This window comes from Caballeronia sordidicola (assembly GCF_000729995.1).
GTDB classification, from domain to species: Bacteria; Pseudomonadota; Gammaproteobacteria; order Burkholderiales; family Burkholderiaceae; genus Caballeronia; species Caballeronia sordidicola_A.
In genome coordinates this window covers 1-56042 of record NZ_JNFG01000005.1, presented here as the reverse complement: position 1 = coordinate 56042, position 56042 = coordinate 1, and the positions used below count along the sequence as shown (strand labels likewise).

The following is a 56042-nucleotide window of genomic DNA, read 5'->3' as shown; positions in this document are numbered from 1 at the left end:
CCAGCAAGCGGCTCAACACGCTAGCCATAGAACAGCGCGGCCGTTTCGGCGCCGACATGGTGATGCGCGCCGACAGCGGCCGGCGCATTCTGAAGCTGCTGCGCAAGGGCGGTTCCGTCATGCTGGCCGCCGACATGGACCACGGCATTGAAAACTCGGTATTCGTGCCGTTCTTCGGCGTACAGGCCTGCACGCTGACCTCCGTGTCGCGGCTGGCGCGGCTCGGGGGCGCGCGCGTGGTGCCGTTCGTCACCGAAGTGCTGCCCGATTACAAGGGCTACAAGATGACGATCTTCGAGCCTCTAGCCGACTTCCCCTCGGAAAGCGACGAAACCGATGCACGCCGGATGAACGAGTTCCTGGAATCGCAAATAGTGCGTTTTCCGGAACAATACTACTGGGTGCATCGCCGCTTCAAACATCGGCCGGAAGGCGTAGCCGGCGTCTATTGAGTCCGTTCTGCACGCCGGCCAGGCGAGGCACCGCGCGCAGCAATCAGTCAGGCTTGCGGAAATCGTTGTCCACCCAGGCCTGCGCGCTGGTCTTGCTGAGCTTGAACGCGGCCGACACCCGCACGTGTGCAAGCAGCGCGCCAAACGAATCTAGCGCCTTCAGGTCTGCGTAGGGATCGTCCTCGTCCGGCACGATATCCAGCGACACCGTCACATCCTCGCCGTCAGCGCGAACCGTAAAATCCTTGTGAAGCATGGCGTGGCGCTGTTGCTCGTGACGGCGCAATACTTCGGACGCCGTCTTGACCAGCGTGCGGAATGCGTTCGGATCGAGCGGCTTGGGGTTCTTCTTGTCGCGGCCCATGGTCCAGGGACCGGTGAGCGCCGGTTCGGCTTCGCCGTCCTTGATCATCTGGACCGCCCAGCCGTCGTCATCCTCGTTCTTGATCACCCTCGCGGTCCAGCCGTCGTCGCGCCATAGGCGGTCTTCGTGGAGCGTGGTGTCTTCGGCGGGTTGGAGATCGGGGGCTGAATCGGTCATGGGAATAAGAAGCTCGAGTTGCATGAAACGGTGTGGGAGCACGCGGGTGTTGCACAGTGCCGATGCGACGAATTTTAACCTGCCGGATGGCGCGAGATCGTCGAAAATGCCCACACGCCGGCCGATCGGTCTACTCGACGAGCACTTTGCGCGCCGCCCGACTTTTTTGTTGCAGAAGTGTCGCGCGCAAAGTTGCGCCGGCGCGCGCCCGCAATGTCGGGCGTTTTGACAACACTACGAAGGAATCTGCATGCTTTCACTTATCGGCACTATTATCGTTGGCGGCATTATTGGTTTGATCGCGAGGGCGATCAAACCGGGCGACAACAGCATCGGCTGGATCATGACCATTCTGCTGGGCATTGCCGGCTCACTCGTGGCAGGCTACGCCGGCCGCGCGCTCGGCTGGTATCACGAAGGACAGGCTGCGGGCTGGATTGCCTCCGTGGTCGGCGCTATCGTCCTGCTGTTCGTCTGGGGGCTGGTCGTGCGCCGCCGGGCCTGAACCACGTGAGACCCGTATGCGTTTTCGGGTCGGATGAAAAAGGCTGCTCCAACGAAGGTTGGAGCAGCCTTTTTCATTTTGTTGGCCGCCAGCGCCGCAAGGTGTGGCGGAAGAACTCGCCGGGCGGAAGGCACTGATTGAAGCCGAGCCGCGACTGAGCACCTGTCAGGCGCTCATCCCCGATTTCAGGAACAACACATGCCGGGGCGCGAAGTGCGCGTACAACGGCAGGATTGCACCGCCCATCGCGCGGGCGTCGGCGCCAATCTCCCCTTCAACCAGTCGGGGCCGCACCATCCCCTGCCAGTCGAAGGCATCGAGCGCGCTATGGGTCCGGCTCAATACTTCCCGCAACAACTGGCGATCCAGCTCCCCGTCGATCACGATCGCGTCGACATCGACCAGCGCCGCGGCCGTTGCAATGGCCGTGGCGAGCGCCGGGCAGGCGGCGTCGAGCCATGCCTCGCACAGAGGCCACAACTCCGGCGACAACGCACGGTGATCGTGAGCGGCGGCGGCGGGAAAACCGGCATTGGTGAAGCGTTTTTCCAGCACATACACCGACGCTACGTTGAGCAACTGCGGCGTGCCTTCGCTCATCAGCGGAAACGACCCGATCGCACCGGCATTCCCTTTGGGCCCGGCATGCAGCCGTCCATCGATGACCAGGCCGCCGCCAATGAACGTGCCGATAAACACATAGAGAAAGTCGCCCAGTCCGCGCCCTTGCCCCATCAGCAATTCAGCGGCGCAGGCAGCGGTCGTATCTTTCGCGAACTCCACCGGCAACGTGGTCAGCGCCTGGACCCGCGCGCAGATATCGATCTCGTTCCATGCCGCGAAGACGTCCGGCGGGGTATCGAAGAAATTGCGCCAGCCGCCAAGCCATAACGGCGCCGCGACGCCTATTCCAACGACCTTCGCAGCGTCGCTGCCGAGCGAGACCATCATCTGGTCTATCTTCCCGCTGAGCAAAGCGAACACAGTACGCGGATCGGGATACGCATACTCGCTCACATCCCGCGCGTGGACCTGGCCCGCGAAATCCATGGTCAGCACATCGAGACTTCGGCGTCCCACTTTCACGCCGATGGAAAAAGCCCCATCAGCGCGCAGCGAGATCGGCACCGACGGCTGCCCCATGCGTCCCTGCACGCGTGTCCTGGCCTCGCGGGCGAGCAAGCCGTCGTCTATCAGGCGATCAACAATCAGCGACGTGGTCTGCGTGCTCAGATGCGTCAGGCGCGCGATCTCGGACTTGGGGCATGGACCGTGGACGCGCACCGCCTGAAGCACGATGCGCTCGTTCATCTGCCGCATGCCGGCCGGCTTCGGCGTTGCCGTGCTTGCGGGCATTGAAGGCGTCATCGCTTTTCAGCCTCGCTTCTCAGGCGATCGCCTGCACGTCAGCCTGCTTCGCACCGGTCATGATGGCCACGGCTTCCGACATATGGATGTCTTTCGTCTTGACCAGCGCCGCGCGTCGCCCCAGCCGCTGGATATGAATGCGGTCGGCGATCTCGAACACATGCGGCATGTTGTGACTGATGAGAATCACGGGCAGCCCGCGATCGCGCACGCGCCGGATCAACTCCAGGACCATGTTCGATTCCTTTACGCCGAGCGCGGCGGTGGGTTCATCAAGGATCACCACATGCCGCGCGAACGCCGCGCTGCGCGCCACCGCCACGCCTTGGCGCTGACCACCGGAAAGTGTCTCGACAGCCTGCTTCATCGAACGGATGCCGATCTGCAAACCCTCCATATGCGCGATGGCTTCCTGCAACATGCGCCGCTTGTCGATCATCATGAACACGGAGCCGAGGATGCCGGGGCGTCTTATCTCGCGCCCAAGAAAAAGATTTTCCGCAATGCTCATCGCCGGTGCTACGGCAAGGTCCTGATAGACGGTTTCAATACCTTGCGAGCGCGCATCGAGCGGACTGCGAAAATGCACGGGTTTTCCGTCCAGCAGGATCTCGCCTTCGTCGGGCACGAGGGCACCGGAAAGCGCCTTGATCAGCGACGACTTGCCTGCCCCGTTGTCGCCGATCACCGCCATGATCTCGCCGGGCATCAGTTCGAAATCGACGCCGTCGAGTGCGGTCACGGAACCATAGCGCTTGATGACGCCGCGTGCTTCCAGAACGGGTTTGATTGTGTCGTTCATGAGCTTGGCTCCTCAGGCGCGGGGACGCGCGAGTTTATCGGCGGCGACCGCGAGGATCACCAGGATGCCTGTTATCAGAATCTGATAAACCGACGACACGCCAATCAGCGTCAGGCCATTGCGGAACACGCCGACAATCAACGCGCCCAGCAAGGTCCCGACAATCGTGCCGCGTCCACCGAACAGACTCGTGCCGCCGAGCACGACGGCCGTGATGCTGTCGAGGTTCTCGGTCTGGCCCGCCTGTGGATCGCCCACGCCGGTTCGCGCCACCGACAAGAGCGCCGCGATGCCATAGAAAAAGCCCGCGAGCGTGTACACGGTGATCAGGATCTTCTGCGACGAAAGTCCCATCAGCCGCGCAGCTTCGGCATTGTTACCGAGTGCGTAGAGATGCCGGCCGGGCACGGTATCGCGCAGGACGAACCACACCACGAGGTACATCAACAGCGTCAGCACGGTGCCATACGTGACCTCCGCGCCGCCCAGATGGAAGGTATTGCCGAAGAACATCATGGCATCCGGCAAGTTCGAGACGCTCTCGGCATTCGAGTACACCTGCGTCAGCGCGAACGCTATGTTCAGCGTCCCCAGCGTGACGATAAACGCGGGCAACTTGATCTTCGTGATGAGCGTACCGTTCAGCAATCCGAACAATGTGCTGGCGGCCACGCCGCAGATGATGGCGAGCACGGGCGGTACGCCCAGGGTGACGGCGAACTTCGTCATCACGATGGAACCGAATGCCATCAACATGCCGCACGACAAGTCGATTCCGCCGGTCAGCACGATCAGCGTCTGGCCGATCGCGATCACCGCCACGACCATGGTCTGCTGAAGTATCAGCGAGAGATTTTGTATCGATAGAAACCGGTTGCTTTGCCAGATGAAGAAAGCGCACGCGATCACAAGCGCTGCTAGCGGACCGATATCGGCAAGCGACGGCAGACGATCAGAGAACGTCGCGCGGCCGGCTGCGGGGGAGGTGGATTGCGTCATGACTGGGGACCTCGACAGCAACATCGAAAAAATGCGCCGCTCGCGCGACCCGGACTTGAAATGCCGTGAGGCTCATTGTCCGGGCCATACCTTCAGATGCGGGTCAAATGCGGCGCGACGGCTTACTTGTTGCCCCAGCAGTTGTCCAGCCCGAACTTCGTGTCCTTGGCTGCGACGCCAGATACGGGTTTGTCGCTGATGAGCGTGACGCCGGTGTCGTGATAGCCGGTCGCCTTCTTGCCCGTCTTCGCGAATTCAATCCCTGCTTGCACGCCTTGCGCTGCCATCACGAGCGGGTATTGCTGCGAGGTGGCGGCGAAGCTGCCGGCTTTCACGTTGCGCACGCCTTCACAGCCGCCGTCGATGGACACGATCATCACGTCCTTATCCTTGCCCGCTGCCTTGAGCGCGCGGTACGCACCCGCCGCTGCGGGTTCGTTGATCGTATAAACGAGGTTGATGTCAGGCACCTTCTGCAGGCAGTTTTCCATCGCCGTCTGGCCCTTCGACTGGTCCCCGCGGGTATCCTGGCTGCACACGATCGATGGGTCGCCCTCTTTCACGCCGAAGCCTTGCAGGAAGCCGTTATGACGCAGTACACCCACGGTCACGCCGGGCGCGAGGTCGAGCGTGGCGATCTTCGCGGGCTTACCGGCGAAGGAGGCTTTGGCGTATTCGCCGATCAGCACGCCGGCCTTGAAGTTGTCGGTGGCGAACAGCGCGTCGGTGGCATCTTGCGGATCGGTCGGCGTGTCGAGTGCGATCACGAGAATGCCTGCGGCGCGCGCTTTCTTGAGCGTCGGAACGATGGCCTTGGTATCGCTCGGCGTGATGAGGATGGCTTTCACACCGGCCGTCATCATGTTCTCGACCGCGGTCACCTGGGTGGCGTTGTCGCCGTCGAACTTGCCGGCTGCGGTGATGAGTTTGACGCCGCCTTTCGTGGCGGCTTCTTCGGCGCCCTGTTTCATCTTGACGAAGAATGGATTGGTATCGGTCTTGGTGATCAGGCCGATCGCGATCTGGTCAGCCGCCGTTGCCGCGCCTGAGCTCACCAGCGACGCCACTGCAAGTCCGAGGAAGGACGCACGTGCGACAGCACGCCGAAGATTTTTCATGTCTCGCTCCATAGGTTTTTATTCGCCCGCGGCTTCGAGAGGAAGCGCACCGGACGCGTTCGCCGACTAAATCAATTGACTTTATTTAGTACAGCAGCCACGAGGAGACAAGTCAAGAAAATGAAGCGGAACCCAAACGGTGCAGTGCAGCATGAGAGCAATTACATTGCTTTGAACATCAATGGGGGCTGCGCAAGCAGCGATTGTTGCGCCGCGTCTACGTAAAAACACTGAGGAGCCGAAAATAGCTTGAGAAAGCGTTGAATTGAATTGTTTTTCGGATTTTTATCGGGTTATGGTTTACCAGCATTTTTGCCAACCCATTATCTTGGTCACCTGCACCATGAGCGCACTCGAAGCCCTTCACGCGATCGTCACCGACGAAGATTCGCCCCAGATCATCAGGGATCACATTGTGGATTCGCTGCAGTTTGCATTGCGGAACCAGCCTGGGTTTTTCACGACGAAGGAGGTGCAATGGCTCGCGCAGTGGGATGACACGCGCATTCCGATCGCGGCGACAAAGATATTGAATGAAATGAACTAGGGGTTTCGCTCGCGCCGGTGGACCGGTTTTGGTCGGTCGGGGGGCGGTAGGTCGGGGTCGGGTTGCCAGGTTCCTGCGTTAGCGGTCGGGGTCAATGCCGGGTTGCTGCTTTCGGCCTTAGCGGTCTGCCTGAGTTGGCTTTTTTCTTTATCACTATTAGCCACTGTGCGTGGCGGCACGTCATTTCTTTGTCCAAAGCGACAAAGAAACGAAGCAAAGAAAGCGCTTTCAAAACGCGGGCTCGTAAGTTGACCTAGCGTGCAATTTCCGCGTTTTTGGCACCCCAAAAGCACGGTGCTCGCCAGAGCGACGGATGTGTGAACCCCTCCTTCTCGCGAATTCTTACACGCACACGCTTCGCCCCGTACGCTCTCGGGCAAGCACCATTGCCAAAGAACCAACGCGGCCTTACGCGTATTTACGGCTTCATTTTTCGGAGATTAATTTAGTAGTCTGTGCTGCTGAGTAATCTGCGCTGTTATCTTCGTTGGCCACACGACCCGACGCATACCGCTATATATTTTGGTGGGTTAATTGTGCGACTCGCAGTGTTATTCGTGCGGTACGGCCTCACGCATTCTGGGGGCTTTGTTCTTAGCGGTTGGCGACGTGGTTCGGGATGCATACAAATTGCTGAATGGTTGTCCGCGGATAGCGCGGGGTGCACCTTTTGCAGGTTCAGTCACTGGTGGCGAAGCGTGTGGGTATCCGTGTTCGGAGAAAGAGGGGTTCACACATCCGTCGCTCTTGCGAGCACCGTGCTTTTGGGGTGCCAAAAACTTGGAAACTGCACGCTAGGTCAACTTACGAGCCCTCGTTCTGAAAGCGCTTTCTTTGCTTCGTTTCTTTGTCGCTTTGGACAAAGAAATGACGTGCCGCCACGCACAGTGGCTAATAGTGATAAAGAGAAAATCCGAATCACGCAGACCACTAACACTGAAAGCAGCAACCCGGCATTGACTCAGACCGCTAACGCAGGAACCTGGCAACCCGGCATAGACTCCGACCGCTAACCCCAGAACCTGCCAACCCAGCCCCCCCAAACCCCTCAGTGCAACCCCGCTTTAGCAATCACATCGAAGGTAAACGCCAACGACTTATCCGGCACGACAATACTCTCAATAAACTGCACCACTTCCAAATCCTTCACAAAACTCGCCGCCGACGACGCGGCAAGAATCGCACTACTTTCCTGCGGCCTGGCAATAAGATATCCCTGCACGTAATCCACGCCTATTTCCTTCAGCGCGCGCAGCGTATCCACATCCTCAACCCACTCAGCCACGCTGCGCATTCCCAGATTACGCGCCAACGCAACAATAGCTTCAACAATGGCTATATCAGCCGGATGCGCACACATCGTCCGAATAAACTCGCCGTCAATCTTGAGTGCATCGGCGGAAAGATCCTTGAGATATTTAAACGACGTATACCCCGCGCCGAAATCGTCGAGCGCAATCTTGCCGCCCATCTCATGCACCCGCGCGATAAAACGCTGTGTATTGCCAAGATCATGCAACGCGACGCTCTCGGTAATCTCAAGACACAGATAAGGCACGATATGCCGGAAGCGCGCGAACAATGCAAAGACGTCTTCCATGAACTGCTCGTCGTTCAGCGATCCCCCGCTGAGATTGACGCAAATGAAACGCGTATTCGTGAGCGACGCCTGATGTTTCTCAATCCACTCAAGTAACGTGGTGATCACCCATTTATCAATCGCCGCAATGTTGCCGGATTCCTCCGCCGCCACGATCACCTTGCCGGCGGGCAGCGTCGCACCATCGGGCGCCCGCATGCGCAGCAGCACTTCGAAATTAAGCGACTCGGTGGGTGCGGACAGCGACATGATCGGCTGCATCACCAGGAAAAGGCCCGGAGGCAATCGATTGCGCCCCAGCGTTTCAACGAGCTTCAGTTCCTCTGCCCGCTCCTCGAAAGCCGCCGCACCCTTGCGATACGTCACCATCCGCGCATTCGAACTCTTCTTGGCCTCACGGCACGCACGGTCCGCATGCGAGAGCGCGTCCTGCACACGTACACCATGCGAACACTCCACCAGTCCCACCGACGCCTTCACCTGGAACGCACGATTGCCGACCTGATACGGCGCATCACTCAACGCACTGATCAGGTGATGACAGCAGTCGATGGCTTCGTCTATCGACATGCCACCCATCACGCAGACGAATTCGTCACCGCCAATCCGCCCGAACGGGAACCCCGCTGCGAACAACACCCGCGTGCGCGTGGCGACCTGCTTCAGGACTTCGTCGCCAGCACGATGGCCAAACAGGTCGTTGACGAGCTTGAAGCGATCCAGGTCCACGTACACGAGCGCCCACGACGTCCCTTCTTCGCTTTGTGCCGCGATCGCCTTTTCCACACCGCGCCGGTTAAGCGACCCTGTGAGCGGGTCGTGCTCAGCCAGGAACCGCAGTCGTTCAACGGCTTTCGAACGCTCGGTCACATCCTGCAGCGAGCCTTCGATCCAGCCGTTCGAGCGCGTGGCCTTGAGCAGGAAACGACGTTCGCCATTGCCCCGCGATGCCGCGCCGCCCATCTCCAGTTCGCCCTCACTTCCCTTCGATGCCAGCGCCTGCAATGCACCCCAGGCGCCCGATTCGAAATAGTCGTTCCAGTGCCGCACTTTGTATTCAGTCTTTTGCAGCGAGAGCATGGATTGCAACGCGGGATTCGCGCGCACGAAGTGACCATCGCTGTCGAGCGTGAAGAGGCCTATGGGCGTCACGTCATAGGTATTACGCAGTTCCGTTTGCGCCTGCCGCCGATGCTCGCGTTCGGCGCGCATCTGCTCGGCGATCGCGAAAGCGGCCATCATGCTCGACGACAACGCGGCCATCACCGTGCTCACGCCGCCCGAGAGCGACTTGATGCTGAACGCAGCGGCAAGCACATCAGAGAAGGTGGCGAATAATACGATCGCAAGCGATCCAACGTACCAGAGCACGGTGCGCGAGCGGGCGAGCCAGACGATCCGTGCGAGCAAGAAGACAAGCACGGCTATGCCACTTCCGCCGAGTATCCAAAGCGCCGGAATGAAGCGCGAATAGGGCAGGATCACGGAGCACACCAGCAAGGCGATGCCTATGTATTGCCCAAGCCCCAGCAGCCGGCGATATCCCACCACCTTCAGCTCACGACGGAACAACTGGCTGAAAAGCGCGCCCGTCAGTAGAAAGTAGGCAGCGAAGGTGAATTGACGCAGTGGCTGCAGAAAGTCCGGCGGGATCGAGCGACCGGTCCACTGCATGTCCCATCCCATCGCGTTCGCGCACAGCCGCAGATTGCCGACCAGCCACACGGCGAAGATCACGTACGTCCACTCGCGGTTGATCAGCGCGGTGACGAACACGAATACGGCGAGCGTCAGCAGGCCGCCTCCGATCATGCCCGAGCTTTCCTGAAAATCGAGCGCGGAAGTGCGCAGACCCTGGCCGTCCCATGCGAGCGCGCTGACCTGCGCCGGGCCGGAGAATGTGCCACGGCAGACGACTTGAACCGATTGCGCGAGATGACCAAGATGAATGGAGAAACCTGCCTTAACAGCAGTAATTTCGTTGGTGGTGCTCTGGCGGTTCGCCGTGCCGAGCGGCTGCAGCGTAGAGGCGATCCAGCAAGCGAGCGTCTGCGCGTGACGCGACGGCAGTTCCACGTAGGTGGACTGCTGCAGACTCATGTTGGGAACATCGAATGAAAACCAGACCGGCGTTTCCGCCAGTCGCGTGCTGAAACGGCCAACCTCGGCCTCGTGTCCGAGCGCCTTCAGGGCGCTGGCAGGGTCCAGCGTGCCGCGGGTATCGTTAATGACGTGCAGCGGCAGCGGAACAGCTCCGTTCGATTCGAACTGGTGCGGCGCCCACAGCAGGGTGGCGATCGTACCCACCGCAATCAGCGCCGGGACGACGAAGACGGAGAAGCTGTACAGCAGCCGATCCATGAATGAACCAGCGCGCCTGTACTTTGATCGCGAAAATAAAGCAACCGACGCCATACCTGGTGTTCCCCTGGTTGCACTAACCCATGCCGCGCGGGCGATGGCGGCCGGTCCTAGGTCGCCATCGCCTCAGTCTGTCCCGCGCCAACGTACGACCGGGTTATTGTTTTATTGTTTATTACCTGCCATAAGCAACCTGCGCAACCTGCGGAGCTTCCGGGCATCCTACCGTTTCTCGCTCGAAAGATAAATCTGCCGCCCGCAAATCGATATCAGCATGATGCGTTTGAAACACGAACTGAAATAGCGGGTGCTTCGCCTCCTCCCAGCGCCGACGCGCGACACCGACTTCGCCGGCCAGAACCCGATGCGGCAGATTGCCGACATGCGCCATCGGAATGAATTGCCGATAACCGAAAACATCTTCGAACAGCATGGCTTCATATTCCCGATCCAGCGGCGAACGCGCGGTAATCACCGTCCAGTCGATCTGCTGCTGCTCACAGTATAAAAACAAAGACTTGAACAGCATCATTTTTACCACGCGGCCAATCGTTCCGCCGGCCACGCCAAGGCGAGTGGCCTCCGCGAGACGGCCACTTTTTAACCAGGCCGGCAATTCGACCGATCCCTGAACGCCGAGCGGTGCGTATTCGTTGGTTTGAATACGCATGGTGCCGAGCGGCGCGCCATCGAGCTTCGATTCAGCAAGCAGAATCACCGTACCCGGATCGCGATCACACGCTTCGACTGCCATTTTCTCCGCAAAAGCCGGCAAATGGCGACCGTAAGCCACACGCCGAACCTGTACCGCTTTCTGAAGATCATGATCCGCCGAGACGATGCGAATCGTGAACGGCATGGACTCCGGCTTCTTTAGCGCCTGTACGGCCGCGAGTTCAAGCCGCTCTGCACGCTTACCGTGCTCAATATGTCCGTTCCGAAAAACGCTGCTTTGACCTGCCTGATTAAGCTGTTCCATTTTGTGCTACCCCATTTTTGGCGAGAAGAAGGACGTCGCGGAACGTTTGACTTGACGCAAACGAATCGCACGACGGATTTAGTCTCGCCCAAAGGCAATTGATGGGGTGCGCGCTAGCAAATAAATCTCTAAATAAACTTCAAAAAGATCTGTATTTTCAGTGCTTTTCGCGTCCGGCGACCCTAATGATCGCTGGAATTTCGTATTATGAAAAATTTCCGGCAGGTAAGGTGTGTCGAACGCGTGAAGCGGGATTCTTTATGCCATTAACTATGGGATAGAAATATTCCAACGTCATGTTTTCCTTGCGCTATCTTCGGCGCTGCACCGTTAACGTGCTTATGCTTATATAACGGATTTTTTATCACCGACTTTATATCGAGGGTGAATAGCGTGCAAGCGAAGCGGCTGGATACGCGGGCGGGGAATGATCCGATTGCAACAAGGGAGGTCTATTAAACCGACGAATACAAGTCGCCGCAAATAACCCCTTTGGCCGATATGGCATTTCACTAAGCAAGCGAAAGCAATTCGACGGGGCTGCGTGTTCGAGCTTTGGGAATTGGAAGAGAATTACGCCTGAAGCGTGACTCAACTGCCAGTTTTGCAGAATGGAGAAGCGAAGAGGCTTGGGGTAGCGGATGCAAGGCGCATCCGCCCGTTTGTGCAGGATAAGTCAGACTTCTTGTCGGGCTTCTCAGTCCTCGTCGTCGAGCCAGGGAATGTCCACGTCGGTGATGAACGCCACCATCGCGAGCGGGCGCCCTTCCTGACGACCGATCTTGCCGTCCGCGCGTTGCCATTCGCATCGGAACACGGTTGCGGGGGTGTCGGCCATCAAGGTCACGGTGCGCAATTCATCCGGATCTGCGTCCTCCACCGGGCCATCGAGCGACACCAGCAGTTGTTGCGGCCACATGCCGTCGGCCGGATCGTAGATCTTGTCGCCGTCATGAATCACAACGAACGCTTCCACGCCGATGGTCGCCGAAGCCTCCACAATCATCTTGCCAAGCGCGCGCAGCACGGCGGTTGCGCGGCCGGAGTTGGCCTGGCGGATCGCGAGGTCGCCGCGCGTCAGCGCCTGCTCCAGCTTCGGGTTGGTTTTCTGTTGGGCCATCGGGTCGCCTCCGTAACATGATTCACTTGTTCGACGAGCAGCGCCCGCCGGCTTGCAAGGCGCGATCGTACCATTCCTGTCCCAAATTTACCGTCCGGCAGGCCTTCCCCGGAATTTGTGGCATCCCGCAAACGCCCGCCCATCAAAGCTGCCGGCGTCAGGCCTTCGCGTGGCATGATGCCTTCACGCTCAAGCCAACCGCCATTTGATCCGATAAGATGTTGTCCGGCCTCAAGCGTTGCCGAGCCGCGTCCCATTCGTCCCATTGTCGTATTCACGCGCGCAGACCAACATCATGTTCGAACTGTTCCTGGCTCGCGTTTGTGCAGCCGTTCTGACCGGGCCGGTACGCCGTCGTCGCACGCCGCGGCTGACAGGGTTGCCCGCACGGTTCATGCCGTTCATCCTGCGCGCCTTTTCACTATTCGTCTCGGGACGTGTTGCACTAGACAGCATGGCTGCGCCAACCGGCAATGCCCATTTCCTGGCGGCGGCTTCCTGATGCGGCGCGCACTCGGTAAGCCTCGCCCGCAGGCCGCGTTCGACGGCATCGTGCTCTGTTCGCATTTCCAGCCGATCTACAGCTTGCCCCACCAGCGCCAGGTCGGTTACGAGGCCCTGTTGCGCGGCGTTGCATCCGCCGGGGGGTTGCTGGAGCCGTTCGAACTGTTCGCGAAAGCGATCGTGGAGAGCTCGACGGGCGCACTCGACCGCCTGAGTCATGTCACCCATTTGCACAACGCAGCCAAATGGCTGCCCGGCCAGAGCTGGCTGTTCCTGAACGTGACGCCGGCCAGTTTCATCGATCCCGGCTATGCGCAGCAACTCGCCGGCATCGCGCGTGATTCGGGCATGCGGCCGGAAGAAATCGTGATCGAATTGCTGGAATCAGGCGGCAACGACGTCTGCGCGTTCGCCCACGCGACCCAGGCGTTCCGGCGCCACGGCTTTCTGGTGGCAGTGGACGACTTCGGTGCCGGCCACTCGAACCTGGATCGGTTGCTGACCTTGCGGCCGGACATCGTGAAACTGGATCGCAGCCTTATTCACGCGCATCAGCCGGACCTGCGCGAGTCAGTGATGCCGAAGCTGGTGAGCCTGTTGCACGAGGCAGGCATGCTGGTGGTGGCCGAAGGCATCGAGACCGAGGAGGACTTGCTGCTGGCGGCGCGCTCGGGTGTGGACTTCGTGCAGGGCTTCCTGTTCGGCCAGCCAGGTCCCGGAAACTCGCCCGAGGAAGCCGCGACGCAGCAGATCGAAACCGTCTTCGATACTCTCGCTCACACGCGCCAGACCCGCGAGCTTGCCGTCGACTTGCTGCTGATGCCGTATCGGACGCGCTTTGCGGAGGCGGCCGAACGCATGTGCTCCGGCGCGTTGCCGGATCGGGCCTGCGAGGATCTGCGGGCGCTGCCGAGCACGGTATGTTGCTTTTTCCTCGATCAGGGCGGCCGCGAATGCATCCCGATGATCGAAGGCGCCGGCGCAATCCCGATCGCTCCTCGCCTCGCGCCACTGAGCAAGCCGTCGATCGGCCGCTGGGACAACCGGCCGTATTTCGTCGATGCCCTCGCGTATCCGCAGCGGCTGATGGTGAGTGCTCCGTATTTATCGGCGACCGGCACCGGGCTGTGCGTGACGCTGTCGATCTTCATCAACTATCGCGGCGACCCGCTCGTGTTCGGCGCGGATCTCGACTGGGAGCGTCTCGCCGCGTCGGCGACCGGGTTGCTGCCGCCTTCAGCCTAGCGTTGGGGTTGAATCCGGAGCTGTAGCCGGCGTCGCGGCCAGCGTTCGTGCAAGATACTCGCCGCCGGCTTTCAACGCTGTCACGTTGCCGGGCTCGAAGGTCCAGTGGCCCGCGGCATCGACGATGGATAGCTGCGCGCCCGGCCACACGTCGGCGAGGGCCTGCACCTGATCGGCGGGACACACCATGTCGAAGCGGCCGTGTACGAGCACGCACGGCAAATGCGCAATCCTCCCGATACGCGGCAACAACGGCTCCGGCGGCAACTCATGCGCCATGTAGTGGTGCTCCAGCAGCGACATGGAGATCGCAGCGGCATTGGCCTCGCGGGTGGCTTCGGGGGTGGCCGGCTCGGCTTGGGTCGCGTCGGCTTGGGTCGCGTCGGCCTGGGTCGGTTCGGGCGGCGTGGCGGTGGTTTGTACCGTTACGACCGATTCGTCGCCTTTCGATTCGTCCTTATTCGTCTGGTCAGCACCCTTCTTCGGCGCGGGTTTATTCACTACCGACAACGTCGCCTCGAAGCCCGACCACGCACGGGCGAGCTTGATGCCGGCGTCATCGAAACGGGCAAGGGGCGCGCCGGTCAGCGCCAGGATCTCGGCGGCATTGCGCGGACGCTGGCCGCTCGCGGTCTCGATGGCATCCAGAAACGCCCGGTGCGCATCCGGAAACACGCGCTGCACATCCCACAGGAACCAGTCGATATCCTCCTTGCGCGCCAGGAAAATCCCGCGCAGCAAAAAGCCGAGGCAGCGATCGGGATGCGTGACGCCGTAGCTGAGCGCGAGTGTCGTGCCCCACGAGCCGCCGAACAGCGCCCACTTTTCGATGCCGAGCGCGACCCGCAACTTCTCCATATCGCCGATAAGATCGTTCGTGCCGTTGTGCTCCAGCTTCCCGAACGGCGTGGATTTGCCGCAGCCGCGCTGATCGAAGAAAACCATCCGCCACCTCGATGTATCGAGCACATCCGCCCACTTCAGGTTCATCGCGCCGCCGGGGCCACCGTGGACAATCAGCATCACGGGGGCGTCCTTGGGCCCTTGTGCGCGCCAGTACATGGCGTGGCCATCGCCGACATCCAGCAGACCGTCCTCGAACGCAGGCGCCGGCTTGGCGGCATCGCCGTTCGTCAATTCGGCCTTTACTTCGCTGTTTGCTTCGTCCGTCATTGCAACTCCGTTAAAGAGAGGCCGGTGCCTCTCTGATTGTCATCGGGCGGTTAGTTCAGGGGCAGGCCCAGAACCCCAGTTTGGGACATGGAGCGCCGCACAGGCTATCCTTCGGGTTTCGCACGCCGGGCTCAAACGTCGGGCCGGTCACCGTACCCCAGGACGCTTTGCAACCCGCCGCACCCCTTTCGCCCCATTTTTACCACGTCCATTTCTTAATGCATCGAACCTTCGTCAAGTGGCTATTCGCGACCTACCTGCTTGGCAGCGGTACCGTGTGGTCGATCCTGATTCTGCCTTTGTTTCCGTTCGTCGGCCGCGGCGGCCGTTATTGGCTCGCCAAACAATGGTGCCGCGCAATGGTCTGGATGATGCGCGCGATCACCGGCGTATCGTGTTCGGTCGAAGGGCTGGAGAACCTGCCGAACGAACCGTTCATCATGCTGTGCCGGCATGAATCGACATGGGAAACGCTCGCGTTCATGGCGCTGTTTCCGCGCCGCATCAGCTTCGTATTCAAGAGCGACCTCAAGCGCATTCCGTTCTTCGGCTGGGTGCTCAAGGGTCTGGATATGGTGAGCCTGGACCGCGGTTCGCCCCGTCAGGCGCATCAGGCCGTCACGCGCGAATGCGCGGAAAAGCTCGCGCTGGGCGATGTGGTGGTGATCTTTCCGGAAGGCACGCGGGTCGCGCACGATGCGCCGCTCAAGCTGGCGTCAGGCGGCGTGAGGCTCGCGTGTTCCACGCAAGTGCCCGCCGTCCCGGTCGTGCATAACGCCGGCAAATACTGGCCGGCAAAAGGCTGGCCCGATCAGCCCGGGCATATTCGCGTGATCGTGCTGCCGCCGCTGCCCGCCGATTGTGTGGTGCCGCAAGAGTTGAACAGGCTGGCGCAAGAACGGATGGAAAAGGAAATGGCGCGGCTGGCTTGAGTCTGCACCCGAGCGGGCTACCTACGCGCGGTAACCCGTGGTCAGCAGCGGCTCGGTGCGTTGATGGGTCAAAACGTCAGAACGTCAGAACGGCCGGCGTCGCTTCGCCGCGCACAGCCGGTCCACCGCTGACAACAGCGCTTCGGTCTCGACGGGCTTCTGTAAATAGCCGTCGTAGTGAACGAAAGCCGGCGGGTGCGGATGGCCCGAGATCATCAGGAAGGGAATGTGGGCCAAGGCCGAGTTGGTCTTCATCGTCTGGCATAACAGAGCGCCGCCAAGCCCCGGCATCATCCAGTCAGACACCACGATATCCACGCTGTGCTCGCCCAATAGTGCAAGCGCACCGTTGCCGTCGAACGCGGACAGCACCGTGCAGTCGGCCGACTGCATGCACAGGGTCCAGGCTTCGAGGGTGGCGGGGTCGTCGTCGACGAGCAATACGGTTCTCATCTTGCTGGCGGCTTTGATGGTCGTCCTGAGGATTGAAGCGTTGCGAGTTGCGGAGTCAGACAGCGCAAAGCGAACTTTGGTTGCACGCAATTCTGTTGCGCATGCTTACAGTAAGGTTGTTTGCGGCGCTTATGCGCGGCTCGTGACTCCCAGCTTTTATGCTGCTTTTCAAGGCGGCTTTGCGCTTGCCTTGACTGTTGACTGAAGCAGGCTTGGCCCACTTATATAGCTTTTATCGCACGCATGCTAATGGGGTTTTGCCGATACCGCATTTACGGTAACAAGTGCCTGCGGCAAGCCTGGATACGCGCTATTTCATACCGATACGAACCGCCTCACGCTGCCTTCCGGCTTCCCGGATGGCATCGATCAGACTATCCAGTGCAGGCGAGCGGACGCGGTCATGGCGCAGTATCAGGCCGATGGGTTCATCGGCGCCGGCAAAGGGCATCGGCAAGCGGGCCAGCAGCTTCAATTCGATGTCGTGTTCCACCACGCTTGCGGGCACGAACCATATCGCGTCATTGTGCAATGCAAGAGCGCGCCCAAGCGACACCGACAAGGTTTCAATCAGCGAACTCAGCGCTTGTGCGCCGAACGCCGTCAACACGCTTTCAGCGGACTGTCGGATCAGCGTCCCAAATGGCGGCACGACCACCGGAAAGCGGGCAAGCACCGACGCCGTGATATTGCTTTCATGCACGAGCGGATGATCGCTGCGCACAACGACCGTCAACGGCTCACGGTACAACTGCTCGAAGGTCATCCCCTGCATGCCTTCCGGTTCGGACAGGCGGCCGATAACCAGGTCGGTATCGGCGGATTTCAGGCGTTCGAGCAATTGCGAGTTCGACCCGGTCCATACCCGCACGGAGACGTCCGGCCAGTGCTCCCGAAACGCGGCAAGCGTGGGCGGCAGCAACGCAGGCGCGACGGTCGGCAAGACGCCTATCGCGACCGTGCCGGGCAGGTCGTCGCCATGCCGGGACAATTCATCCACTCCCTCGCGCAAAGCCCCTACGCAGGCTGCAGCGTGCGGCGCAAATAGTCTGCCTTCGCGCGTCGGCGCGGCGCCTCGGCGGCCCCGTTCGAACAACCGGACGCCCAGTATGGATTCCAGCTCGCCTATAGTTTTCGATACCGCCGGTTGCGTAATCGACAGGCTGTCAGCGGCGCGCTGCACGCTGCCGAATTGCGTCACCGCCAGGAAACACTGCAGATGCCGGAACTTGATCCGGCCGCTGGTCAGGTTGGCGATCGGCAAGATTGGCTGGTTCAGCTTACTCAGCTTGTTCGACGCCGCAGGGACGGACGGCACAGGGTTTTTAGCCATGACGATTAGTTATGTCTGAATGCATAAAACGTCATTTTCCATAACTTCATCACTTAGATAAAGTGTTGATTCATATTTTAAAAGTCGGAGACAAAAAAGTGACTTCCCCCGTGAGTTCCCCCTCCCTCATCCTGAGCCCGCGCGACTGGGATTCCCACCCGCCTTATCGCCATCCGGGTTACAAGTCGTCCGTGTTGCGCAGCCCGTCGCGCCCGTTGATCCCGCTGAAAGAGAACCTGAAGGACCGGCGCGTGCCGGTGTACGGCGCCGATGATCTCGGCAAGCTCGATCATGACCTCACGCGCAACGCCGCGAAGAATGGCGAGCCGCTGGGCGAACGCATCATCGTGACGGGCCGCGTGCTCGACGAAGGCGGCCGGCCCGTGCGCAACACGCTGGTCGAGATTTGGCAAGCGAATGCGGCGGGGCGTTATGTTCACAAAGCCGACCAGCACGCGGCGCCGCTTGATCCGAATTTCCTGGGCGCCGGCCGTTGCCTGACTGACAACGAGGGGCGGTACCGGTTTCTTACGGTCAAGCCGGGCGCGTATCCGTGGGGTAATCATGCCAACGCGTGGCGTCCCAATCACATCCACTTCTCGTTGTTCGGCGACTACTTCGGCTCGCGTCTTGTCACGCAAATGTATTTCCCCGGCGACCCGCTGCTCGACCTCGATCCGATCTTCCAGGGCACGCCGGAACATGCGCGCAACCGGATGATCTCGCGCTTTTCCATCGATACGACCGAGGAAGGCTATGCGCTCGGTTATGAGTTCGACATCGTGCTGCGCGGCGCGAACCAGACCCCGACGGAGGCTTGAACATGACCACTTTTAAACAAACCCCGTCGCAAACGGTCGGACCGTACTTCGCTTATGGCTTGTGTCCCGAGCAATACAACTTCGATTTGAAAAGCCTGTTCACGCCGTCGATTGCGGATCGGGAATCGGTGGGTCAGCACATCAGCATCGTCGGGCAAGTATTCGACGGTGAAGAGAAAGTGGTGGGCGATGCCGTGATCGAAATGATTCAGGCCGATTCCACCGGCCGCTATGTGAGCACGACGGCAGAGGCACGCAAGTCGGGCTTTCGCGGTTTCGCGCGGGTGGGCACCGGGACGGACCCGGAGTTGCGCTTCGTCGTGGACACAGTCAAGCCGGGCAGCACAGGGGGCGATTCGGCGCCGCATATTGATGTGATCGTGTTGATGCGCGGCATGTTGCTGCACGCTTATACGCGCATCTATTTCGACGATGAAGCCGAAGCTAACGCACGCGATGACGTCCTGGCGCTAGTGCCTCAGGAACGCCGCGGCACGCTGGTCGCTAAACGGGAAGCAGGCACGTCGAATACGATCTATCGCTTCGATATTCATCTGCAAGGACCGAAGGAAACGGTTTTCTTCGATCTTTGAGCGGTCGCTGGCAGTCGGGCAGAGCGTCCGGCGCGATGGTTTATCATGTCGGACGCTCGAACCTGCCTGTGATTCCCCTATGAAAGACGCTCAGTCCGCCAGTCCGCTGTATCTCAAACTTTTCGCCGAAACCGCGCAGATCGAATGGTCTGAACTGCAGCGGTTTTTCGCGCGCGGCGTGTTGCTGAAAGTGGCGCGCGATATCGATTTGGTGAGTGTCGCCGAAGCCGTTGCCAGTGATGATACGAAGCAGGTCACCAAGTGGTTGTCGGCCGGGTTGCTTGAACGCGTCGAACCCGCGGTGGCTGAGGATCTTGCTGCACGCAATCCCGAATTGTGGGCTGTGGTGGTGTCGCCGTGGGTGTGTGTGCAGGAGCGGGGGTGAGAGGTTTCCGCTTACTTCACCGATAGCTTCCGCCACAGCTTAGTCTTGCAAATACCGAGCGCCCGAGCGCCCTCCTCGCGACTACCATCGAACGAATCCAGCATCGCGCGGATCTCGTCGGCTTCGACTTTGCGGCTGCGCTGCTTCAGCGTTTACCTGCCCGAAGCGGGTTCGTTTTCCTGAAGCTCCGGCGCGATCACTGCATTCAACACACGATCGCCGTGCCGACAATCTATGGTCGGCTGACCACTTCGTATTACGAAGAGTCGGTGGCGAAGAATCGACATCTTGCGCGACAAGATGGAATGTGTCGAAGACCTGCAATTCACGAAGTGGCCGTCGAATATCCGATCGGACGTTTCACCGCTAGTTAATGAAACGGCCTTCAATAACCGCTGCATGGCTTATTGCAAGCGACGGACGAGCATTGCGTGCTCGCCAGCACTCCTCAATGCACCCACTCCTTCCAAAGCACGACCAGAATCGTCATCAACGCAGGTCCGATAAACAAGCCCACCAACCCGAACGTTTCCGCGCCGCCCAGAATCCCGAACAGCACGAGCAAAAACGGCAACCTCGCCGCGCCGCCGATCAGCACCGGCCTCACAGCGTGCTCGGCCACGAATACCACCACGAACCCGAACACCGCCACACAGACCGCCGCCACCATCGAGCCCTGAGCAAGCAGCCACAATGCCGCGCCAATGAACACGATCGGCGCGCAAAACGGCAACATGGCTGCGATGGCGGTCAGCATGCCGAGCAACGTGGCGTGCGGCACGCCGGTTACGACATAAGCCACGCCAAGCAACGCGCCCTCCCCCAGACCCACCACCACCAGCCCGGTCACCGTGCTGCGAACCGACTCGGCCATCCGGCGCGCCAGCGATGCACCTTCCGAACCAAACCCGCGCCTCGATGCTTCAAGCAACTGCTCACCGAGTTTCGACCCCGCCTTGAACAGGAAAAACAGCGTGACAAGCATGAAGCCGAACACCACCAGCCCATGCGCCACGCGACTGCCGAAATGCCGGGTCATGGCGACCACGGTCGCGCTATGAAAGTGTTTCGCCGCGGGCGATGAACCCAGCGGCGTAGCAAGATTCTCCTGCCACCATGCCGATATCTGCGTCGACCCCGCCGGCAGATGGTTGACGAGATCGGGCATGGGAATGCCCGTGCTAAGCGATTCGTGGAACCAGCGCAAAAAGTCGCGAGCTTCATTGCCCGCCTGCGCGACGACCAGGATAAACGGCACCACGAACACCAGCGCGAGCACGACCGTCAACAGCACCGCAAGCCAGGTTCGGCGCTCCTTGAACACCGGCCGCTGCTCAAGCCAGGTCAACAACGGCCACAACGCAATCGCGATCACAGCAGCCCACACCACCGCAGGAATGAAGTCGCGGATCATCCAGATCGCCACCGCGACGAGCACCGCGTACAGCAACCCCGACGCGGTTCGTTGCAGACGCCGCGTGCGGTCCTTCTCGTCCGCAGAGGTTTGATCGCGTGGAATCATATAAAACGCCCTGGTTATTTCTTCTTTAAGTGAAAGCCCACAAACCCGCTTCAAACTCAGCCTTACCGAGTCTTCCAGCTGAGTACCAACCCTGCATTGTAAGTCGGGCCACTATCGGCCAGAATCAAGGCAAGAATCAAGCTCGGAGCACTTTCAACCGGGTTTCCGGATGTTGTTCTAATTTCACACTCGGCCAATTCCATTTCCCTATAATCGAATTCCTCGCCCCGCCATCCGTTCAAGAGACATGCAGTGAAAGCTATTCAAACAATTGTGAACGCATGTGCAACAACGGCCTTGCTCGCCGGCTGCGCATCCGGCCTGAACCGGTCGAAGGAAGAAGCGCTCAACCAGAAGGTCGGCATCGTCGTCCATCCGGTGCGCGAAGGCGTGGAGCTGCGGCTTCAGGAATCAGCGCTATTCGACTTCGACGAAGCCTCCATGCGTCCCGAGAGCATCGCCGTGCTAAATCGTGCAGCCGTGCTGCTCAAGCGCAGCACGCGCCCGATCATGGTCGAAGGACACACGGATAACGTCGGCCCGTTCGACTACAACCAGACACTGTCCACCGCGCGTGCCAATGCCGTGGGCGATGCGCTAGTCGCACGCGGCGTTCCTGCTGCGCGCATTAAAACAAAAGGGATCGCATTTTTGGAACCGATCGCGACCAACGACACGCCCGAAGGGCGTGCGTTGAACCGGCGCGTGGAAATCCTCGTGAAGACGGAATCTGAAGACACCCTGCTGGGTAGTTTGAAAACGAAATAACGCGAGGCGTTATTTCGCGGGCTGCACTTCCATCACCAATAGCTGGGCGCCATCGGTCACCTGATCACCAACGCTGAACAGGATCTCGCCCACCGTGCCGCCCGCCGGCGCAACAATGGTGTGCTCCATCTTCATGGCTTCCATCACCAGCAGCGGCGCACCCTTCTCGACCACCACGCCCACTTCCACCAGCACCGCGATCACTTTGCCCGGCATCGGCGCCGTCAAGCGGCCTTCGCCATGCTCGGCATCGGCGGCATGCGCCAGCAGGTTCTGCCATTCAAACGCCAGCGACGCGCCAGCGTAGAACACATGGAACACATCACCGTCGATAAACACCCGCCCCTTGATCCGCTTATCGCCGATCAGCACGACGAATGCATGCGGCTCATCCCCATGCGACCAGTCGAACGTGAGCGTTTCGCCAAGTAATTCGAGCTGTTTGTTATCAGCGCGGCCAGATGTTGAATCGCGTGTAAAGACGGCCACGATTTCATCGTCCGAACCCACGAGGCGCCAGTTCAACGCCTGCGTGTAGCCGCCGCTCATGCGCCAATGCGACAACGCATCCCACGGCGACACACCATGCGCCTCACCGCCTTCACGCGTGAGCAACGCGGCGCAAGCCAACGCGAGCGCCTGCGTTTTTGGCACGGTCGATGGAGCGAACAACGTGTCGTGATGACGTTCAATCAGGCCCGTATCAAGATCGGCCGCCGAGAAGGGAACGCTCACCACAATCCGATGCAGGAACTCGATATTCGTCGACGGCCCCACGACCTCGCATTCTTTCAACGCCAGCGCCATCCGAAGCAATGCATCGTCACGATCCCGGCCGTGCACGATCAGCTTGGCGATCATCGGATCGTAAAACGGGGTAATGGTATCGCCTTCTCGCACGCCGCTATCGATGCGCACGTTGCCATTCAACTGAAATTCGACCGCTTCGGGTAAACTCAAATGCTTCAACGTACCTGTGGATGGCAAGAACCCGCGCGATGGATTTTCTGCATAGATACGTGCTTCGATCGCATGGCCGTTCACCTTCAACTGATCCTGCAACAATGGCAACGGTTCACCGCTTGCCACGCGTAGTTGCCATTCGACCAGGTCGAGGCCTGTGACCATTTCGGTCACAGGATGTTCAACTTGCAGCCGCGTGTTCATCTCCATGAAATAGAACTGGCCGTCGCCGGTCATGATGAACTCGACCGTGCCCGCGCCCACGTAATTCACCGCACGTGCCGCCGCAACCGCGGCTTCGCCCATGGCTTTACGCACTTCATCTGGAAGGCCGGGAGCGGGCGCTTCTTCGAGCACCTTTTGATGTCGGCGCTGCACTGAACAATCGCGATCGAAAAGATAAACGGCGTTGCCGTGCTGATCTGCGAACACCTGGACTTCCACATGCCGCGGGCGCTGCAAATATTTTTCGATCAGCACACGATCGTTGCCAAAACTGCTCGCGGCTTCACGTTTGCATGACAACAACGCCGACGCAAAATCCGCGCTTTTCTCGACTACACGCATGCCTTTACCGCCGCCGCCTGCGCTTGCTTTGAGCAGCACCGGATAGCCGATGCCATCGGCTTCCTTTTGCAGCAACGCGGGGTCCTGGCTGTCGCCGTGATAACCCGGCACCAACGGCACGGATGCCGATTGCATCAGCGCCTTGGCCGCGGCCTTCGAACCCATCGCGGAGATCGCCTCGACCGGCGGCCCTATGAATACCAGCCCGACCTTCTCGCAAGCCCGCGCAAAGTCCTCGTTCTCGGACAAGAACCCATACCCTGGATGCACGGCTTGCGCGCCGGTTTCCAACGCGGCGCTGATGATCTTTTCGATCCGCAGATAACTCTCGGACGCAGCCGCACCACCCACATGAACGGCTTCATCGCAGACGGCAACGTGCTTTGCCTGGGCATCGGCGTCCGAATAAACGGCGACGCTGCCTACGCCTAATCGTTTGCAGGTTGCGGCCACGCGGCACGCAATCTCACCGCGATTTGCAATCAGTATTTTGTTGAACATAACGAAGCCTGGAAGGAAGAGGTCAGCCTTTGCATGGGGCAGCACTAAGCGCTGAATCGCCAAGTGCTGGGCCGTCCGCGAAGCATGGGGCAGCACTAAGCGCTGAATCGCCAAGTGCTGGGCCGTCCGCGAAGCATGGGGCGGCACTAAGCGCTGAAGCGCCAAGTGCTGCCGTCACATCCTGAACACGCCGAAACGCGTGTCCTCGATAGGCGCATTCATGGAAGCTGCCAGCCCAAGTCCCAGCACATCGCGGGTCTGCGCCGGGTCGATCACACCGTCGTCCCACAGGCGTGCGCTTGCATAATACGGATGCCCCTGTACTTCATACTGGTCGCGAATCGGTGACTTGAACGCCTCCTCCTCTTCCTTCGACCACGTACCGCCCTTACCTTCTATGCCATCGCGGCGCACGGTCGCGAGCACGGACGCGGCCTGTTCGCCGCCCATCACAGAGATGCGCGCGTTCGGCCACATCCAGAGGAAACGCGGCGAATACGCCCGGCCGCACATGCCGTAATTTCCCGCACCAAACGACCCGCCGATAATCACCGTGAACTTCGGCACCTTCGCCGTTGCAACTGCGGTCACCATCTTTGCGCCATTGCGCGCAATGCCTTCGTTTTCGTACTTGCGCCCCACCATGAAACCCGTGATGTTCTGCAGGAACACGAGCGGAATCTTGCGCTGGCAGCACAGTTCAATGAAGTGCGTCCCCTTTAACGCCGACTCCGAAAAGAGGATGCCGTTGTTCGCAATGATGCCGACCGGATGCCCCCAGATATGCGCAAATCCGCACACCAGCGTCGTGCCGTAACGGGCTTTGAATTCATCGAAGGCGGAGTCATCGACAATCCGCGCAATCACTTCGCGAATGTCGAACGGCTTGCGAGTGTCTGCGGGAATGACGCCGTACAAACTATGCGGATCATGGCGCGGCGGCAGCGGTTCTTTAAGCGCCACCGGCGAGACCTTCACGCGATTCAGATTGCCGACGATGCTGCGCGCAATACCCAGCGCATGCGCGTCGTTCTGGGCGAGGTGATCGACGACGCCTGACAAGCGCGTATGTACATCACCGCCGCCCAGGTCTTCGGCGCTGACCTCTTCGCCCGTTGCCGCTTTCACCAGCGGCGGACCGCCCAAAAAAATCGTGCCTTGGTTCTTCACGATGATCGATTCATCGCTCATCGCGGGCACGTAGGCGCCGCCGGCAGTGCACGACCCCATCACCACGGCGATCTGCGAAATGCCCTTCGCCGACATGTTCGCCTGGTTATAAAAGATGCGGCCGAAGTGATCGCGATCGGGGAATACATCGTCCTGATTGGGTAGATTCGCGCCGCCCGAATCGACGAGATACACGCACGGCAAGCGGTTTTCTTCCGCAATCTCCTGCGCCCGAAGATGCTTCTTCACCGTCACCGGATAGTACGTTCCGCCCTTCACGGTTGCGTCGTTGCAGACGATCACGCACTCCTGCCCCGCAATCCTGCCGATGCCCGTAATCACGCCGGCGCCGGGGGCGTCGTCGTTGTACATGCCGTACGCGGCCATTTGCGACAACTCGAGAAACGGCGTGCCCGGATCGAGCAATTGCGCGATGCGGTCGCGCGGCAACAGTTTGCCCCGCGACATGTGTTTGTCCCGGGCAGCCTGTCCGCCACCCAAAGCGATCTTCGCGACCTTTTCCTTCAGATCCGCGACAACCGCTTCAAGCGCCGCCGCGTTCGCGCGGAATTCGTCGCTGCGTGGATTCAGTTTCGATTCGATGATCGGCATAAGTTTGTCCGCTCGCTCAAGCTGTTTCAGCAAACAGTTCGCGGCCGATCAACATGCGGCGAATTTCACTGGTTCCTGCACCGATCTCATACAGCTTCGCGTCGCGCCACAAACGCCCGACCGGATACTCATTGATATAGCCATTGCCACCCAGGATCTGGATCGCTTCGCCGGCCATCCACGTCGCTTTTTCGGCTGTATAAAGAATCACGCCCGCGCAATCTTTCCGGACCTGGCGGCCATGACCGGCGCCAAGCGTATCGAGCTGACGTCCTACCGCGTAGAGATACGCGCGGCACGCCTGCAAGGTCGTATAAAGATCGGCGACCTTGCCTTGAATCAACTGGAATTCGCCGATCGCCTGACCGAACTGCTTGCGGTCGTGGATGTACGGCACGACCGCGTCCATGCACGCGACCATGATGCCCGTCGGGCCGCCCGCCAAGACCGCGCGTTCGTAGTCGAGCCCGCTCATCAGCACCTTTACGCCGCCATTCAATGCTCCAAGGATATTTTCCTTCGGCACTTCAACGTTTTCGAACACGAGTTCGCCGGTATGCGAGCCGCGCATGCCGAGCTTGTCGAGCTTCTGCGCGACGGAAAACCCTTTCATGCCCTTCTCGACGATAAACGCCGTAATGCCCTTCGCGCCTGCTTCAATATCGGTCTTGGCATACACCACGAGCGTGTCGCAATCCGGCCCGTTGGTGATCCACATCTTCGTGCCGTTGAGGACGTAGTGGTCGCTCTTTTCATCGGCGCGCAGCTTCATGCTGACCACGTCCGATCCGGCGTTCGGCTCGCTCATTGCCAGCGCACCAATGTGTTCGCCCGAGACCAGCCCCGGCAAATATTTGCGCTTCTGCGCTTCGGTGCCGTTGCGATGAATCTGGTTCACGCACAAGTTGGAATGCGCGCCATACGACAAGCCCACCGACGCCGACGCCCGCGAAATCTCTTCCATTGCGACCATGTGCGCCGTATAGCCCATGTTCGCGCCGCCATACTCTTCGGACACCGTCATGCCGAGCACGCCCAGGTCGCCGAATTTCTTCCAGAGATCCATTGGGAACTGATCGGTTTTATCGATTTCAGCCGCGCGCGGCGCAATCTCCTTCGCAGCGAAATTGGCGAGCGAGTCGCGCAACATGTCGATGTCTTCGCCCAAGGCGAAATTCAGACCGGGTACGTCGTTCATGCGGGTCTCCTTCTTCGGTGGTTCGGCTCGAGGTCGGCAGTGCGGTGCTTGCAGGATCAAATGATCGACTCAAATTCTGAGTCTCACTCACACTCGGTAATTTCCATGATGGACGGCAGTTTCACGCCAAATACCACTTCCCGTCAATAGGGATTTGAGCTACGCTCACATCTGGTTAATCATCGCGCACGCCTTTCCATGTCCTCCACCCTTGTTACCGGAAATCGTCGTACGCCTGCCGGCGTGAAGTCGCAGCAGCGCGTGAAGGACATTCTTCAGGCCGGCCGGGACGTCTTCGCCGAGAAAGGCTACGACGCCGCCACGAGCGCCGAAATCGCCCAGCGCGCGGGGATTTCAGAGGCAACCGTGTTCAGCTATTTCAGCGGCAAGCGGGAGTTGTGCGCGCGGGTGATCGCGGATTGGTATGACGAGATCATCGACGCATTCGAATCCGGACTGCCCCGCGACGGCAGCGTGCGCCAGCAGTTTGCGTTTATCGTGAGGACGCATTTGCGGCTGATGCTGGTGAACGGGACGGGCTTGTGTGCGCTGGTTTTATCGGAAGGACGGACGAAACATCATGATCTCAGCGACACCCTCACCGACCTTCAACGCCGCTATACCGCGCCGCTGATGAACGTCCTCGCTCATGGCCAGACGGTGGGTCAGGTGCGCGCCGACTTGCCGTTGCGATTGATGCGTTCACTGGTCTTCGGACCGATGGAACACGTGCTGTGGGACGCGACGCTTGCGAAGCGGCATCTGAGTCAGGCTCAGATCGATACGACCGCCGATGAACTCATCGAGGTGCTGTGGACCGCGCTACAGCCGCCCGCTGCCAGCCTGACTGCGCTTGCGCAGTTCAGACAGGACGTGGAGGAAGCATCGCGGCGGTTCGAGGAAGCCGCGAGCCGGGAGAAGTGAGATTGCGGACACTCGCGGACGCGAGTCGGGCGGACAGTTAGTTGCAAATTTGCTTTATCGAGGCAAAGCGTCATCAGCCCGCCCATGCGTGGGCAATGCGTCCTTCGGGGCGGGATACGGCGGCTCGGCGGCCCGGGCGCGAGTTCGATGCCGTATGCCTGGACCAGCCGCGACAGCACGATCTTGTGGCGCGCCTCTTCAGCACCGTCCCATATAGCGTCTTATTGCGACGATATCTCGCTCGGCGGCGTGATCAAGATCTCAATGCGAGATTTGTTCCAGCGCCAGGTCCCGCGTCTTCGGCCCCATCAATCCGATTGCCAGCATCACCACGGCCATCGCGCCGGCGATAAACATAAACACCCCGGTCGTGCCGAACGCCTTCAACACGCCCGCGATGAAGAATGATGTGAAGATGGCCGAAAAGCGGCTCCACGAATACACGAAACCGACCGCGCGCGCGCGAATGCTGGTGGGGAAAAGCTCGGTCTGATACGCGTGGAAGCTATACGACATGATGTTGCTGGCGAGCGTCAGCCCCACGCCCATGCAAACCAGCAGCGCCGCGCCCGAGACCTGGCTGAACACCAGCCCGCAGACCACGATCGCACCCGCCATCACGACAATCACGCTCTTGCGCTCGAATTTATCGGCGATGAACAAGCCGATGATCGGTCCGACCGGTGCGGCAATGGCGATGATCGTCGAGTACATCAGGCTGGTCGTGATCGTGATGCCCTGATGGATGAGAAGGGTGGGCACCCAGTTGGCGAAGCCGTAGAAACCGACTGTCTGGAAGACGTTGAAGATGATCATCATGGTCGCGCGCTTGCCGTAGGGCGCGACCCACATGTCGCGGAACGAGCCACGTGTGCTGACGGGTTCAGGGGCGGCGGGCGGCGGCAACGGCCGGCCATATTCTTTCTCGACCTTCGCTTCCAGCGCCGTCATCACCGCGTCCGCTTCCGCGAGCCGCCCTTTTTGCGCCAGCCAGCGCGGGCTTTCCGGCAACGCCCGGCGGATGAACCACACGAACAGCGCGCCATGCGCACCGATCAATACGACCCAGCGCCAGCCATCGAAACCGAAAGGCTTGTTCGGCACCAGCGCGTAAGAGAGGAATGCGACGACCGGCACGGCCGCAAAACCGACCGCTTGCTCACACGCAAAGGCGCGGCCTCGAATGTGTTTGGGAACCAGCTCGGAGATGTACGTGCCGATCGTTACCAGTTCCACGCCAATGCCCAACCCTGCCATGAAGCGCCAGAAGTTGAGGCCACCGGCCGTGTCCTGAAACGCCATGATCACGTTCGCGACCGTGTACCAGAGCAGCGAGTAAGTGAAGATGGCGCGACGGCCGAAACGATCCGCGAGAAAACCGCATGCAATCGTGCCGATGAACAAGCCGAGAAACAGCGACGCGATGAAACTCGCGACACCCGTCATGCCGAATAGCCCGACGGTGGTGGACGTGAGAATGCCGCTCTTGACGAGCCCGGGCGCGACGTAGCCGGAGTACAGCAGGTCGTAGAGTTCAAAGAAGAACCCGAGGCTCAACAAGACGACGAGTACCCACATCGAGCGGGTCGCCGGGAGGCGATCGAGCCGTGCGGAAATCGTGCCTGCACTTAATGAGTCCGATACATGTTCATGGCCAGAAGCAGATCGGGGTTGAGCGAGGTCCTGAGCAGTTGTCATCTATTTATGTCTCCCTATCGTGGCCTGTTGATGGCCTGTTTTTCTGCCGGCGACGCGCCTTTTTTGTCGAGCGGCCGGGCAGCTTGCCCGGCGCGCATTTTAACGGCGTATCTGCAAATTTGTTACGGGCATCGGAACAATCTTCGCGATCGTCTCCAGGGCGGGAGCTCAGGCGGGTGCTGGCACGGCTATGGCCCGACGCGGCCAAACAGCGTGATGGATTCGCTGTCCGAGTGCACCATGCGCCCGTCGCGGTACCCGCTTAAGCGCGACGTCCCGAGCGCCGGCTGCCCGCAGCGCTTACGTCGGCCCGATGCCGTGCATCAGCAGCGCCACTGCGTGCCGCGCGACCTGGTCGCGCCTGGGCGCACTGCCGTCGCTCTCCTCAGCCCATGTATAAGTCACCGCCAGCGGCAACACCGTCAGACCGAATAGCGATACAAACAGCAGCGATGGCTCCAGGTGCGGGTTGAGCTTGCCCTCCTTCTGCCATTGCGCGATGCGTGCAATCGATGCTTTCTTATTAGCATCGCCGAAACGCTCGGCAATACGCTGGCGCAGCAATCCACCTTCGCTGATGACCTCGCGAACCCACAGCGTCGCAAACCACGGATACCGCTCGCATACCGCGATCAGACCTTCGGCGAATGCGCGCAACGCTTCCGCCGGTTCCGCGTCAGAGTCAGCGAACGCGCGGCCGAGTTCCGCACGCAACGGCACGAATCGCTCATCGATCAACACGTCCAGCAGTTGATCGCGCGTCTTGAAGTAGTAATGGACCATGGCCGGCGTCACGCCCGCCTCGCGCGCAATCGCGCCGAGCGTGGTCTCCATGATTCCCTGACGGGCAAATAGAACCAGCGCGACGTCCAGCAGGAGCGCCCGCGGTTCGCCGTGGTGCGTGCCGGTCGGCCTCCCAGGCCGTCGGCCGGCCTTAGACGGCCCGGCGGCAGCAGGCGTGGCAGATTCGTTCGACGGCTCAGCGGGGACGGCAGATCCGGAAGGCTCGGAAGGATCGGTTACATTTTTAGTCATAGTGGCAATTGACCCCGGGATTAGCGTCGCCTAATATTAACTCCAACATTAATTAATCTCATCGGGCGGCTGAATGGAATCCCTGCAACCCTCTGGCGCGTCTTCCGTGCCGCTTACTGCCATTGAAGAGCGACCTCCAATCCGGCTGCTCTTCACGGCGCTGCTGCTTGTCATGCTGCTCGGCGCGCTCGACCAGACCATCGTTTCCACAGCGCTGCCCACCATTGTGGGCGAGCTGGGCGGGCTCGAAAGCGTGTCGTGGGTGGTGACGTCCTACCTGCTGACGTCGACGATTGTCGTGCCGCTGTACGGAAAATTCGGCGATCTTTTCGGCCGCAAAGTCGTCATTCAGGCGTCGATCCTCATTTTTCTTACCGGCTCGATCCTGTGCGGAGTCGCGCAGGACATGACCCAGTTGATCGTGTTGCGCGCCTTGCAGGGGCTCGGCGGCGGCGGGTTGATGGTCGTGACCATGGCCGCCATTGCCGACGTCATTCCGCCCGCCGAACGCGGCCGCTACCAGGGCCTGTTCGGCGGTGTGTTTGGACTCGCGACGGTCGTCGGGCCGCTGCTGGGCGGGTTTATCGTCGAGCATTTATCATGGCGCTGGATTTTCTATATCAACGTGCCGCTGGGCGTGCTTGCGCTGATCGTGATCGGACTCGTGTTCAAACCGCACGTGGCGCATGTAAAACATAAAATCGATTACATGGGCGCTGCGTTTTTAGCCGCATCGCTCACTTGTATCATCCTTTTTACCAGTCAGGGCGGCACGTTGCTGCCGTGGAGTTCGCCGCAGCTATGGTTCACGCTCGCGCTCGGATTCATTACGCTGGGCGGTTTTATCTACGAAGAACGGCTCGCCGATGAACCGATCATGCCGCTCGAGCTTTTCAGGGAGCGAACGTTCGTGCTGAGCGGGCTGATCGGTTTCATCATCGGATTCTCGCTGTTCGGCGCAATCACATTCCTGCCGCTGTATCTGCAAGTGGCGAAGGGTTCAACACCGTCGCAAGCCGGCCTGCAAGTTTTGCCGATGATGGCCGGCATACTGTCCACCTCCATCATCAGCGGCCGCTTGATTAGCCGAATCGGCAAATACCGCTGGTTCCCGATCTGCGGAACCGCGATCGTGGCCTGCGGTATGTTTTTGCTGTCCACGCTGCAACTGGATACCCCGCTTCACACCATGTACCTGTTCATGCTGCTGCTCGGACTAGGACTCGGCATGGTCATGCAGGTGCTGGTGCTCGCGGTGCAGAATGCGGTGCCGTTCAAGAATATCGGCGTGGCCACGTCCGGCGCGACGCTATTCCGGTCGATCGGTGGCTCGGTGGGAGTCGCCACGTTCGGCGCCATCTTTACGAACGGTCTGCACTCACGTCTGGCAGATGCCATGCCGCCGGGGACGGAGTTACCACAATCGATGGGGCCAACGATGGTCCAGCATCTCCCCGCCGCTGTCCGCGATATCTATCTCAACGCGTTCTCGGGATCGATGCACCTGGTGTTTCTCGTGGCCGGTGCGGTCGTGCTGCTCGCGTTCGCGTTGTCCTGGTTCATGAAGGACCAGCCGCTTCGCAGCAAGTGAGGGCAAGGGAATGAAGTGCGTCGGCGGCGCTTTGGTTTAAGCTGACGCACTTTAACTTTGGAACGCCCGCGCAATGAAGCTTACGCAAGTAGTGATCGCCTCGACCCTCAGCGCTTTTGCCTTTATCTCGACCGCCGCATTGGCGGAGACGTTTAACTTCGGCGAGGGACAGTCGTCGATGTCCGGAAATGGCGGCGCTTCCCGCCACGCGCCGCCTAAGCATAAAAAGCACAAGACGACCCGACGTGCCGCCGAGAACAGTACGCACTCACAGCCTTAAGCGACGAGCCCCGGCAGCGCCCATCTTCGTCACGCGCGTTTCAGCGCGTCAATAGCTGGCGAATGCCCAAGCCCACGATCAACCCGCCGCAAACCCGGTCGATCCATGCCCGGTACCCGCGGTAGCCCGACGCAATCCCCGCGTGTGACAGGACGAGTGCGACGAACCCGTACCACGTCGTTGCGACCAGAGCGACCATCGCAAGCATTGCCACGAAGGTGACCGGCGACATATGCGCGGGCGTTGCAGAAGCGAAAATGGCGGCGAAAAACGCCACTGACTTCGGGTTCGTGATGTTGGTCGCGAAGCCTTGCACAAAGGCCTTGCGCAATCCGCCAGACACGCTCGCCTGGGCCATGCCCGGGCCACCGGCTCGCGCCTTGACGATCAGCCGGCAGCCGAACCACATCAAATACGCCGCGCCGCCAATCTTGACGACCAGCGCCATCCACGGGAAAGCGGCGAACACAATTCCGACGCCAAGAATGGCGCAGGTCGCCCAGAACAGGCTCACCAGGACGATGCCCGCGACGACCGCCAGGGCCTCGGAGCGTGTCGACGAAGCCGCTTTATGCGCAACCGCGACAAAGTTCGGCCCGGGAATAACCACGCCTGCAATGTAGACAGACAAAACAGCCAGGACTGCGGATGAATCGACCACGCCGTCGCTCCCTAGAAGATCGACGCGCGGGAAAACGGCGTCGGTGAATGCAATATCGGCATTATCGCCGAGGTTTGTTCTCGCGATGGGTAACCCTACGCGCTGAATGGCCGCCTGGTTTGCGAAGCGGCGTTATTACCCCTGCCATCAAACGCGACTGCGCTAATCAAGGCGCATCGCGCACCCCACGCGGGCATGCCAGGCCGTCGACGCACCATTTTCCGTCCTGAACCCGAAGCGGGTCATATCCCGATCTTGTCCGTTATCGCCCATTTATACCTATACAGCCATCAGAGCGGGGCAATCGAGACAGAGCGCGTTTCACTCAAGCCGTCCGGCAAAAACGGGCCTGGTACTCGCTCTTTACAAGGCCAAACCCCTCAGGCCCTTGTCGAGATCAGCCATGCACCAACCTCAACCCAATCCGCGGCGCAAGATTCCCGTCACCGTGATTTCAGGCTTTCTAGGCGCCGGCAAGACCACGCTGGTCAATCACCTGATGCAGCACAGCACGGCCGGGCGCATCGGCGTTGTCGTGAACGAGTTCGGCGAGGTCGGCATCGACGGCCAGTTGATCGTCGCCGAAGAAGAAGCGTTGATCGAAATCAACAACGGCTGCGTGTGTTGCACCGTGCGCGCCGACCTGGTGGCGAGCGTCAAGGAACTGCTGATGCGCACGCCATCCGATCCGCACGCGAGACTTGATCGCCTGATCGTCGAGACATCAGGACTCGCCGATCCTGCGCCGGTCTTGCAAACCTTCCTCGCGGACCCGGATTTGCGTGAAGCGGTCGAACTGGAGGCGGTTGTCACTGTAGTCGATGCACATCATTTCGCTCGGCAACTCCAGGACGAGATCGTGCGTGAGCAGGTGGCGTTTGCTGACATTGTCGTGATCAACAAGGTCGATCTCATCGACGCTCACGCCCTGGAGCAGCTCGAACAGGAGGTGCGTGCACTGAACCGGACCGCGGCCATCACCACTGCGAGCCACTCGCGAGTACCACCTGATTCGCTGCTTGGCGTGCGGCGGTTTTCCTTGCCCGCGCTGCTTGAAATCGAGCCTGATCTGCTCGATGAAAATGCCCATGACCACGAACACGATGCATCGATTCAGTCGTGTGCGCTGGTCGAGAGCGGCGCCCTCGATCCGGATCGCTTCAATCGCTGGATCAACCAACTCGTGCAGCAGTCCGGCCAGCAACTCATGCGGATGAAAGGCGTGCTGCACTTCCAGTCCGAGCCGCGGCAGTTCCATTTTCATAGTGTCCACATGCTGCTCGAAGCACGCCCCGGGCGCGTATGGCGCACCGATGAAACACGTGACAGCAAGTTCGTATTCATTGGTCGCGACCTCGACATGCCGCGCCTGCGCGAAGCCTTCCTCGATTGCCTGCATCAGCCCTGAATCCCCACCACCAAAGGAGCCCTAAATGAAAAAGTCTGAAGCCTTTACGGTCAGCATCGGCGTGTTGGCCGTAGTCGATACCTACATCACCGCCACGGTATTTCCCGTCCCAGTCTGGGTGACATTTATTGCATGGGCATCGTTCTTCGTGGTCGGTGGAGGCTCCGCAGGATTCGTGCAAAGCGTTGCTTCGAACCTCACGGGTCTTGTGATTGCGTCACTGTCGTTGCTGGCCATCGCGAGTTCGACGCAAACACCCGCCATCGCGGCAATTTGCGTGGGTGTGGGCAGCGCGGCCATGGTGCAGGCGTCGAAGATCAAGTTGCTGAACGTGCTGCCTGCGGTCGTCTGGGGGTTCGCTTCGACCGTGGGCACCACGGTGGCTACCGGCCAAGCCATCACCACGGCCGGCATTCATAACCCCGCACTCGTTGCAGCGGCGGCTTTGATCACCGGAGCGCTGTTCGGGATTGTGTCGGAAGTCCTCGGCAACGCCCTGACCCGCAAACCCGAACCTCAACTCAACTGAGCTTCAATCCACTTTCGTCCGGGAACATCGAATGAAACTACAGCACAACTTAGGCGGACTGGAAAATCTTGGTCCAGTCAATGTGGACACGCAAGTGTTCGTCGAGCCGTGGGAGAAACGCATCTTCGGCATCCATACGGTGATGATGGCCGAGAGCACGCATCTCGCCGACGCATTGCCGCGTTATCCCATAGCCGATCTGCCCACTGCATTCAGGAATACATGGACCTGGGCGTCGTTGCGCACGGGTGCCGAAGGCATGCAGCCGTTCGAGTATTTCAAGTTCCGCTATTACGAAAAATGGTTGATGGGGATCTCGCAGTTTTTTATCGATGAAGGATATGTATCGGCTGATGAACTCGACGAAAAGACCCGCCAGTACCGTGCTGATCCGCAAGCAGCGCTTCCCGCCAAGCCCAATCCCGCGATTGCAGCGCAGATCAACGCGTACCTGGTCAAAGGCGATTCCGGCTTTCACGCATTCGAGCAAGAGCCACGTTTTTCGAAGGGCGCGCAAGTGCGCGTGGGAGACCCCGATGCTGTCGAGCACACCCGCTTGCCCGGATATCTGCGTAATAAAAACGGCACGGTGGACCTCGTCTATCCCGGCGCATTTTCGTATTTCGTTTCTACAGGACCTGATGGCATCGGACAGGCCATGCCCGTGTATCGCGTGGCGTTCAATGCCGCCGACATCTGGGGCGAGGAGAAGAGCGAGCCCAATACGACCATCTACGCCGATCTCTTCGATGCCTATCTGCTTGCACCCCACTGATCCACGCCAGGAACCACGACCATGAGCGAACTATTCAAATACGATGACGAGCGCGAAGCAGCCAGCGCCGCGAGAGTGCGTGCGCTGGAAGCGCTGTTGATCGAGAAAGGCGTGCTGGGCAGCGACTCGGTGGATACCGTGCTCGGCCATTTCGAAACCGTGGCGGGCCCGTTCAACGGCGCGCGCATTGTCGCGCGTGCGTGGGTCGATCCCGCGTTCAAGCAGCTTTTGATCGAAGACACACCCAAAGCCATCGCAACAATGGACTTGCCGCAAGGCATGGACGGCGCGGAAGGCGAACACATGGCAGCAGTCGCGAACGGCGACGGCGTGCATAACCTGATCATTTGCACGCTGTGCTCGTGTTATCCATGGCCGGTACTCGGCCTGCCGCCGTACTGGTACAAGGACCCCGTATTTCGCGCGCGCGGCGTGCGTGAACCACGTGCGGTGCTGCGCGAATTCGGTGTGCCCGTTTCCGCGGACACCGAAGTCAAGGTGTGGGACAGCAGCGCGCAGATTCGCTGGTTCGTCGTACCGGAGCGTCCAGCGGGAACGGACGGCATGAGCGAAGAAGCACTGGCCGCACTCATCACGCCGGAGGCGATGATGGGCGTTGCGCTCGTGCCCCCGCCCGCATCGACCTCACTGGCTGCGGGCTGATCATGTTCACGCGTTTCGAGGAATACGCTGCGTCGAGCATGCTGGGTCAAGCCGATTCACCGCCGCGCCAGCAAGGCAAGTTTCTCTTCGACAAACCGTGGGAGCGCGATGTGTTCGGGCTTGCGCTGTCGTTGTCGAAGGCCGGCTACTTCGAGTGGGAAGCCTTCCGGCAGAACCTGATCGAATCGATTGCGCAATGGGAGGACGGCTATTGCGCGGGCCAACCGCGCTGGGACTATTACGAACGTTTCTTTCTCGCGCTCAAGAAAACCCTGGTTGAAGCCGGCGTGCTGTCGGAGGCGGAGATAGTAGCAATCGACGCTGCGGTCGTCACCGCTAGCGCCTGACTGGGGCCTTCCTTTTCTTTAAGCTTTATCTGTCCGGGCTAACGCCTTTGGAGATTCTAATGACCGACGCTGTTCTCGATTCAACCGTCATGCCATTACCGCTTCCCGTTCGCGAGCTGATGCCGTGGGCGATTTTCGGTGGCTTGCTGATGCTGCTAGCAATCTATTTCGTGGGTGCGGAAGAAGGCGCGACATCGCTGATTCCCGGCATGTACGTGCATGAATTTGTACACGATGGCCGGCACCTGCTCGGCTTCCCTTGTCATTGATCCGGAGACTCCCATCGTCGGCAAATTATTGATGCGCGGCATGCTCGCCGGCATTGCAGCTGGACTGCTTACATTCGGTTTCGCGAAGATGGTCGGCGAGCCTCAAGTCGATCAGGCGATCTCGTTCGAGGAAAAGGCAGATGCGGCAAAAGGCGAATCGCCCGAGCCTGAACTCGTCAGCCGTCACACGCAGGCGGGCCTCGGCCTGCTCACGGGTGTAATGGCTTTCAGCGCGGCTATCGGCGGCCTGTTCGCGCTGACCTTCTCGGCGCTGGTGGGCCGGGTCGGCAAGCTTAGCGCCAATGCTTTGTCGGCGTTGCTGGCCATCGCCGGGTTCATTGCTTTAGTGATCGTGCCGAACCTCAAGTACCCGGCCAATCCACCTTCGGTAGGAGACCCGGCGACCATAGGCTATCGCACCGGCCTATATTTCTTGATGATCGTGATCTCGCTAGTCACCTTGGTGTTTTCGCTAAAGGTTCGCCGGGCAGCAATTGCCCGCTTCGGAACGTGGAATGCGTCCATTGCCGGCGCAGCGGTGTTTGTCGTGATCATTGCCGCCGTGCAGATTGGCATGCCGGCAATTAACGAGGTGCCAGCCGCCTTTCCTGCCGTGCTGCTCTGGAAATTCCGGATTGCCGCTATCGGCATGCAAGTGATCATGTGGACCACGCTAGGCCTGCTGTTCGGCAACCTGGCACAGCGTAGCCTGCATGCCGGTTCCAGAACGGCGAATGCGCGTTCACTTCACCAGGCTGTCTAAGGACGTGGTTAAAGCGGCACGGCACGGCGCATTTCAAGCGCGCCGTGCCCATGCGATCAATTGACGTCACGTCCCGCTGGTCATCGAAATTTTGCCACCTTAGAATAATTGCTCCCGGCTTCGCCTGGGGCCAGCCTGGTTTCCGGCGTGGTTTCATCGCATGGACGGGTGCCGCAGCGGCGCAAACTCCGTCTGCCCGGACCCCGAATTCATCGGACTCGCATATGCGTAAGATCACCGTCGCCATGGTGCTGTTTCCCGGCTTCCAGTTGCTCGATATCGCTGGGCCAAAAGATGCGTTCGCCGAGGTTCGCATCCTGAGCCAGGGCCAGTGTGAATACGAAATGCTGACCGTCGGCACGACACGCGGATCCGTGCTCTCGTCCAGTGGTTTGACGGTTGTGCCGGACCGGACGATCTTCGACCCCTGCCCCGAATTCGATACGGTGATCATCCCGGGTGGTCTCGGCATTTTTGAAGTGCTGGAAGACTCCACGCTCAGCGAATGGCTGGTGAAGCAACGTCGCATCAGCCGTCGTATTGCCGCCATTTGCAACGGGGTATTCGCCTTCGGTTCGGCAGGCATGATCGATCATAAGACCGTGACGACCCACTGGATGGATGCGGCAAGACTCGCCGCCATGTTTCCCAAAGCGAAGGTCGAACCGGATCAGATCTATGTCAAGGACGGCGGTCTTTACACAACCGCCGGCGTGACGGCGGGCATCGACCTCGCGCTTGTCATGATCGAGGAAGACTTCGGCAAGAAGATGGCGCTGGACGTGGCGAAGTACCTGATTGTGTATGTGCGGCGCGCAGGTGGGCAATCGCAATTCAGCCCGCTCCTGGAAACGCAGGCTGCCGCCGATTCACAGATCCAGCCGGTTCAGCAGTACCTGCTCGATAATCTTCATCTGTCGCACACCATGGCCTCGCTTGCGCAGCGGCTGAACATGAGCGCGCGTAACCTGTCCCGCGTCTTTAGCAAGGAGTGCGGCGTCAGCCTGATCGCCTTTCTCAACGACGCACGCATCGACGCCGCCCGGCGATATCTCGAAAGCACCGACCATCCCGTTTCAAACATCGCGCGCCGATGTGGATTCGAAAGCGCCGACACGCTCAGACGAACCTTTAGCAAGCGTCTTCATATCAGCCCGATGGAATACCGGCAGCGTTTCCGTTCGAGCGATATGTCGAGTCCGGGGACCAAGCTTCAGCAGACCAAGGTTCCCGAAAAAATTTGACCGTCGGCAAGCATGTGGCTGGAATGACAGGGCTGGACTCAGCGCCCGGTCAACGCTCGTCCGCTACCGCCGCACTCATTTCACGATAGCATCGACTCCAATCGATTAATGACTGGGGAGCATGCTCATGAGCTTCGACGAACGGATGTTGAACGGCATGGGCGTATTGAGCGCGATCGTCGACAGCGGCAGTTTTGCCGCTGCGAGCGAAGCGCTGGACATGTCGCAATCGGGTGTGAGCCGTTCCGTGGCACGGCTCGAAGCGCGGCTGGGTATCAGGCTATTCGACCGCACTACCCGCTCGGTCAAGCTCACCGACGAAGGGCGGCGTTTCTACGAGCAGATCGTGCCGTTGCTAAGCGGACTTGAGGAAGCGGCGGCGTCTGCGTCGCAAGGAGCAAGCGCGGTGCGCGGGCGCCTGCGTGTGAATATCGATCCGTTCTTTTCGCGCCTGTTCCTTGGACCGCGGCTTGGTGCGTTCGTCGAGAAATACCCCGACCTGCAACTCGACCTGATCACGCGCGATCAACTCGGCGACATGGTCGCTGACGGTTTCGACCTCGCCGTTCGCTTTGGTCAGCCGCGCGAATCCACGCTGATTGCGCGCAAGCTACTGGATACACGCGTCATTACCGTGGCATCGCCGGGCTACATCAAGAAATATGGCCGCCCGCTCGCCCCGGCCGATCTCGAACGCGAGCCGCATACCTGCATTCACTTCCGCGATCCCGAAACCGGGCGCCCCTTCCAGTGGGAATTTCATCGCGGCAAGAAGAAGATCCTGATTGCCGCCCGGGGACGCCTGAGCATCAACGACGTCGGGACGATGCACGGCGTATGTCTCGCGGGACACGGTATTGCGCAGATCCTGGCGCTCGGCGCCGAGCAATTGCTGGCCAGCGGCCGGTTGGTGGACCTGTTTCCCGATTGGCCCGACGAGACCTTTCCCCTCTATGCCGCCTATCCGTCGCGCCACCATCTGCCGGCCAAGGTGAGGGCGTTTTTCGACTTCATCGTTGCATTGACGGGTACGCCGATAGAGGATCTGACCTTGTAACCGCCTGACCGGTGGCGTATCGGTCAATGCAGGGTGCTCGCCGCGCCCTTTCCCATCGGCGCTTCGCGTTTCTCCATCACAGACTCAACAAGAGGCCCACATCGGACTTACACATGGACTTACAATCGCGTTGCACAAAAATTGATTCATTTGCTTGCGCGAGCCGAAGTGCCCAGCCGCACAAGGGTTGCAAGATTAGCTATCGGGATTTTCACCAACTCCCTTATTTTTTTGGCTTGGTAACCTGCTGCGGTTCTATCGCGGACACAATCCGCGGAATGTAAGCTGTCCGGTGCGAGGGGCCTCACGCCGGACGAACCCGGATACTCACCTACCGACCTATCCGGGATGTACTGACCACCTTTGGAGTAAAAACAGTGAAAAAACTGCTCGCGGCTTTGACGATTTCCTTGCTTGCCGTCACATCGATCACCTCCGTCACCGCCAATGCGAAGGATTACTCGACCATCCGTTTCGGCGTCGATGCCTCGTATGCCCCGTTCGAATCGAAAGGTCCGGATGGCAAGCTGGTGGGCTTCGATATCGACCTCGGCAATGAAATCTGCGCACGCCTGCATGCGAAGTGCGTATGGGTGGAAAACGATTTCGACGGCATGATCCCGGCCTTGAAGGCGAAGAAGTTCGACGGCGTGCTGTCGTCGATGTCCATGACGCCGCAACGCGCCGAACAGATTGCGTTCTCGAGCAAGCTGTTCAACACGCCGACCCGCCTGATCGCCAAGAAGGGCAGCGGCATCCTGCCGACACCTGAAGGCCTGAAGGGCAAGACGGTGGGTGTGGAACAAGGCACGATCCAGGAAACCTACGCCAAGACCTATTGGGCGCCGAAGGGTGTAACGGTTACGCCGTACCAGAACCAGGACGGCGTGTACGCCGACTTGCAAGCTGGACGCCTGGACGCAGCGCTGCAAGATGCCGTGCAAGCTGACGTCGGCTTCCTGAAGACCCCGCGCGGTACGGGTTACGAGTTCGTGGGCAAGGATCTGGTCGATCCGACGATCCTCGGCAACGGCGCGGGTATCGGCCTGCGCAAGGAAGACACCGACCTGAAGGCACAGATCGACAAGGCAATCGCCTCGATCATCAAGGACGGTACGTACAAGAAGCTCGAAAAGAAGTACTTCGCCTTCGACGTGTACGGCGACTAAGCAGTCCCCCAAGCCTCAAGTCCGGAACGCGTTCCGGGCACAGCTTGAGCGCTTGAAAAAACGGGCTCCGCGTTGATCGCGGAGCCCGTTTTGTTTTGTGCGCGCCGGGATGCCTCCCGGCGTCTTTTGCGCCCGGTGCGGCAAAACCGCCGTTTTCAGCTAAGATCGACTGTCTTGGGCAGGAGGCGCCGCCGGGTAATTGCCAGGTGCTAACCGGTGCGGCCGGTGAGCAGCAATCCGGCGCCCGTCGCGAACGCTCCGCCCAACTCTCCTGAACACGCCGACACTTTTCCCAAGCGCGACGCGTTTCCAGCGCGCCGTGCACCGACAATCATGCAAACCAAAACGCACACCCTGATTTCGCCGTCGATCGGCACCACCCGCACTATCCTGAGCTTTCACTACGGCCCGAGCGGCGGCGAGAAGATCTATATCCAGTCCTCGCTGCATGCCGACGAACTTCCCGGCATGCTGGTCGCGTGGCGTCTGCGGCGCCAACTGGCCGAGTTCGAAGCGGCGGGCAAGCTGCGCGGCGAAGTGGTGATCGTGCCGGTATCGAACCCGATCGGGTTGAACCAGAACATGCACGGCACCCTGCTCGGGCGCTTCGAACTGAACAGCGGCCACAACTTCAACCGCAATTTCCATGACCTCGCCGCGCTGATCGCGCCACGCATAGAGGGCCGGCTGTCAGCGGATATCAATGCGAACAAGCTTGCCGTGCGCCGCGCGATGCGCGAGGCGCTGGACGAGCAAAAACCGCAAACCGAGCTCGAGTCGCAGCGCCTTGCGTTGCAGAAGCTCTCTTACGACGCCGATGTCGTGCTCGACCTCCATTGCGATCTCGACGCCGCGTTGCACCTCTACACCAACCCGGATATCTGGGACGAAGTCGAGCCGCTTGCGCGCTACCTGGATTCAAAGGCGTCGCTGCTGGCGCTAAATTCGGTGGGCAACCCGTTCGACGAGATTCACAGCTTCTGCTGGTCGGACCTGCGAGCGAAGTTTGGCGATCGCTTCCCGGTGCCGAACGGCGGCATTTCGGTGACGGTGGAACTGCGCAGCCAGCACGACGTATCGTATGAATTCGCCGATGCCGACGCGCAGGGCATCATCAATTACCTGATCCATCGCGGCGTGATCGATGCGGCCGTGCCCGCCATGCAGGCACTTGCCTATCCGGCGACGCCGCTTGCCGGCGCCGAGCCTATTGTTGCGCCTGCGAGCGGCGTGCTGGTGTTTCGCACGAAGGTCGGGGAGCTGGTCAAAGCCGGCGATGCAATTGCCGATGTGGTCGATCCGCTGACGGATACCGTGACGCCATTGAACTGCACGACCAGCGGCATGTTGTATGCGCGGCAGATTGCACGGTTTGCCACTGCCGGGATGGAAGTGGCCCGGGTCGCGAGTGCTACTGCTTATAGAACAGGGTCGTTATTGTCGGCCTAGGATGTAGGACGCTTGCGCGCAAAACCCAAGCCACAAAAAGCGAAGGGCTACCAATCTCGGTAGCCCCAAAAATTCCAACACCCCTTTTAACCTTAAAAAACAGCAGCGGGTCCTGCAGCCACCCCATCGAATGATGGTCCTCGGGGCCACCGGTCCGCTGCCGCCTAAGCAGCCTGTGCAATCAGGCTTTCTGTTCGCGGCTGTAACATCGCCGCGTGTTCGAGCACCGTCGGTTCCGGCACTTCGTTAGTCGATACCAAACTCAACTCCACCAGCGCGGTCTCAAGGCTCGCCTGACGGGCGGCTGCCGCTTTCTTGGTCTTCCCCGCGCGTGACGGCGGCTGGCAGGCCCCGCACACCACGTTTTCTTGCAAATCATGTTTGTGCGCGATGAACTTTCCAGTGCAGCGGCAGCATTTCGTGAGTTGCAGCATGCCCGCATCGAAAAAGCGCACAAGGGTCCAGGCCCGCGTCAGATCAAGTACCGCCTCGACTTCGCTATTCCTGCAATGTTCGAGATACAACCGATACCCCTTCGTCAGGGCATCGAGATGCGAGCAAGCCGCTTCTTTCTTCAGGAACACATACGTGTTGTAGAAGAGCGAAGCATGGATGTTCGCGAGCCACGTCATATACCAGTCAGCCGAGAAAGGCAGCATGCCCTTCGGCGGCGATACGCCCTTCACCTCGCGATACAACCGGATCATCCGGTCACGCGACAGTGTCAGTTCACTTTCGAGCACCTGCATCCGCGCCCCGAGTTCGATCAATGCGATCGCGCGGAAAACTTCTTGTGCATCTTCTGTGAGGCTCTTCTTAAGCATGGCGCGCTCCCGTGCTTAGAGAAACTGTTCTGCTGGCTGGCCGGCCAGCAAGATGGCTGCGTGCGTCGGCGCAATATCCGCATGCTTCGCGGGCGACGTCAGGGCGGCCAGCATGGTGTGATCGTTGAAACGGAAAAAACACAGCAACTGGTCAGAAGCCGCCAGCTTGACAACCTGTGCGAGCGTCAGCCCGGACAGAAGGTCGGCGAGTTCCTTAGACAAACCCAGTCGAAACATCCCGATGGCACGGTCATCACGCAGCATGCGCTGCGCGAGCATGATGTACGACAGGTTGATTTCTCGAATCGAGTCAAGCGTTTCGCGACCGTTCATGATTTTCCCGCGTTCGATATAAACCCCGAGTACCCTGCCGGCATTTTTTGCCAGCTATCTTTTTTGCCTAGCCAAACGTTTGTTCTGTCGGGCTACGTTTAAACTTTGTTTCAGTGAGTTACATCTTGTAACAACACTGTGAAACGGATTGTAAGTACCACGCAGCGGGAAATCAAGAACATCTCAATAATAAATTTCCATAAAACAACAAAGAGAAACGGTAATTTTTTCCTAAACTTGTAACAGGAAAGTGTGACCGGTTTTTGACGGCTATTTTGCAGCGAAATGGAAAGCGCGAATTGACAGAGGGTTTGCTTGACGATTGATTTTGTTAGGGAAAAAACGGATGAGGCGGATAGCCGGTTGACACACCCGATGAATTAACCAGATTGCGAGGAATGGCGAAGTTGTAACAGCCTTTCAGTGGGGCCGCGGGAATGCGGCGAAGGAAAACCCTTGGATAAAAACTGTCGACCGGCTTTCAATTTCGATGCAGAAAATTTGACTGAGAGAGGTCAGAATGACTGCCGAACTGAATATGTCGCACGGAGTTGTAACAAGGTCTGCGGAGACTATGGGAACACGCGGATCGATAGAAAGGCTTTCTTCCGTGGCCCCACTCGTCCCCGTTGAGCGCTCAAGCGGAAGACGGGCGGTGAGCCACGGGGTTGAACCGCTAGTGTTGCGGTACGCCGTCGCGCCATTCAGCCCAGTGCGTTGCAATTTCTTGCACCAGCGGATTACCCGCCCGATACAAATTATCGATAGCCGGCGCGAAACCGCCCTGCGCGGCGTAATTGAGGAGATTGTCGGAGGCTGATTGCCCGTCATAGGGCCGATCAAAATCCGAGCCCGAACGCACCGCCGCCACCCGGTTCAAATCCACGCGATGCACGCTCGCCGCACGCGACAACGCCTCGTAAGTCGCGTTGTCCTCCTGCTGCGTCGTGCAATACACGCCCTTGCCGTCAGTCACGAGCTTCGTCCAGTCACGCGCCCGTTCGCCGATGTATTTCCCCGACCACCACGTATCGCCCGCCAGCGTGTCGCACTGGATCACCTTCGGCGGCCGGTTCGCCGGCGCATAGCTGAACTTGGCGCGCGCGGCCTGGGCTTCGGGGCTATCGGAGAGCACTACGTTCTTCGACAACGCATAAGCCGCATCGGCCAGATCCGGATTCAGCCGGAACACCTCGGTCTTGTAATCGAGCGGGGGTTTCTCGGCCGGGCCTTTCGTATTGATGCCGATATAACCGCTCGGCCAGCTATCCGGTTTTTCGCGCGCATCGAGTTCCCATTGAATCCCGAAGTCGACGAGATATTTTGCCCATGCAGCGGACCCGATCGTGCCTTGCATCGGGTCGATGCCCGCGATCCCCGCGATCATGAAATAGGTACGGCGCAGATCGAATTTATCGGAGAACGTGAGCGCCATCAGCGAAGCGGCCGCATTCGCATGCCCCATGCCGGTGGTCATCACGCAGATCTCCTGCCGGTTGCAATTCACGACGGGATAATCCGGAGAGAGTCCGGCCACGTGAATGGCCTTCCAGGGACCGAGCTTGTCGAGCCAGACCTGGCCCTCAGGGCCGAACATGGAGATGATCATGACCTTCACGGGCTGGCCGTGGCCGTTGCCATTGTCGCTACTGGCGCTATCCGAACCCTGCGCAAACGTTGGCTCACACGCGCTGAACAAAAGCGCAGCCGCCGCGGCTGTCAGGCTCAGTGCAGGGATTCGGGTGACGATACGGGGGCGGCTGCGGGTAGAACGAAGAAGCAGGTCGAGCGAAGAACGGAGGATCGATTTCATCTGGGCGGCACCGTAAGTGGAAGGAGAACGCGAGGTGAAACACACAAAAGGATGCGGGACTGGATCACGCGCCCGTCGGGTCAGCGCCCTCAGTACCACCTGCCGGACCCTCCTGCGTTGAGCGCATTATAGAAGGGCAAAGAGCGCGGTTGTAAGGATCATAAAATGTTCCTGTAACGGCCATCAAGCATGAGTCTTGCTGGTTCGCTTTCTCTCTCGCTCGTTGTCGAGTCCACTTGTCTGCAAGGCGCTCATGCCCGACACCGCCGCTTCACGAATGATCGATGCATTTCACGCCAGCCATGTCGAAGACCGCCAGCACGTCGAGATGTGGCTCGAGGCGACCGGCGACTGCGCCGTCGCGCTCGAGGCCTTGTGGTCCGAGGGGGAACATCACAGGGGACATGCACGCGCGGCCATGGACCGGCTCGTCACGCTAGCGGATCGGCACGGGGTGATGCTTTCACTCGTGCCACGGCCGCTCACGCAGAAAGGAGAAGGCCCCGCTGCGCCTTCCATCGATCGCGCCGCGCCCGACAGCGCCGCGCTCGAAGCATTTTATGCCCGGCTGGGCTTCGAACGTTCCGGCGGCAAGTTCGAAGGCTCGCCCGTGATGGTGCGCTCGCCGCGTTGATCGGCATTGGCGTTCATGTTGGCATCTACAACGTTGGTACCGGCATGCGCATCGTTTGAAGAACCGTCCCGTTGATCTCCCTTCAACGATGCAGCCAGCTCATCCCCGTCGTCGCCCTTCACGATCACAAAACTGCGCTGCGGATTCGCTATCTCGATGCCGCGCTCCGTGAAGCGGTCCACAATGCGCCGGTTGAACTCGCGCTGCACGCCCCAGCGTGCGCTATCGCGGCATTGGATCTGGCCGGCCAGCGTGACGCTCGAACCATCGACCGCGTCCACGCCCCACAGGCTGAAGTCGGAGAGGATGCCGTCCTTGAACGCATCGTCTTCACGCAGCGACGCCCCGATCTCCTTGAGCGTACCCGATGCCAGGTCCACGTCCTGTCCGAGCGCAATGCTCACGCGTACCGCGGCATTGCCAATGCCGCGATTCGTGTTGTTCACCGTCGATACCGAACTGAACGGGACGGTAAAGAGCGAGCCGTCGCTGCCCCGCAAACGCACGGTGCGGATCGACAGGTACTCGACCGTCCCCGACACCCCCGCGAGCGTGACCGAGTCGCCCACTTGCATCGCATTTTCCATCAACAGGAAGATGCCGGTGATCAGATCCTGTACGAGCTTTTGCGACCCGAAACCCAGTGCTACGCCGAAGATGCTCGCACTCGCGAGCAACGGCCCGGTGTTCACGCCGATCTCGCTTAATCCTGTCAATACGACGACCAGTGCGATCACGATAAAGAGCGCGCTGCGCATCATTGGCAGCAGCGTTTGAAGACGTGCGGCCCGCAAGCGGTCGCCACTCGCGGTCCACGTTTCCAGCCGTTGCTCGACCATCACGTTCGCGCCTTCCCACACGATCACGGCGAACGCGGCGGCGACCCCGATCGTGATCAGCGCGGAGGCAAGCCGATGACCCACGCCGCCCGACGAGAACAGTGACACGAAGTGAAGTCCCCAGACCTGCAGCAACGTCAGCAACGTGACCACGATGATCGCCGTCTGCACCACACGCCGCAGCAGCGGGTAATAGCGGTACGCGTGGCGGTGCACGATCGACTTGTCCGACAGGTCGTTTTCTCCGCCCACGGTATGAAAGAGCCGTCCGAGCGCACCGAACGCGACAATGGCGACCACGCGCGCCGCCACCAGCACGAGCACCGAGATGCCGAACAGATGAAACAGCGTGCGATACCCGTTGTGGACATCGAGCGCCCAGACGAACCACAGCGCCAGCACGAAAAACACGGCGAGCCCGGCCCAGACATCGGCGACCCAATTACCCAGCAGTACGAACGACTGGCGCCCCTTGAAGCTCTCGCGAATCCAGGCGGCAACCGGCACGCGGCATTTGAGGATCACGACCGCGATCAGCACATGCACGACCAGCGCGATCGCCTTGAGGATCGCGTCGTGAGCAGTGTCGGTCATGCCCAGCGGCTCCGCGGCCTCGGCGAGCGCCGAGCCCGCTCCCGCCACGCACACGATGCGCACGAGCCAGTCGTGCGCGAAGCGCGCGGCATCGTCGCTGATCTGGATCAGGCGCAGGCCCGGCGCGCGAGGCGCGATGAAGAAACCGCTCGCGATCACAAGGCCGCGGCAGACTAGGTACACGTCGATCAACGCGGCGACGGAACGGCCCTGCGGCGTGCTGTCGTCGATGAAAATGGACATCAGCACGGCCGTGGAGATCACAAACACGACCAACGGCAGCAACGCGAGCAAGCTGTGAAGGACGGCGCTTGGCAGCCGTTGCAACAGCGTCCAGTGACGTGCTGCATGGCGCACGCCACGAGCGGTATCGGTCTTGCGTTCAGCAACCTCGATAGCTGCCTCGTTGCCCGAGCGCTCGGCCACGGCTTCGGCGTGCACCGCTGCCTGCTCTTGTTTCGCGAGCTCCGGCTGGGCTGCATCCACGTCCACGATCCCGCGCGCCGCAATCCGCGCGCGCAGCCGGCGCAGCCATCGTGAGCTCAGGTATTCCAGCAGCAGTGCGGGCAACAACGTAATCGAGATCGTCCAGATCACCTGCCCGATCAGCTCGCGGCCGCTGGTGGTTGCGGCGCGCTGGTGCCACCACCGCATAACGGAGCCATAGTCGAGCAGCGCCGTAACGGAACGGCGCAGGTCGCTGCTGAGCTCCATGATCCAGGAACCCGCTTCATGCGAAATCTGCGATGCGAGCCCGTTACTCGTGAGGGACTTCGCCAGCACGCTCGCCGCGCCTGATGCGCCGCTGGCAGCCGACGCGGTCGCCGCCGAGCTGCCTGAGGCGGCTTGCACGGGCGTGGCGAGCGCTCCGGCGGCCGCGACGGCCCGCAGCGTGTCCTCGATCTGGCTTCGCCGTGCGGGGTCGTTGAGGACCGTCAGCGCGGCGCGCGCCTGGTCGGGGGTCAGCGTGATGGTTGCTGCATCAGGGGCTGGCCTCGCCGGGGCGGCGGCCGTATTCGCGGCGGATGCGAGCGGGCTATTCAAGACGCCCAGGGCGCTCAGGACAAAAAGAAGGATGACGAGAACAATTTTGCGCATAGGCGAGGATGAGGAACTCGGTTACGGAAAACCGCCACGGATGCGCCCGGCCTGCAGCGCGATTGAACCTGCGGTCATCACTCTAAAGCTGGACAGACTGGCGAAGCTGGAATGGTTCGTGCATCAAACGTCTGATCAAAACTTCCGGATTCGGGCATGCATGTCCAAATTACGCGAACCATGCGACCCATGTGGTCCATACGAACGGTCCTTTGCGGCGCGGCCGTGTTGCTATCGGCGACCGGACTGCTGGCAGCACTTCTTGCGCCCGGGCGGGTTTGCGCCGCAGAGCGCGCCAACCTCGAGCGGGCCGCGAAGCCCATCGCGCCGTCGGCCGCCCGGGTGAGCAAGCAAGTGGACAGCGTTGCACCACCGGACGAAGGCACCACGCTGCTTCCCGCCAGCGGAGACACCCAGCTTCCCGCAACGCCCGATACACCGCGACCGCATTATGACCGGCCACCGGTTCATCTGCCGTGATGCCGGATTCTCCGCGACGTCATTTGAGTTTAATGGAACCTTGAGCGGATGCTTCACAGCGGCGACGCTGATTCACGCCTAAACGCGCGCCTCGGCCACGCGGGAAATATCGGGCTCGAAGAAGACCCAGCGCGCTTCGGGAAACGCGCGCTGCAGGTCTGCTTCGATCACGTTGATTGCATCGACCATGGCGCGGCCGCTGTCGTAGTCCACCATCTCCGCTTGCACGGCCACCACGATCTGCTTGCCCCACTGCAGCGTGATCAGGTTGATCACGCGAACAATTTCCGGGCGCGCGCGCAAGTGCGCATCGATAGCCCGGCGCACTTCCGGACTCGCCGATTCCCCGACGATCATCGACTTCACCTCGCGGGCGACCAGGTACGCGATCACCATGAGCAGCACGCCGACGCCGATCGAACCCGCAGCATCGTAGACGGAATTGCCGGTGATCATGGTCATCAGCACGGCGCAAAACGCGATGGCAAGACCGGCCAGCGCAGCGACATCTTCGCCGGTGACCACGATCAGTTCAGACTCGCGCGTCTCACGAAACCATCGCCAGAGGGACTTGTTTCCCGACGTCTTGCGGATCTCGCGCAACGCGCCGGCGAGAGAAAACGACTCGAGCACCACCGATATCCCCAGCACGACGAGCGCGACAATCGGGTTGCTGACCACTTCATGCCGGGCAATCCGATGCACGCCCTCATACACCGAAAAGGCGCCGCCGACAAAGAACAGCAGCAGCGCGACGAGCATGGAATAGAAGTAGATCTCGCGACCCGAGCCGAGCGGGTGCAACACGTCGGCGGGCGCCTGGGAACGCTTGAGTCCGAACAGCAGCAGGAGCTGATTGCCGCAATCGGCGGTGGAGTGGATAGCTTCGGCAAACATGGAGCCGGAACCGGTGAACGCAGCCGCGCCGAACTTGCAGACGGCGATGCCAAAGTTGGCTGCGAGCGCGTAGAAAATGGCTTTCGGCGATTCTTCTTTCATCGTGCTCCTGGCAGACGTGGGTCAGGGACGCATTGGCGCATTGGGTGGGGGACGCTCTCGGGAATCAGCTACACGCGCGCTAAACGACTTCCACGCGGCTCGCTCCATCGATCATTTCTCCGATCACGGCCGCCTGATTGAAGCCGTCCGCGCGGAAGATGGCGAGCACTTCGTCAGCCGCTTCGGGCGCGCACGACACCAGCAACCCGCCCGATGTCTGCGGGTCGGTGAGCAGGTTTCGGGCCACATCGTGCAATGACGACGCCAGCGTAATATCCTGCCCGTATGCGGTCCAGTTGCGGCCCGATGCCCCGGTGACCACGCCCGCTTTCGCGAACGCCTCGACGCCGGGCAGCCATGGCAAGTCGGCGTATCGCAGGCGTGCCGTGAGGCCGGCGCCACGGCTCAGTTCCAGCGTGTGGCCCAACAAGCCGAAGCCGGTTACGTCGGTGAGCGCGTGCACGGCGTCGAGTGCGGCCAGATCCGCGCCCGGGCGGTTCAGCTTGGTCGTGGCGGCGATCATCGCGGCGTAGCCGGCGGCATCGAGTTGATCCTTCTTGAGCGCCGCCGACAACACGCCCACGCCGAGCGGTTTGCCGAGGATCAGCACGTCGCCGGGACGAGCCGAGGCGTTACGCTTCACGCGCTTCGGATGCACGATACCGATTGCCGCCAAGCCATAGATAGGCTCGACGGAATCAATGGAATGGCCGCCCGCGAGAGGGATGCCCGCTTCGGCGCAGACCGACTCGCCGCCCTTCAGCACGGCCGCGATCACCTCGTGCGGCAGCACGTTGATCGGCATGCCGACGAGCGCCAGCGCGAGGATCGGTTTGCCGCCCATGGCGTAGACATCGGAGAGCGCGTTGGTTGCCGCGATACGGCCGAAGTCGAACGGGTCATCGACGATCGGCATGAAGAAGTCGGTGGTGGCGACAATCGCCTGCTCGTCGTTCAAACGATAAACCGCCGCGTCGTCGGCGGTATCGTTGCCCACCAGCAAGTCGGGGAAGAACGGCAACGGCACGCTGCGTTTCAACAGGTCGGCGAGAACGCCCGGGGCGATCTTGCAGCCACAGCCGCCGCCGTGGGACAGGCTGGTCAGTCGGGGCGACGGGGTTGAAGTCAGCAAGATGTCAGTCATTCGCGGTTATCCGGCAAAGTGGCGTGTGACCGATATTATGGTGGTTGTCGCGACGGGACGTGGCGAAACGCGGTTCTACTTGCGATCCGGGTTGCACCAGGCGCAACCCGTGCAGATTTTCAAAAGCGCCATGCGAGGGTTCGCGCGGTACACTTCGCGTCACGGTTCGATGCCGTCTTTCAACGCTACTCATCAACCGCCCGGTGCTTTCTCTCGCATGAAATCTTTACCTCTTGTTGTCGGCTTGCTCCTCTGCGCCTCGTTGTATCAACTCAGTCATGCCCAGGAAACGCCCGAACCCTCGCTGGAAGACTACGCCTACCTGACCCGCATGCACGTCCCTGAACCGGTGATCCGCTGCGTGGCAGCGTTCGATCGATGGGTGGCAATGACGCCCAAGTACGACACGTTCATCGTCCCCGACCGGCGTGTACTGCATGCAACGATCGATAACGACACCACGATCTTCAGCGCGGGCAATCCCGTTCCCGTCGACCAGGTCATTGCCATGCGCGCTTTCGCAAAAGTCCGCGGAAAGTCGCAATGGACGCGCGTAGACAGCAGCTGCGGCGTGCGCGATGGCCGCGTGGTCGGTGTTTCCCTCACCCCAAATGTAAGGCCCCGGATCGTTCGGTAACAGCGCCGGCAGACCAATCCTTCGCTGCCTCTCTCGAATATTTCCAGCCACACTTTTCCTTACAAACGCAAACGGCTTGTCATTTATCTAATTGCTAAATTGATTTCACGGATTTCACTTGGAGAAACCGATGAAACGATTAGCGATTCTAGCCACGCTTGCAGTACTCCTCGGCAGCACCCTGGGTGGCTGCATCGTCGTGCCGGATGGCGGCGGATACCACCATCACGAAGACTACGGCCGCTACTAAGCCGCTACTAAGCCGCGGAACAAGCCCGAACACAAACTAACAAGCTAACAAGCGCGAAGGAAACCAACATGTTGACACTCAGAAAGAGCTTGGCAGTCGCATCGCTCGCGGTGGCGGCAGCAACGAGTCTCGGCTTCACGAACATCGCATCCGCCGACGACCACTTTCACCCCGGCTATGTTCATGTCGACAGCCGCGGCTGGCACGGCGACCGGTATTACGACGGACATCGCTACTGGGAACGGCGCGAGTGGGAGCGCCATCACGCACCGCGTTACGACGGCCCGCCGCATCGTTACTATTGATCCTTGATCGGCCTCACCCGCCAAGCGTTAAAAACGAAAAAGCCAGGGACTTCCCTGGCTTTTTCGCTTCCGGTCGCTTTGAAGCAATACGTCTCGATCATGCGCCTGCCGTCTCACGCCATTTGCGGGTATCGCGTAACGGCGGCGCACCGAACAGGCGACTGTACTCGCGGCTGAATTGCGATGCGCTCTCGTACCCCACGCGGTGCGCCGCTGTCGCTGCATCGGTCATGTCGATCAGCATCAGGCGGCGCGCTTCCTGAAGCCGCAGCTGCTTCTGGTATTGCAGCGGGCTCATCGCCGTGACGGCCTTGAAATGATGATGCAGCGACGAGACGCTCATATGCACGTCGCGGGCGATCGACTCCACGCGTAACGGCTGATCGAAGTGCTGGCGCAGCAGCATGATCGCCTTCGCAATGCGCTGCGTCTGGCTGTCCTGCAGCGCGATCTGGCGCAAGCGCGCGCCAGGACCGTTCATCAGCAACCGATACAGGATCTCGCGCTTGACCAGCGGCGCGAGAATGGGAATGTCCTCGGGTGTATCGAGCAGGCGCAGCAAGCGCAACACGGCATCCAGCAGCGACGTGCCGAGCCGGTTGACATAGAGGCCGCGCGAGGCGTCCGCGGGCGTTGACGGCGGCAGGCTTTCATCGCGAATCAATTTGGTGATTTCCTCGACATCGAGGTCAAGCCGCATGCCCAGATATGGGTTGTCCTCGGTCGCGCCCGTCACCTGCCCCATCACCGGCAAATCCACCGATGAAACCAGATAATGCATGGGGTCATACACATACAGTTCGTCCCCGACCATGATCCGCTTCGACCCTTGCGCGATCACGCCAAGCGCCGGCGTCTGGATGCCATGGCTCGGGCCGCCGCAATGCACGACGCGGTGCAGGAACAAACCGTGCACCGCCGTCTGGCAGGTGCCGGTGGTGTCTGCCGTAAAGCGGTCCAGTAATGCAACCAGATCGAGCCGGGCGTGATCGAGGCCCGGATCAAGCGGCGCTGATGCACCATTGGCGCCGGCGTTGAAAGCGTGGTCGTTGACAGCGTGATGCGAGGGATCGATGGCGGAATCCGCCGTCTCATTCAGGGCCATGATTCGCAGATAGTGAGTTTGCGCGGCTGCTGCCCGGGAATCGGCTGCAGTCTTGCAAGGATGGAGAAGGGTTGCCGTCAGTCAGATGCGGATCGAGATCAACCCGCGATCAGTCACACACCGCCGGCGAATGGCATCCAGCTTACTCGCGCCCGCGTGTTTTCGCCCAGCTTCGCCTAGCAATAAGCGCGGCGTTTGCAGGATCGGGCAATGATCCGACAGGATCAGGCTAGCCGGGCGAAGCGGCACAGGCAGATACTGCTTCATCGCGGCGTTGCTGAAACACCGAGCGGGCGTTCGGGCGTTCCGTCGCGAAGCGGCCGAAGGCGAAACCTGCCGGCCGCCAGTTCAGGATGAATTCTAAGGGACCCAGCATGCGTAACAGAAAATTCGGCAATACCGGCTTGTTCGTTTCGGAATTGTGCCTCGGCACCATGACCTTCGGCGAAGGCGGCATGTGGACCAACATTGGCGGCCTGAAACAGGCGGACGCGGACAACCTCGTCGGCCGCGCGCTGGATGCGGGCATCAATTTCATCGATACCGCCGACGTCTACGCCGACGGCACGTCGGAGATCATGACCGGCCAGGCGCTCAAGAACCTGAAGGTGCCTCGCGAAAACGTGGTGGTCGCCAGCAAGATCCACGGCGAAACCGGCACGAAAGGCATCAACTCGCGCGGCGCGTCGCGGTATCACATCATTGACGGCGTGAAGGCGAGTTTGAAACGCCTGCAACTCGATCACATCGATTTGTATCAGTTGCATGGCTTCGATACCGCCACGCCCATCGAAGAAGCGCTGCGTGCACTCGACAACCTCGTGCAGCACGGCCATGTGCGCTACATCGGTGTATCGAACTGGGCGGCGTGGCAGATCGCGAAGGCGCTTGGCATTTCGGAGCGGCTTGGCCTCGCGCGCTTCGAGTCGCTACAGGCGTATTACACGATTGCCGGGCGCGATCTCGAACGTGAAATTGTCCCGATGCTCAAGAGCGAAAACCTGGGCCTGATGGTCTGGAGTCCGCTTGCGGGCGGTTTGTTGAGCGGCAAATACAAGCGCGACGGTAGTTCAGCGGAGCAGGGGCGGCGCACCAATTTCCCGTTTCCACCGGTGAACATGGATCGCGCATTTGATTGCATCGACGCAATGACCCACATGGCCGAAGCCAAGGGCGTGACGGTTGCGCAAATCGCGCTGGCGTGGCTGCTGCACCAGAAAGTGGTGACGAGCGTGATTATCGGGGCAAAGCGGGTTGAGCAACTCGACGACAACATCGCCGCAACGCAAGTAAAGCTGAACGACGACGAACTCGCCGCACTCGATGAAGTCAGCCAGCTTGCTCAGGAATATCCGGGCTGGATGTTTGCGCGCCAGGGTGAGTACCGCTTGAAGCAGCTGCGGGAATCGAGCGGTAGCTAGGGGGTTGATCAGCCAACGATGGGTTGAAACGGCAAGGTCATGAGCACGGCCTCCTGATACTTGCCGTCTATTTTCAGCGCACGCGGTTCACGCGCGTATTCGACGAATCCCACCGAGCGATACAGCCGTTGCGCCGCTTCGTTATGCGGCGCAACCGTCAGTTGAACCTCTTCCACCACGGTGCGTGCGTGGCTCAGGACGGCTTGCACGAGGGCCAGCGCCATTCCTGTCCCGCGAGCGGCCGGGCGCACGTACATGCCCATCAACACGCCCTTGTGGCGCTGTTTCGCGCCCTGCGGCACTATCAGGCCGGCGACGCCCGCCGGCGCGTTTTCGTCGCCTAAAAATCCGCTGAACACCGTAGCACTCACGATCCGTTGCTCGAACCACGCGAGCGGCTGCTCCGCTTCGTCCTCCCAAGCAGACCCGAATCCATCGGGGTGCTGGGCGAGACCTTCGAGCCTGATATCGCGATACGCAGCGGCGTCGGCGGCGGTAAGACGGCGGATGGTGAATGGCGTGGGCATGAGGACCTTGAGCGGCGTACGGTGATTGCTACCGGAAAAGCGCCA

The 56042-nt window shown here is 60.4% G+C and carries 57 protein-coding genes and 2 pseudogenes (1 of these 59 running past the window's edge); 30 read left to right on the top strand and 29 right to left on the bottom strand.

Annotated features, from left to right (window positions below):
* Positions 1-452: the 3' portion of a lipid A biosynthesis lauroyl acyltransferase gene (locus FH08_RS0104710; protein WP_031357215.1), read on the top strand. It extends 424 nt beyond the left edge of the window; only the last 452 of its 876 coding nucleotides appear in the window; its start codon lies beyond the left edge, outside the window; it ends in the stop codon at positions 450-452.
* Between the two features lie 43 nt (positions 453-495).
* Here the strand turns inward: FH08_RS0104710 and FH08_RS0104705 are convergent, their stop codons facing one another.
* Positions 496-993, bottom strand: a complete 498-nt coding sequence (locus FH08_RS0104705; protein WP_031357214.1) for a hypothetical protein — start codon at positions 991-993, stop codon at positions 496-498.
* 250 nt (positions 994-1243) lie between these two features.
* Between FH08_RS0104705 and FH08_RS0104700 the strand changes: the two genes are divergently transcribed.
* Complete coding sequence (locus FH08_RS0104700) at positions 1244-1498, top strand: GlsB/YeaQ/YmgE family stress response membrane protein (RefSeq protein ID WP_031357213.1); 255 nt, start codon at positions 1244-1246, stop codon at positions 1496-1498.
* A 165-nt stretch (positions 1499-1663) separates the two neighbouring features.
* Here FH08_RS0104700 and FH08_RS0104695 read toward each other — a convergent pair whose 3' ends face one another.
* The 4 genes from FH08_RS0104695 to FH08_RS0104680 form a co-directional block, all read right to left on the bottom strand.
* Positions 1664-2866, bottom strand: coding sequence for an ROK family transcriptional regulator (locus FH08_RS0104695; protein WP_051887763.1), 1203 nt, complete (start codon positions 2864-2866; stop codon positions 1664-1666).
* Positions 2867-2885: 19 nt separating this feature from the next.
* A complete protein-coding gene (locus tag FH08_RS0104690; protein WP_031357211.1) occupies positions 2886-3668 on the bottom strand; it encodes an ATP-binding cassette domain-containing protein in 783 nt (260 codons plus the stop codon).
* A 12-nt stretch (positions 3669-3680) separates the two neighbouring features.
* Positions 3681-4667, bottom strand: coding sequence for an ABC transporter permease (locus tag FH08_RS0104685; protein WP_031357210.1), 987 nt, complete (start codon positions 4665-4667; stop codon positions 3681-3683).
* A gap of 122 nt (positions 4668-4789) precedes the next feature.
* Positions 4790-5785 carry a sugar ABC transporter substrate-binding protein gene (locus FH08_RS0104680; RefSeq protein ID WP_051887760.1) on the bottom strand — a complete coding sequence of 332 codons (996 nt, stop codon included), beginning with the start codon at positions 5783-5785 and terminating at the stop codon, positions 4790-4792.
* Positions 5786-6128: 343 nt separating this feature from the next.
* Here FH08_RS0104680 and FH08_RS0104675 point away from each other — a divergent pair, with 343 nt between their 5' ends.
* Positions 6129-6332: a hypothetical protein gene (locus FH08_RS0104675; RefSeq protein ID WP_031357208.1), complete on the top strand. Its 204-nt coding sequence runs from the start codon at positions 6129-6131 to the stop codon at positions 6330-6332.
* Positions 6333-7380: 1048 nt separating this feature from the next.
* Here FH08_RS0104675 and FH08_RS0104670 read toward each other — a convergent pair.
* From FH08_RS0104670 to FH08_RS0104660, 3 genes are all read right to left on the bottom strand, one after another.
* Positions 7381-10347, bottom strand: coding sequence for a putative bifunctional diguanylate cyclase/phosphodiesterase (locus FH08_RS0104670; RefSeq protein ID WP_031357207.1), 2967 nt, complete (start codon positions 10345-10347; stop codon positions 7381-7383).
* Positions 10348-10468: 121 nt separating this feature from the next.
* The gene (locus tag FH08_RS0104665) at positions 10469-11272 is read right to left on the bottom strand and encodes an N-acyl amino acid synthase FeeM domain-containing protein (protein WP_031357206.1); all 804 of its coding nucleotides are present in this window, start codon (positions 11270-11272) and stop codon (positions 10469-10471) included.
* A gap of 697 nt (positions 11273-11969) precedes the next feature.
* Entirely contained in the window at positions 11970-12392 is a 423-nt protein-coding gene (locus FH08_RS0104660) for a hypothetical protein (protein WP_031357205.1), read from the bottom strand.
* A 295-nt stretch (positions 12393-12687) separates the two neighbouring features.
* On the opposite strand from FH08_RS0104660, the gene FH08_RS0104655 reads away from it, so the two are divergent.
* Positions 12688-12894: a hypothetical protein gene (locus FH08_RS0104655; protein ID WP_152602729.1), complete on the top strand. Its 207-nt coding sequence runs from the start codon at positions 12688-12690 to the stop codon at positions 12892-12894.
* Positions 12894-14141: an EAL domain-containing protein gene (locus FH08_RS0104650; protein WP_051887758.1), complete on the top strand. Its 1248-nt coding sequence runs from the start codon at positions 12894-12896 to the stop codon at positions 14139-14141. The genes FH08_RS0104655 and FH08_RS0104650 overlap by 1 nt, the downstream gene beginning before the upstream one ends.
* Here the strand turns inward: FH08_RS0104650 and FH08_RS50240 are convergent.
* On the bottom strand, positions 14133-15314 hold the full coding sequence (locus tag FH08_RS50240; RefSeq protein WP_081889357.1) for an alpha/beta fold hydrolase: 1182 nt from the start codon (positions 15312-15314) through the stop codon (positions 14133-14135). The two genes, FH08_RS0104650 and FH08_RS50240, sit on opposite strands and share 9 nt — an antisense overlap.
* A gap of 218 nt (positions 15315-15532) precedes the next feature.
* On the opposite strand from FH08_RS50240, the gene FH08_RS0104640 reads away from it, so the two are divergent.
* Positions 15533-16246 carry a lysophospholipid acyltransferase family protein gene (locus tag FH08_RS0104640; RefSeq protein ID WP_031357201.1) on the top strand — a complete coding sequence of 238 codons (714 nt, stop codon included), beginning with the start codon at positions 15533-15535 and terminating at the stop codon, positions 16244-16246.
* An 84-nt stretch (positions 16247-16330) separates the two neighbouring features.
* Here FH08_RS0104640 and FH08_RS0104635 read toward each other — a convergent pair whose 3' ends face one another.
* Both FH08_RS0104635 and pcaQ read right to left on the bottom strand, forming a co-directional pair.
* Positions 16331-16699, bottom strand: a complete 369-nt coding sequence (locus FH08_RS0104635) for a response regulator (protein WP_031357200.1) — start codon at positions 16697-16699, stop codon at positions 16331-16333.
* A gap of 310 nt (positions 16700-17009) precedes the next feature.
* Positions 17010-18032: a pca operon transcription factor PcaQ gene (gene pcaQ / locus FH08_RS0104630; RefSeq protein ID WP_081889356.1), complete on the bottom strand. Its 1023-nt coding sequence runs from the start codon at positions 18030-18032 to the stop codon at positions 17010-17012.
* A gap of 110 nt (positions 18033-18142) precedes the next feature.
* On the opposite strand from pcaQ, the gene pcaH reads away from it, so the two are divergent.
* From pcaH to FH08_RS0104615, 3 genes are all read left to right on the top strand, one after another.
* Positions 18143-18853 carry a protocatechuate 3,4-dioxygenase subunit beta gene (gene pcaH, locus FH08_RS0104625; protein WP_031357198.1) on the top strand — a complete coding sequence of 237 codons (711 nt, stop codon included), beginning with the start codon at positions 18143-18145 and terminating at the stop codon, positions 18851-18853.
* Between the two features lie 2 nt (positions 18854-18855).
* Positions 18856-19446 (top strand): protocatechuate 3,4-dioxygenase subunit alpha, encoded by a 591-nt coding sequence (gene pcaG, locus FH08_RS0104620; RefSeq protein WP_031357197.1) that lies wholly within the window; start codon positions 18856-18858, stop codon positions 19444-19446.
* 79 nt (positions 19447-19525) lie between these two features.
* Positions 19526-19831: a DUF2288 domain-containing protein gene (locus FH08_RS0104615; RefSeq protein WP_031357196.1), complete on the top strand. Its 306-nt coding sequence runs from the start codon at positions 19526-19528 to the stop codon at positions 19829-19831.
* Between the two features lie 11 nt (positions 19832-19842).
* Here FH08_RS0104615 and FH08_RS51655 read toward each other — a convergent pair whose 3' ends face one another.
* Positions 19843-19980 (bottom strand): helix-turn-helix domain-containing protein, encoded by a 138-nt coding sequence (locus tag FH08_RS51655; RefSeq protein WP_152602739.1) that lies wholly within the window; start codon positions 19978-19980, stop codon positions 19843-19845.
* 42 nt (positions 19981-20022) lie between these two features.
* Between FH08_RS51655 and prpD the strand changes: the two are divergent.
* Positions 20023-20164: pseudogene (gene prpD / locus FH08_RS53205) on the top strand (2-methylcitrate dehydratase); the annotation flags it as partial.
* 115 nt (positions 20165-20279) lie between these two features.
* On the opposite strand, the gene FH08_RS0104605 reads toward prpD, so the two are convergent.
* Positions 20280-21353: an AI-2E family transporter gene (locus FH08_RS0104605; protein ID WP_031357195.1), complete on the bottom strand. Its 1074-nt coding sequence runs from the start codon at positions 21351-21353 to the stop codon at positions 20280-20282.
* Between the two features lie 252 nt (positions 21354-21605).
* Between FH08_RS0104605 and FH08_RS0104600 the strand changes: the two genes are divergently transcribed.
* A complete protein-coding gene (locus FH08_RS0104600) occupies positions 21606-22121 on the top strand; it encodes an OmpA family protein (protein ID WP_031357194.1) in 516 nt (171 codons plus the stop codon).
* 9 nt (positions 22122-22130) lie between these two features.
* On the opposite strand, the gene FH08_RS0104595 is transcribed toward FH08_RS0104600, so the two are convergent.
* The 3 genes from FH08_RS0104595 to FH08_RS0104585 all read right to left on the bottom strand — a co-directional run bounded on the left by FH08_RS0104595 (position 22131) and on the right by FH08_RS0104585 (position 27132).
* Positions 22131-24152, bottom strand: coding sequence for an acetyl/propionyl/methylcrotonyl-CoA carboxylase subunit alpha (locus tag FH08_RS0104595; RefSeq protein WP_031357193.1), 2022 nt, complete (start codon positions 24150-24152; stop codon positions 22131-22133).
* A 174-nt stretch (positions 24153-24326) separates the two neighbouring features.
* The gene (locus tag FH08_RS0104590) at positions 24327-25934 is read right to left on the bottom strand and encodes a carboxyl transferase domain-containing protein (protein ID WP_031357192.1); all 1608 of its coding nucleotides are present in this window, start codon (positions 25932-25934) and stop codon (positions 24327-24329) included.
* 16 nt (positions 25935-25950) lie between these two features.
* Positions 25951-27132: an isovaleryl-CoA dehydrogenase gene (locus FH08_RS0104585; protein ID WP_031357191.1), complete on the bottom strand. Its 1182-nt coding sequence runs from the start codon at positions 27130-27132 to the stop codon at positions 25951-25953.
* A 198-nt stretch (positions 27133-27330) separates the two neighbouring features.
* Between FH08_RS0104585 and FH08_RS0104580 the strand changes: the two genes are divergently transcribed.
* Positions 27331-28056, top strand: coding sequence for a TetR/AcrR family transcriptional regulator (locus FH08_RS0104580; protein WP_031357190.1), 726 nt, complete (start codon positions 27331-27333; stop codon positions 28054-28056).
* Between the two features lie 99 nt (positions 28057-28155).
* Here the strand turns inward: FH08_RS0104580 and FH08_RS51645 are convergent.
* The 3 genes and pseudogenes from FH08_RS51645 to FH08_RS0104570 form a co-directional block, all read right to left on the bottom strand.
* Positions 28156-28265 (bottom strand): annotated as a pseudogene (locus tag FH08_RS51645) (ferritin-like domain-containing protein); the annotation flags it as partial.
* A 52-nt stretch (positions 28266-28317) separates the two neighbouring features.
* Positions 28318-29754 carry an MFS transporter gene (locus FH08_RS0104575; protein ID WP_031357189.1) on the bottom strand — a complete coding sequence of 479 codons (1437 nt, stop codon included), beginning with the start codon at positions 29752-29754 and terminating at the stop codon, positions 28318-28320.
* A gap of 300 nt (positions 29755-30054) precedes the next feature.
* A complete protein-coding gene (locus FH08_RS0104570) occupies positions 30055-30789 on the bottom strand; it encodes a TetR/AcrR family transcriptional regulator (RefSeq protein WP_031357188.1) in 735 nt (244 codons plus the stop codon).
* 73 nt (positions 30790-30862) lie between these two features.
* Here FH08_RS0104570 and FH08_RS0104565 point away from each other — a divergent pair, with 73 nt between their 5' ends.
* Together FH08_RS0104565 and FH08_RS0104560 are read left to right on the top strand one after the other, a co-directional pair.
* Positions 30863-32380 carry an MDR family MFS transporter gene (locus FH08_RS0104565; protein WP_031357187.1) on the top strand — a complete coding sequence of 506 codons (1518 nt, stop codon included), beginning with the start codon at positions 30863-30865 and terminating at the stop codon, positions 32378-32380.
* A 73-nt stretch (positions 32381-32453) separates the two neighbouring features.
* Entirely contained in the window at positions 32454-32660 is a 207-nt protein-coding gene (locus FH08_RS0104560; RefSeq protein WP_031357186.1) for a hypothetical protein, read from the top strand.
* Positions 32661-32700: 40 nt separating this feature from the next.
* Here the strand turns inward: FH08_RS0104560 and FH08_RS0104555 are convergent, their stop codons facing one another.
* Positions 32701-33321 carry a LysE family translocator gene (locus tag FH08_RS0104555; protein ID WP_031357185.1) on the bottom strand — a complete coding sequence of 207 codons (621 nt, stop codon included), beginning with the start codon at positions 33319-33321 and terminating at the stop codon, positions 32701-32703.
* 403 nt (positions 33322-33724) lie between these two features.
* On the opposite strand from FH08_RS0104555, the gene FH08_RS0104550 reads away from it, so the two are divergent.
* The 11 genes from FH08_RS0104550 (at position 33725) to FH08_RS0104500 (ending at position 42994) form a co-directional block, all read left to right on the top strand.
* Positions 33725-34729 carry a CobW family GTP-binding protein gene (locus FH08_RS0104550; protein ID WP_031357184.1) on the top strand — a complete coding sequence of 335 codons (1005 nt, stop codon included), beginning with the start codon at positions 33725-33727 and terminating at the stop codon, positions 34727-34729.
* A 25-nt stretch (positions 34730-34754) separates the two neighbouring features.
* Positions 34755-35258, top strand: a complete 504-nt coding sequence (locus FH08_RS0104545; protein ID WP_031357183.1) for a DUF1097 domain-containing protein — start codon at positions 34755-34757, stop codon at positions 35256-35258.
* 31 nt (positions 35259-35289) lie between these two features.
* Complete coding sequence (gene nthB / locus FH08_RS0104540) at positions 35290-36033, top strand: nitrile hydratase subunit beta (RefSeq protein ID WP_031357182.1); 744 nt, start codon at positions 35290-35292, stop codon at positions 36031-36033.
* A gap of 21 nt (positions 36034-36054) precedes the next feature.
* A complete protein-coding gene (gene nthA, locus FH08_RS0104535; protein ID WP_031357181.1) occupies positions 36055-36696 on the top strand; it encodes a nitrile hydratase subunit alpha in 642 nt (213 codons plus the stop codon).
* A gap of 2 nt (positions 36697-36698) precedes the next feature.
* A complete protein-coding gene (locus FH08_RS0104530; protein ID WP_031357180.1) occupies positions 36699-37043 on the top strand; it encodes a nitrile hydratase accessory protein in 345 nt (114 codons plus the stop codon).
* Between the two features lie 59 nt (positions 37044-37102).
* Entirely contained in the window at positions 37103-37312 is a 210-nt protein-coding gene (locus FH08_RS0104525) for a CbtB domain-containing protein (protein WP_031357179.1), read from the top strand.
* Between the two features lie 13 nt (positions 37313-37325).
* Positions 37326-38075 carry a CbtA family protein gene (locus FH08_RS0104520; RefSeq protein ID WP_031357178.1) on the top strand — a complete coding sequence of 250 codons (750 nt, stop codon included), beginning with the start codon at positions 37326-37328 and terminating at the stop codon, positions 38073-38075.
* Positions 38076-38299: 224 nt separating this feature from the next.
* Positions 38300-39319, top strand: coding sequence for a GlxA family transcriptional regulator (locus FH08_RS0104515; RefSeq protein ID WP_051887756.1), 1020 nt, complete (start codon positions 38300-38302; stop codon positions 39317-39319).
* A gap of 127 nt (positions 39320-39446) precedes the next feature.
* Entirely contained in the window at positions 39447-40376 is a 930-nt protein-coding gene (locus tag FH08_RS0104510) for a LysR family transcriptional regulator (RefSeq protein WP_031357176.1), read from the top strand.
* Between the two features lie 377 nt (positions 40377-40753).
* Complete coding sequence (locus tag FH08_RS0104505) at positions 40754-41545, top strand: ABC transporter substrate-binding protein (protein ID WP_031357175.1); 792 nt, start codon at positions 40754-40756, stop codon at positions 41543-41545.
* Positions 41546-41878: 333 nt separating this feature from the next.
* A complete protein-coding gene (locus tag FH08_RS0104500) occupies positions 41879-42994 on the top strand; it encodes a succinylglutamate desuccinylase/aspartoacylase family protein (RefSeq protein ID WP_031357174.1) in 1116 nt (371 codons plus the stop codon).
* A 164-nt stretch (positions 42995-43158) separates the two neighbouring features.
* On the opposite strand, the gene flhC is transcribed toward FH08_RS0104500, so the two are convergent.
* The 3 genes from flhC to FH08_RS0104485 all read right to left on the bottom strand — a co-directional run bounded on the left by flhC (position 43159) and on the right by FH08_RS0104485 (position 45901).
* Entirely contained in the window at positions 43159-43818 is a 660-nt protein-coding gene (gene flhC, locus FH08_RS0104495) for a flagellar transcriptional regulator FlhC (RefSeq protein WP_031357173.1), read from the bottom strand.
* Positions 43819-43833: 15 nt separating this feature from the next.
* Entirely contained in the window at positions 43834-44151 is a 318-nt protein-coding gene (gene flhD / locus FH08_RS0104490) for a flagellar transcriptional regulator FlhD (protein ID WP_031357172.1), read from the bottom strand.
* A 676-nt stretch (positions 44152-44827) separates the two neighbouring features.
* Positions 44828-45901: a purine-nucleoside phosphorylase gene (locus tag FH08_RS0104485; protein ID WP_031357171.1), complete on the bottom strand. Its 1074-nt coding sequence runs from the start codon at positions 45899-45901 to the stop codon at positions 44828-44830.
* A gap of 316 nt (positions 45902-46217) precedes the next feature.
* On the opposite strand from FH08_RS0104485, the gene FH08_RS0104480 reads away from it, so the two are divergent.
* Positions 46218-46598: a hypothetical protein gene (locus FH08_RS0104480; RefSeq protein ID WP_031357170.1), complete on the top strand. Its 381-nt coding sequence runs from the start codon at positions 46218-46220 to the stop codon at positions 46596-46598.
* On the opposite strand, the gene FH08_RS0104475 is transcribed toward FH08_RS0104480, so the two are convergent.
* Positions 46523-49129 carry a mechanosensitive ion channel family protein gene (locus FH08_RS0104475; RefSeq protein WP_051887755.1) on the bottom strand — a complete coding sequence of 869 codons (2607 nt, stop codon included), beginning with the start codon at positions 49127-49129 and terminating at the stop codon, positions 46523-46525. The genes FH08_RS0104480 and FH08_RS0104475 overlap by 76 nt on opposite strands.
* A gap of 189 nt (positions 49130-49318) precedes the next feature.
* Between FH08_RS0104475 and FH08_RS0104470 the strand changes: the two genes are divergently transcribed.
* Positions 49319-49609, top strand: coding sequence for a hypothetical protein (locus tag FH08_RS0104470; RefSeq protein WP_031357168.1), 291 nt, complete (start codon positions 49319-49321; stop codon positions 49607-49609).
* Positions 49610-49687: 78 nt separating this feature from the next.
* On the opposite strand, the gene FH08_RS0104465 is transcribed toward FH08_RS0104470, so the two are convergent.
* Complete coding sequence (locus tag FH08_RS0104465) at positions 49688-50608, bottom strand: cation diffusion facilitator family transporter (RefSeq protein ID WP_031357167.1); 921 nt, start codon at positions 50606-50608, stop codon at positions 49688-49690.
* Positions 50609-50687: 79 nt separating this feature from the next.
* Complete coding sequence (selD, locus tag FH08_RS0104460) at positions 50688-51752, bottom strand: selenide, water dikinase SelD (protein ID WP_031357166.1); 1065 nt, start codon at positions 51750-51752, stop codon at positions 50688-50690.
* Between the two features lie 217 nt (positions 51753-51969).
* Here selD and FH08_RS0104455 point away from each other — a divergent pair, with 217 nt between their 5' ends.
* Together FH08_RS0104455 and FH08_RS0104445 are read left to right on the top strand one after the other, a co-directional pair.
* A complete protein-coding gene (locus FH08_RS0104455; RefSeq protein WP_031357165.1) occupies positions 51970-52389 on the top strand; it encodes a BspC domain-containing protein in 420 nt (139 codons plus the stop codon).
* A 318-nt stretch (positions 52390-52707) separates the two neighbouring features.
* Positions 52708-52944 (top strand): hypothetical protein, encoded by a 237-nt coding sequence (locus FH08_RS0104445; protein ID WP_031357164.1) that lies wholly within the window; start codon positions 52708-52710, stop codon positions 52942-52944.
* 97 nt (positions 52945-53041) lie between these two features.
* On the opposite strand, the gene FH08_RS0104440 is transcribed toward FH08_RS0104445, so the two are convergent.
* Together FH08_RS0104440 and FH08_RS51635 are read right to left on the bottom strand one after the other, a co-directional pair.
* Positions 53042-54049 carry an AraC family transcriptional regulator gene (locus FH08_RS0104440; protein WP_035565327.1) on the bottom strand — a complete coding sequence of 336 codons (1008 nt, stop codon included), beginning with the start codon at positions 54047-54049 and terminating at the stop codon, positions 53042-53044.
* Positions 54050-54130: 81 nt separating this feature from the next.
* Positions 54131-54316 carry a hypothetical protein gene (locus FH08_RS51635; RefSeq protein ID WP_152602728.1) on the bottom strand — a complete coding sequence of 62 codons (186 nt, stop codon included), beginning with the start codon at positions 54314-54316 and terminating at the stop codon, positions 54131-54133.
* Between the two features lie 107 nt (positions 54317-54423).
* Here FH08_RS51635 and FH08_RS0104430 point away from each other — a divergent pair, with 107 nt between their 5' ends.
* On the top strand, positions 54424-55470 hold the full coding sequence (locus FH08_RS0104430; protein WP_031357162.1) for an aldo/keto reductase: 1047 nt from the start codon (positions 54424-54426) through the stop codon (positions 55468-55470).
* 8 nt (positions 55471-55478) lie between these two features.
* On the opposite strand, the gene FH08_RS0104425 is transcribed toward FH08_RS0104430, so the two are convergent.
* Positions 55479-56042: GNAT family N-acetyltransferase (locus FH08_RS0104425; RefSeq protein ID WP_326928919.1), on the bottom strand; the 564-nt coding region annotated here is incomplete at its 5' end.

Bases quoted from the DNA above. Each gene is read 5' to 3' on its own strand.
- FH08_RS0104705 (WP_031357214.1), bottom strand. From the start codon at position 993: ATGACCGATTCAGCCCCCGATCTCCAACCCGCCGAAGACACCACGCTC.
- FH08_RS0104700 (WP_031357213.1), top strand. From the start codon at position 1,244: ATGCTTTCACTTATCGGCACTATTATCGTTGGCGGCATTATTGGTTTG.
- FH08_RS0104695 (WP_051887763.1), bottom strand. From the start codon at position 2,866: ATGACGCCTTCAATGCCCGCAAGCACGGCAACGCCGAAGCCGGCCGGC.
- FH08_RS0104690 (WP_031357211.1), bottom strand. From the start codon at position 3,668: ATGAACGACACAATCAAACCCGTTCTGGAAGCACGCGGCGTCATCAAG.
- FH08_RS0104685 (WP_031357210.1), bottom strand. From the start codon at position 4,667: ATGACGCAATCCACCTCCCCCGCAGCCGGCCGCGCGACGTTCTCTGAT.
- FH08_RS0104680 (WP_051887760.1), bottom strand. From the start codon at position 5,785: ATGAAAAATCTTCGGCGTGCTGTCGCACGTGCGTCCTTCCTCGGACTT.
- FH08_RS0104675 (WP_031357208.1), top strand. From the start codon at position 6,129: ATGAGCGCACTCGAAGCCCTTCACGCGATCGTCACCGACGAAGATTCG.
- FH08_RS0104670 (WP_031357207.1), bottom strand. From the start codon at position 10,347: ATGGCGTCGGTTGCTTTATTTTCGCGATCAAAGTACAGGCGCGCTGGT.
- FH08_RS0104665 (WP_031357206.1), bottom strand. From the start codon at position 11,272: ATGGAACAGCTTAATCAGGCAGGTCAAAGCAGCGTTTTTCGGAACGGA.
- FH08_RS0104660 (WP_031357205.1), bottom strand. From the start codon at position 12,392: ATGGCCCAACAGAAAACCAACCCGAAGCTGGAGCAGGCGCTGACGCGC.
- FH08_RS0104655 (WP_152602729.1), top strand. From the start codon at position 12,688: ATGTTCGAACTGTTCCTGGCTCGCGTTTGTGCAGCCGTTCTGACCGGG.
- FH08_RS0104650 (WP_051887758.1), top strand. From the start codon at position 12,894: ATGCGGCGCGCACTCGGTAAGCCTCGCCCGCAGGCCGCGTTCGACGGC.
- FH08_RS50240 (WP_081889357.1), bottom strand. From the start codon at position 15,314: ATGACGGACGAAGCAAACAGCGAAGTAAAGGCCGAATTGACGAACGGC.
- FH08_RS0104640 (WP_031357201.1), top strand. From the start codon at position 15,533: ATGCATCGAACCTTCGTCAAGTGGCTATTCGCGACCTACCTGCTTGGC.
- FH08_RS0104635 (WP_031357200.1), bottom strand. From the start codon at position 16,699: ATGAGAACCGTATTGCTCGTCGACGACGACCCCGCCACCCTCGAAGCC.
- pcaQ (WP_081889356.1), bottom strand. From the start codon at position 18,032: ATGGCTAAAAACCCTGTGCCGTCCGTCCCTGCGGCGTCGAACAAGCTG.
- pcaG (WP_031357197.1), top strand. From the start codon at position 18,856: ATGACCACTTTTAAACAAACCCCGTCGCAAACGGTCGGACCGTACTTC.
- FH08_RS0104615 (WP_031357196.1), top strand. From the start codon at position 19,526: ATGAAAGACGCTCAGTCCGCCAGTCCGCTGTATCTCAAACTTTTCGCC.
- FH08_RS0104605 (WP_031357195.1), bottom strand. From the start codon at position 21,353: ATGATTCCACGCGATCAAACCTCTGCGGACGAGAAGGACCGCACGCGG.
- FH08_RS0104595 (WP_031357193.1), bottom strand. From the start codon at position 24,152: ATGTTCAACAAAATACTGATTGCAAATCGCGGTGAGATTGCGTGCCGC.
- FH08_RS0104590 (WP_031357192.1), bottom strand. From the start codon at position 25,934: ATGCCGATCATCGAATCGAAACTGAATCCACGCAGCGACGAATTCCGC.
- FH08_RS0104585 (WP_031357191.1), bottom strand. From the start codon at position 27,132: ATGAACGACGTACCCGGTCTGAATTTCGCCTTGGGCGAAGACATCGAC.
- FH08_RS0104580 (WP_031357190.1), top strand. From the start codon at position 27,331: ATGTCCTCCACCCTTGTTACCGGAAATCGTCGTACGCCTGCCGGCGTG.
- FH08_RS0104575 (WP_031357189.1), bottom strand. From the start codon at position 29,754: ATGACAACTGCTCAGGACCTCGCTCAACCCCGATCTGCTTCTGGCCAT.
- FH08_RS0104570 (WP_031357188.1), bottom strand. From the start codon at position 30,789: ATGACTAAAAATGTAACCGATCCTTCCGAGCCTTCCGGATCTGCCGTC.
- FH08_RS0104565 (WP_031357187.1), top strand. From the start codon at position 30,863: ATGGAATCCCTGCAACCCTCTGGCGCGTCTTCCGTGCCGCTTACTGCC.
- FH08_RS0104560 (WP_031357186.1), top strand. From the start codon at position 32,454: ATGAAGCTTACGCAAGTAGTGATCGCCTCGACCCTCAGCGCTTTTGCC.
- FH08_RS0104550 (WP_031357184.1), top strand. From the start codon at position 33,725: ATGCACCAACCTCAACCCAATCCGCGGCGCAAGATTCCCGTCACCGTG.
- FH08_RS0104545 (WP_031357183.1), top strand. From the start codon at position 34,755: ATGAAAAAGTCTGAAGCCTTTACGGTCAGCATCGGCGTGTTGGCCGTA.
- nthB (WP_031357182.1), top strand. From the start codon at position 35,290: ATGAAACTACAGCACAACTTAGGCGGACTGGAAAATCTTGGTCCAGTC.
- nthA (WP_031357181.1), top strand. From the start codon at position 36,055: ATGAGCGAACTATTCAAATACGATGACGAGCGCGAAGCAGCCAGCGCC.
- FH08_RS0104530 (WP_031357180.1), top strand. From the start codon at position 36,699: ATGTTCACGCGTTTCGAGGAATACGCTGCGTCGAGCATGCTGGGTCAA.
- FH08_RS0104525 (WP_031357179.1), top strand. From the start codon at position 37,103: ATGACCGACGCTGTTCTCGATTCAACCGTCATGCCATTACCGCTTCCC.
- FH08_RS0104515 (WP_051887756.1), top strand. From the start codon at position 38,300: ATGCGTAAGATCACCGTCGCCATGGTGCTGTTTCCCGGCTTCCAGTTG.
- FH08_RS0104510 (WP_031357176.1), top strand. From the start codon at position 39,447: ATGAGCTTCGACGAACGGATGTTGAACGGCATGGGCGTATTGAGCGCG.
- FH08_RS0104500 (WP_031357174.1), top strand. From the start codon at position 41,879: ATGCAAACCAAAACGCACACCCTGATTTCGCCGTCGATCGGCACCACC.
- flhC (WP_031357173.1), bottom strand. From the start codon at position 43,818: ATGCTTAAGAAGAGCCTCACAGAAGATGCACAAGAAGTTTTCCGCGCG.
- flhD (WP_031357172.1), bottom strand. From the start codon at position 44,151: ATGAACGGTCGCGAAACGCTTGACTCGATTCGAGAAATCAACCTGTCG.
- FH08_RS0104480 (WP_031357170.1), top strand. From the start codon at position 46,218: ATGCCCGACACCGCCGCTTCACGAATGATCGATGCATTTCACGCCAGC.
- FH08_RS0104475 (WP_051887755.1), bottom strand. From the start codon at position 49,129: ATGCGCAAAATTGTTCTCGTCATCCTTCTTTTTGTCCTGAGCGCCCTG.
- FH08_RS0104470 (WP_031357168.1), top strand. From the start codon at position 49,319: ATGTGGTCCATACGAACGGTCCTTTGCGGCGCGGCCGTGTTGCTATCG.
- FH08_RS0104465 (WP_031357167.1), bottom strand. From the start codon at position 50,608: ATGAAAGAAGAATCGCCGAAAGCCATTTTCTACGCGCTCGCAGCCAAC.
- selD (WP_031357166.1), bottom strand. From the start codon at position 51,752: ATGACTGACATCTTGCTGACTTCAACCCCGTCGCCCCGACTGACCAGC.
- FH08_RS0104455 (WP_031357165.1), top strand. From the start codon at position 51,970: ATGAAATCTTTACCTCTTGTTGTCGGCTTGCTCCTCTGCGCCTCGTTG.
- FH08_RS0104445 (WP_031357164.1), top strand. From the start codon at position 52,708: ATGTTGACACTCAGAAAGAGCTTGGCAGTCGCATCGCTCGCGGTGGCG.
- FH08_RS0104440 (WP_035565327.1), bottom strand. From the start codon at position 54,049: ATGGCCCTGAATGAGACGGCGGATTCCGCCATCGATCCCTCGCATCAC.
- FH08_RS51635 (WP_152602728.1), bottom strand. From the start codon at position 54,316: ATGAAGCAGTATCTGCCTGTGCCGCTTCGCCCGGCTAGCCTGATCCTG.
- FH08_RS0104430 (WP_031357162.1), top strand. From the start codon at position 54,424: ATGCGTAACAGAAAATTCGGCAATACCGGCTTGTTCGTTTCGGAATTG.